The sequence below is a fragment of the Sphingobacterium sp. UDSM-2020 genome (assembly GCF_016132525.1).
Classification (GTDB): domain Bacteria; phylum Bacteroidota; class Bacteroidia; order Sphingobacteriales; family Sphingobacteriaceae; genus Sphingobacterium; species Sphingobacterium anhuiense.
The window spans coordinates 3,212,444-3,270,114 of record NZ_CP066166.1; the positions used below are offsets into that span (position 1 = coordinate 3,212,444).

40 protein-coding genes and 1 tRNA gene (2 of these 41 running past the window's edge) are annotated in these 57,671 nt (G+C 37.1%); 25 read left to right on the forward strand and 16 right to left on the reverse strand.

Going from position 1 to position 57,671, the window contains the following annotated elements; genetic code table 11:
• From JAZ75_RS13575 to JAZ75_RS13610, 8 genes are all read left to right on the forward strand, one after another.
• Positions 1-960, forward strand: the end of a protein-coding gene (locus JAZ75_RS13575) for a hypothetical protein (RefSeq protein ID WP_208696067.1). It extends 1,275 nt beyond the left edge of the window; only the last 960 of its 2,235 coding nucleotides appear in the window; its start codon lies beyond the left edge, outside the window; its stop codon occupies positions 958-960.
• Between the two features lie 24 nt (positions 961-984).
• Positions 985-3,276, forward strand: a complete 2,292-nt coding sequence (locus JAZ75_RS13580) for a hypothetical protein (protein ID WP_208696069.1) — start codon at positions 985-987, stop codon at positions 3,274-3,276.
• Between the two features lie 867 nt (positions 3,277-4,143).
• Complete coding sequence (locus JAZ75_RS13585) at positions 4,144-5,619, forward strand: xylulokinase (protein ID WP_208696071.1); 1,476 nt, start codon at positions 4,144-4,146, stop codon at positions 5,617-5,619.
• A gap of 11 nt (positions 5,620-5,630) precedes the next feature.
• A complete protein-coding gene (gene xylA / locus JAZ75_RS13590; RefSeq protein WP_208696073.1) occupies positions 5,631-6,959 on the forward strand; it encodes a xylose isomerase in 1,329 nt (442 codons plus the stop codon).
• Between the two features lie 37 nt (positions 6,960-6,996).
• Positions 6,997-8,679: a sodium/sugar symporter gene (locus tag JAZ75_RS13595; protein WP_208696075.1), complete on the forward strand. Its 1,683-nt coding sequence runs from the start codon at positions 6,997-6,999 to the stop codon at positions 8,677-8,679.
• A gap of 6 nt (positions 8,680-8,685) precedes the next feature.
• The gene (locus JAZ75_RS13600) at positions 8,686-11,850 is read left to right on the forward strand and encodes a GH92 family glycosyl hydrolase (RefSeq protein ID WP_208696077.1); all 3,165 of its coding nucleotides are present in this window, start codon (positions 8,686-8,688) and stop codon (positions 11,848-11,850) included.
• Positions 11,851-12,132: 282 nt separating this feature from the next.
• A complete protein-coding gene (locus JAZ75_RS13605; protein WP_208696079.1) occupies positions 12,133-14,547 on the forward strand; it encodes a hypothetical protein in 2,415 nt (804 codons plus the stop codon).
• Between the two features lie 36 nt (positions 14,548-14,583).
• The gene (locus JAZ75_RS13610) at positions 14,584-16,257 is read left to right on the forward strand and encodes a glycoside hydrolase 43 family protein (RefSeq protein WP_208696081.1); all 1,674 of its coding nucleotides are present in this window, start codon (positions 14,584-14,586) and stop codon (positions 16,255-16,257) included.
• A gap of 94 nt (positions 16,258-16,351) precedes the next feature.
• Here JAZ75_RS13610 and JAZ75_RS13615 read toward each other — a convergent pair whose 3' ends face one another.
• Positions 16,352-17,350, reverse strand: a complete 999-nt coding sequence (locus tag JAZ75_RS13615; RefSeq protein WP_132770764.1) for a beta-ketoacyl-ACP synthase III — start codon at positions 17,348-17,350, stop codon at positions 16,352-16,354.
• A 538-nt stretch (positions 17,351-17,888) separates the two neighbouring features.
• On the opposite strand from JAZ75_RS13615, the gene JAZ75_RS13620 reads away from it, so the two are divergent.
• Entirely contained in the window at positions 17,889-18,425 is a 537-nt protein-coding gene (locus JAZ75_RS13620) for a GNAT family N-acetyltransferase (RefSeq protein ID WP_208696083.1), read from the forward strand.
• A gap of 288 nt (positions 18,426-18,713) precedes the next feature.
• Positions 18,714-20,483 carry an aromatic amino acid hydroxylase gene (locus tag JAZ75_RS13625; protein ID WP_208696084.1) on the forward strand — a complete coding sequence of 590 codons (1,770 nt, stop codon included), beginning with the start codon at positions 18,714-18,716 and terminating at the stop codon, positions 20,481-20,483.
• Positions 20,484-20,627: 144 nt separating this feature from the next.
• Here the strand turns inward: JAZ75_RS13625 and JAZ75_RS13630 are convergent, their stop codons facing one another.
• Positions 20,628-21,533 (reverse strand): flavin reductase family protein, encoded by a 906-nt coding sequence (locus tag JAZ75_RS13630; RefSeq protein WP_208696086.1) that lies wholly within the window; start codon positions 21,531-21,533, stop codon positions 20,628-20,630.
• A 30-nt stretch (positions 21,534-21,563) separates the two neighbouring features.
• A complete protein-coding gene (locus JAZ75_RS13635; RefSeq protein WP_208696087.1) occupies positions 21,564-22,538 on the reverse strand; it encodes a fumarylacetoacetate hydrolase family protein in 975 nt (324 codons plus the stop codon).
• Between the two features lie 385 nt (positions 22,539-22,923).
• On the opposite strand from JAZ75_RS13635, the gene JAZ75_RS13640 reads away from it, so the two are divergent.
• Genes JAZ75_RS13640 through JAZ75_RS13650 form a run of 3 tightly spaced genes read left to right on the forward strand, consistent with a single transcriptional unit; the run spans position 22,924 to position 26,488 of the window.
• Positions 22,924-24,081: a homogentisate 1,2-dioxygenase gene (locus tag JAZ75_RS13640; protein ID WP_208696089.1), complete on the forward strand. Its 1,158-nt coding sequence runs from the start codon at positions 22,924-22,926 to the stop codon at positions 24,079-24,081.
• Between the two features lie 25 nt (positions 24,082-24,106).
• Positions 24,107-25,234 (forward strand): 4-hydroxyphenylpyruvate dioxygenase, encoded by a 1,128-nt coding sequence (hppD, locus tag JAZ75_RS13645; protein ID WP_208696091.1) that lies wholly within the window; start codon positions 24,107-24,109, stop codon positions 25,232-25,234.
• 18 nt (positions 25,235-25,252) lie between these two features.
• Positions 25,253-26,488, forward strand: coding sequence for a Glu/Leu/Phe/Val dehydrogenase dimerization domain-containing protein (locus JAZ75_RS13650; protein ID WP_232789195.1), 1,236 nt, complete (start codon positions 25,253-25,255; stop codon positions 26,486-26,488).
• A 78-nt stretch (positions 26,489-26,566) separates the two neighbouring features.
• Here JAZ75_RS13650 and JAZ75_RS13655 read toward each other — a convergent pair whose 3' ends face one another.
• From JAZ75_RS13655 to JAZ75_RS13665, 3 genes are all read right to left on the reverse strand, one after another.
• The gene (locus JAZ75_RS13655) at positions 26,567-27,238 is read right to left on the reverse strand and encodes a hypothetical protein (RefSeq protein ID WP_208696093.1); all 672 of its coding nucleotides are present in this window, start codon (positions 27,236-27,238) and stop codon (positions 26,567-26,569) included.
• On the reverse strand, positions 27,228-27,755 hold the full coding sequence (locus JAZ75_RS13660) for an RNA polymerase sigma factor (protein WP_232789196.1): 528 nt from the start codon (positions 27,753-27,755) through the stop codon (positions 27,228-27,230). Before JAZ75_RS13660 ends, JAZ75_RS13655 begins: the two co-directional genes overlap by 11 nt.
• A 709-nt stretch (positions 27,756-28,464) precedes the next feature.
• On the reverse strand, positions 28,465-29,991 hold the full coding sequence (locus JAZ75_RS13665; protein WP_208696095.1) for an NYN domain-containing protein: 1,527 nt from the start codon (positions 29,989-29,991) through the stop codon (positions 28,465-28,467).
• A 356-nt stretch (positions 29,992-30,347) separates the two neighbouring features.
• Between JAZ75_RS13665 and JAZ75_RS13670 the strand changes: the two genes are divergently transcribed.
• Positions 30,348-31,331 carry a lipoate--protein ligase gene (locus JAZ75_RS13670; RefSeq protein ID WP_208696097.1) on the forward strand — a complete coding sequence of 328 codons (984 nt, stop codon included), beginning with the start codon at positions 30,348-30,350 and terminating at the stop codon, positions 31,329-31,331.
• A gap of 278 nt (positions 31,332-31,609) precedes the next feature.
• Positions 31,610-32,734 (forward strand): lipid II:glycine glycyltransferase FemX, encoded by a 1,125-nt coding sequence (locus tag JAZ75_RS13675; RefSeq protein WP_132770748.1) that lies wholly within the window; start codon positions 31,610-31,612, stop codon positions 32,732-32,734.
• Positions 32,735-32,812: 78 nt separating this feature from the next.
• Here the strand turns inward: JAZ75_RS13675 and JAZ75_RS13680 are convergent, their stop codons facing one another.
• Positions 32,813-34,213 carry a family 10 glycosylhydrolase gene (locus JAZ75_RS13680; RefSeq protein ID WP_207902442.1) on the reverse strand — a complete coding sequence of 467 codons (1,401 nt, stop codon included), beginning with the start codon at positions 34,211-34,213 and terminating at the stop codon, positions 32,813-32,815.
• A 483-nt stretch (positions 34,214-34,696) separates the two neighbouring features.
• Between JAZ75_RS13680 and JAZ75_RS26080 the strand changes: the two genes are divergently transcribed.
• Positions 34,697-34,828, forward strand: coding sequence for a hypothetical protein (locus JAZ75_RS26080; protein ID WP_259194763.1), 132 nt, complete (start codon positions 34,697-34,699; stop codon positions 34,826-34,828).
• A 32-nt stretch (positions 34,829-34,860) separates the two neighbouring features.
• The gene (locus tag JAZ75_RS13685) at positions 34,861-36,882 is read left to right on the forward strand and encodes a hypothetical protein (protein ID WP_208696099.1); all 2,022 of its coding nucleotides are present in this window, start codon (positions 34,861-34,863) and stop codon (positions 36,880-36,882) included.
• 20 nt (positions 36,883-36,902) lie between these two features.
• Here the strand turns inward: JAZ75_RS13685 and JAZ75_RS13690 are convergent, their stop codons facing one another.
• The 4 genes from JAZ75_RS13690 to JAZ75_RS13705 form a co-directional block, all read right to left on the reverse strand.
• The gene (locus tag JAZ75_RS13690) at positions 36,903-37,985 is read right to left on the reverse strand and encodes a WG repeat-containing protein (protein ID WP_208696101.1); all 1,083 of its coding nucleotides are present in this window, start codon (positions 37,983-37,985) and stop codon (positions 36,903-36,905) included.
• 58 nt (positions 37,986-38,043) lie between these two features.
• Positions 38,044-39,258: a trans-sulfuration enzyme family protein gene (locus JAZ75_RS13695; RefSeq protein WP_208696102.1), complete on the reverse strand. Its 1,215-nt coding sequence runs from the start codon at positions 39,256-39,258 to the stop codon at positions 38,044-38,046.
• Between the two features lie 41 nt (positions 39,259-39,299).
• Positions 39,300-39,668, reverse strand: a complete 369-nt coding sequence (locus JAZ75_RS13700) for a DUF488 domain-containing protein (RefSeq protein ID WP_208696104.1) — start codon at positions 39,666-39,668, stop codon at positions 39,300-39,302.
• A 482-nt stretch (positions 39,669-40,150) separates the two neighbouring features.
• Positions 40,151-41,365: a DUF763 domain-containing protein gene (locus JAZ75_RS13705; RefSeq protein ID WP_208696106.1), complete on the reverse strand. Its 1,215-nt coding sequence runs from the start codon at positions 41,363-41,365 to the stop codon at positions 40,151-40,153.
• A 163-nt stretch (positions 41,366-41,528) separates the two neighbouring features.
• On the opposite strand from JAZ75_RS13705, the gene JAZ75_RS13710 reads away from it, so the two are divergent.
• From JAZ75_RS13710 to JAZ75_RS13725, 4 genes are all read left to right on the forward strand, one after another.
• A complete protein-coding gene (locus JAZ75_RS13710) occupies positions 41,529-42,110 on the forward strand; it encodes a DUF5009 domain-containing protein (RefSeq protein WP_208696109.1) in 582 nt (193 codons plus the stop codon).
• A gap of 78 nt (positions 42,111-42,188) precedes the next feature.
• The gene (locus tag JAZ75_RS13715) at positions 42,189-42,644 is read left to right on the forward strand and encodes a hypothetical protein (RefSeq protein ID WP_208696111.1); all 456 of its coding nucleotides are present in this window, start codon (positions 42,189-42,191) and stop codon (positions 42,642-42,644) included.
• Between the two features lie 157 nt (positions 42,645-42,801).
• Entirely contained in the window at positions 42,802-44,280 is a 1,479-nt protein-coding gene (locus JAZ75_RS13720; RefSeq protein WP_208696113.1) for an ATP-binding protein, read from the forward strand.
• Positions 44,281-44,381: 101 nt separating this feature from the next.
• Complete coding sequence (locus JAZ75_RS13725) at positions 44,382-44,747, forward strand: response regulator (protein WP_208696114.1); 366 nt, start codon at positions 44,382-44,384, stop codon at positions 44,745-44,747.
• Between the two features lie 118 nt (positions 44,748-44,865).
• On the opposite strand, the gene JAZ75_RS13730 is transcribed toward JAZ75_RS13725, so the two are convergent.
• Positions 44,866-47,346: a phosphocholine-specific phospholipase C gene (locus JAZ75_RS13730; RefSeq protein WP_208696116.1), complete on the reverse strand. Its 2,481-nt coding sequence runs from the start codon at positions 47,344-47,346 to the stop codon at positions 44,866-44,868.
• 269 nt (positions 47,347-47,615) lie between these two features.
• Here JAZ75_RS13730 and JAZ75_RS13735 point away from each other — a divergent pair, with 269 nt between their 5' ends.
• The gene (locus JAZ75_RS13735; protein ID WP_208696118.1) at positions 47,616-48,410 is read left to right on the forward strand and encodes an HAEPLYID family protein; all 795 of its coding nucleotides are present in this window, start codon (positions 47,616-47,618) and stop codon (positions 48,408-48,410) included.
• 76 nt (positions 48,411-48,486) lie between these two features.
• On the opposite strand, the gene JAZ75_RS13740 is transcribed toward JAZ75_RS13735, so the two are convergent.
• Positions 48,487-49,668, reverse strand: a complete 1,182-nt coding sequence (locus JAZ75_RS13740) for a glycosyltransferase (protein WP_208696120.1) — start codon at positions 49,666-49,668, stop codon at positions 48,487-48,489.
• 506 nt (positions 49,669-50,174) lie between these two features.
• Positions 50,175-50,247: transfer RNA gene (locus JAZ75_RS13745), tRNA-Ala, on the reverse strand.
• Between the two features lie 487 nt (positions 50,248-50,734).
• On the opposite strand from JAZ75_RS13745, the gene JAZ75_RS13750 reads away from it, so the two are divergent.
• Both JAZ75_RS13750 and JAZ75_RS13755 read left to right on the forward strand, forming a co-directional pair.
• Positions 50,735-53,845: a SusC/RagA family TonB-linked outer membrane protein gene (locus tag JAZ75_RS13750; protein ID WP_208696122.1), complete on the forward strand. Its 3,111-nt coding sequence runs from the start codon at positions 50,735-50,737 to the stop codon at positions 53,843-53,845.
• 37 nt (positions 53,846-53,882) lie between these two features.
• A complete protein-coding gene (locus JAZ75_RS13755) occupies positions 53,883-55,367 on the forward strand; it encodes a RagB/SusD family nutrient uptake outer membrane protein (protein WP_208696123.1) in 1,485 nt (494 codons plus the stop codon).
• Positions 55,368-55,493: 126 nt separating this feature from the next.
• On the opposite strand, the gene JAZ75_RS13760 is transcribed toward JAZ75_RS13755, so the two are convergent.
• Complete coding sequence (locus tag JAZ75_RS13760) at positions 55,494-56,324, reverse strand: hypothetical protein (RefSeq protein WP_208696125.1); 831 nt, start codon at positions 56,322-56,324, stop codon at positions 55,494-55,496.
• A 247-nt stretch (positions 56,325-56,571) separates the two neighbouring features.
• Positions 56,572-57,336 carry an AraC family transcriptional regulator gene (locus JAZ75_RS13765; RefSeq protein ID WP_208696127.1) on the reverse strand — a complete coding sequence of 255 codons (765 nt, stop codon included), beginning with the start codon at positions 57,334-57,336 and terminating at the stop codon, positions 56,572-56,574.
• A gap of 87 nt (positions 57,337-57,423) precedes the next feature.
• On the opposite strand from JAZ75_RS13765, the gene JAZ75_RS13770 reads away from it, so the two are divergent.
• Positions 57,424-57,671: the 5' end (the start) of a multidrug effflux MFS transporter gene (locus JAZ75_RS13770; protein WP_208696129.1), read on the forward strand. The gene runs 889 nt beyond the window's last position; 248 of the gene's 1,137 nt are visible here — the first part of the coding sequence; it begins with the start codon at positions 57,424-57,426; its stop codon lies beyond the right edge, outside the window.

A 57,671-nucleotide genomic window follows, 5' to 3' on the forward strand; every position in this document is an offset into this window, starting at 1 on the left:
CTTGCTGATGCTTTTGTGAAAACCTGGAAAGAAGAGGGAACATGGGGTAATTATTTTGCTATTGAATCGGGAAAGGTCGCCGCATATAACACAACGGGCGGTGCTATGGCAGTAGGTGGCCTAGCGCTTGCTTCGTTGTATTTTAATGTTCCGGAATATTTGGAAGTAGCTCACTTGGCTGCTAAAGAATATTACGATGGTTTTGCATTGATCGGTTTTACTTCTGGTGCTTGTGGGGATATCCTTCAGAATGCTGATTCAGAAACAGCCATTGCACTGACGACATCTTTAATGACGATGTATGAAGTGACAGGTGAACACAAGTATCTGGATCAGACAAAACAATTGGCAGATTACACAGCATCATGGACCGTTTCATTTCCGTATCGTCTTCCTGAAAATACGGCATTGGCAAAGTTAGGAGCAAATTTAACTGGAGCTATTTGGGCCAGCACACAGAATAAGCATGGTGCTCCGGGATTTTGTACTCAATCTGGCGATGTACTTTTTAAACTATACCGTATAACGCAAGATACGCTATACGCAGACTTTATACGTGATGTCATTCATGCACATGCAGAGGGAATACAACCCAATGGAAAGATAACAGAAAGGTTGACTTATTGTGATGCGGATAGTCGTGGTTCACGTGGAGATGGTGGTAAAACGGGATGGAATGAGACAAATGGAGCCTTAATGGCTTTGGAAATACCTGGAATTTATATACGTAAGGATCTGGGAACAGCTTATACATTTGATCATGTTGTTGTTAAGCAGATTAAAAAAACGAAAACTGGTATGACGTTGACAATTTTTAATCCAACGGCATTTGATGCATCAGTAACGCTATTAACAGAAGATAAGCAACAGGCTTCGGTACCTTTGGGTGAAAATGCATTTTTGGATTGGAACAATAAGGTAATCATTAAAGCAGGCAAGTCTGTGACAGTAAAAATTTAGTAAATTAAACTTATAAAATAATTGATGATGTACGATAATAAGAGTTTTTTAAAGAGTTGTGCTTTGTTTCTGTTTCTGATTGGAATCGGAATAAGTCTACAGGCACAGACCGTATTACAAACGGACTATTTTAAAATCACTATTGATGGCCGAGGGTATATTACCAGTATGCTAAATATAACGAAAAAACCTTTCCGTGAATTTAGTCCTGCGGACAAACCCTCTCCTCTAATGACGCTTTATAATGCAAAAAAAAGAGTCTATTCTTACCCAGAGAAAGCTGTTTATTCAAAAACAGAGAAAATCATAACGGTTGCCTATTCTAATGGATCTTCTGCCAGGATTCGTATAGAGCCTCATACTAAATATTTTAAAATGAAGTTGTTGTCTTTGACGAATTCTCAAGATATAGAAGCGATTCAATGGGGCTCATATCATACGAATATCACGAACTTAATGGGTGAAATTATAGGCGTGAGCAGGGATACAAGCGAGTCGGTTAATTTTGCAATTGGTATGATGGCTTTGAATGATAATACGCTAGGCGGAACAGCAGATATTCAGGGTGATGCAGCACCGTTTCAATATATCATCCATTCACCGGATGCGAACCGTTTTCCATTACCTAATCATTTGCATGAAGGACAAGTATTTACTTTAGGAGGTAATGGAATCAGTGATGTTGCTTTCTATGCGCATAAAGAACCTTATTATCGTATTCTTTATGGAAATGCGGCAGAAGTTGATAAAAATGGAAGAATCTCCATTACATATCAGTCACGGGACAGAAGGGGGCAACGTGAAGTTTACTATTCATTGATTCCAAATATGCCCTCTAATAAGCCTAATCATTTACAGGTACAGCCATTGCCTGGTGTGGATTACATCGGATCTTCCATTGCATTTTATGGAAGCCCAGATAGTACAGCACTAATGGATGTTGTTCAAAATATTGTGAAGATGGAAGGTTTACCTTACCCAACGGTGAACGGTAAATGGATAAAAGATCCTGCGGCCTATGTACCAGATGTGCTGACTGAGGGAGGATTATATGATAAAATGATTGACTATACCCATCAGCTAGGTTTTAAAGCAATCAGCCTGTACGATCAAGCTTTCTTAAGACCTGACCGTGGAAATAAGGGATATCTTGATGGAAAGAATTTTGAAAATAAACCTTTAAAACTAACAAGTGGAAATCTGTCACATAAAGAATACGGAGATATTGCAAAGAAATATAATATTGTGATCGGTAGAACTCCAATTACCAACTCTCTGGCTCCTGGGACATTGGATGCGAGTCCAGTACCAAGTGACAGTTTATGGTATCAGCAAAAACGGTTATTGGCAAAGGAAATTAATGCAACAGATACCATCATCTTAGTCGATGATCCGACTTACTTAGATGAGATCGGAAGTTGGCAAGGACATGTAAAAAGCTTGAACATCATTAAAATTGGTAAGGAGCTCATTCATTATTTGGGTGTCAGCGACACAAAACCCTATCGTCTATTGAATGTGAAACGAGGTTATTGGAAAACAACAGCTTCGGCACATAAAGCAATGGATACTTTGTATAAATTGCAGGTGACTATTGATTATGGCTATGATGGATTAATCCCGAATATGCAGTTGCAAGATAAGATTGCGGAATATTATGCAGATGTATGTTATTTAAATGGTCTGGGCTATTATGATTTTGATGGACAAGAATTTTTATTTAATAACGGACATGGTTACTACTCAACGAAGCGTTTTTTTGGTAAAATGTTTGCAAAGGCAAAACAGCATGGTATTCCAGATATCCGTTTTACAGGCGCTACACTTTCGGAAGGTTCGTGGCATTATCAGAGTATTTGGAATGTCGGTGGAGGTAAAAATCTGTACGATGCGGAAACACGTGAGTGGGGAAGTGAGACGAGTCAGGGAAAAGATTTGAGAGATGTGTCTTACGCTAATTATTTTCCTGTAGGAATGGGCGGTAACTTTCCAATTACTGAAAAATCTACGGTAGAAGAGTACGAACATATTCAAGCGATGGCTGTGGGTACCGGAGCTACATACAGCCTTAAGTTGAATCAAAAAAATGTGGAAAGTTGCCCACAGAAGGATCAGATTTTTAAAGTGATCCGTACTTGGGAAAATGCACGTGCAGCGAATGCTTTTCCACGCTGGATCAAGCAACATCTAGTAGATCCAACGCAAAGTTTTAGATTAGAAGAGTTGGATGTAAATACCTGGAATCTTTATCGCGTCAATAATAAAACTTCTAGCAAGCAATTATTAGCGAAGTTGACAAGAGCTAAGGGGTATTAAGTTTAGGCGAATTAAAATGATGAGGTATCGTGATCTACATATTGTATTCGCTATTTGTAGATGAAGAGTAATATTTAAAAATTTTAATATTTTGAACTATTAAAATAAAAACAACTTACTTACAAATAATTCAAATGTAGTAAATAGTATGAAAGTATGGATAAGGATGGATCTGAAGAGATTTATCTTTATTTAGGTGCCCCTATGAAAAACTCTATTCTTTATTAAAAAAGAATAGAGTTTTTTTATGGAAAGCTATCTTTTCACTATGGGAAGGTGAATGATCATATTTTTTTATTATTTAAAGATTTGATAATGAATTTGTTATTTATTGTTTAAATTGGACTATGATTATCTTTTTGAATTAGCAGTCAAATAGACTTTTTCTAATCTTCTGTTTAGGGTAATAGCTCTTATTTCAGGTTATTTGTTGTACACGCGGATTGTTAATTTAAGAAAATTAGACTTTTTAAAGATAGCCGTTATATCTGCTATGTTTGAAAGTTGCTAAAATAGCGTCATAATAAGTTAATATATAGCTTCTAAACGAAAGTTGATTTGTTGAAATTTATAGGTTAGAAACGAGTTGCATAAATGCGATACGTAGAAAACCAATAATATTGGTCAAGGGATAGAAACATAGTATTATACGATTCTAAACTAACATACCAGATCCAAATTATATCCTCAGTAATTTAATCTTCAGATAGAAGTAGCCTAAATTAATATAGAGGCCATCTAATTTAAAAAATACGATAGAAAGAAACGACTAGCGTTGGAGAGGTATATTAATTTACTTGATTCTGTACGGATGTTTAATTGACCAGGTTAAGATGAAATGGTATATAAAAATAATTTTGAATAAATATGTTGTTATTGGGAATAGACCTGGGTACTTCTTCGATTAAAGTATCTGTTATTGATGCCGTTACAAATAAGAAAATTATCTCTTGTCATTTTCCTGAAACGGAAGCAGAGATTTTATCATTAAATACAGGTTGGGCAGAGCAGGATCCTAATCTGTGGTGGACAAATACACAATTGGCCATTAAAAAAGCAAATGCATCTGGATTATACGACCCTTTGGATATTAAGGCTATCGGTATCGCTTACCAGATGCATGGGCTAGTAGTGGTAGATAAAGAGCAACGCGCCTTACGTAACGCCATTATCTGGTGCGACAGCCGTGCTGTAAATATTGGTCAAAATGCCTTTTCTATATTAGAAGGAAAGAGATTCTTGAATAGTCATCTCAATTCACCAGGTAATTTTACAGCTTCAAAATTAGCATGGGTGAAAGAACATGAACCAAATGTTTATGAAAAAATAGACAAGTTTATGCTACCTGGAGATTATCTGAGCATGCGCTTAACTGGTGAAATCAATACAAATGTAAGTTCGATATCAGAAGGAATTCTATGGGATTTTGAACAGCAGCAAATTTCAGATACGTTACTAACTTTTTACGGTATTGATCGCGAATTGGTGCCTAAAGTACAACCTGTATTTTCTAATTATGGATCGCTTCGTTGGGATGTAGCAAATGAACTGGGATTATCACCGCAAGCAGTGGTTTGTTACAAGTCCGGTGATCAGCCCAACAATGCATTATCCCTAAATGTTTTTGAACCAGGCGAAGTGGCCGCTACTGCTGGTACATCTGGCGTTATCTATGCGGTTACTGATCAAAGAGCTCATGATCCGCAATCCAGGGTAAATACTTTCGCGCATGTTAATTATGAATCCGAATCGGAACGGTTAGGGGTTCTATTGTGCATCAATGGGACAGGTATACAAAATAGTTGGATCAGTCAGGTCACTGGTAATGGAAATGATTACGAAAGTATGAATGCGAAAGCTTCACGTATACCCATTGGATCTGAAGGTGTACATATACTGCCTTTTGGAAATGGTGCCGAGCGGATGTTGAATAACAAAACGATAGGAGCACATATCCAAAACTTAGATTTCCTCAGACATGGCACGGCTCATCTTTGGAGGGCATCACAAGAGGGAATAGCATTTTCCTTTCGCTATGGATTAGATCTGTTAAGGGAAAACGGGATCACACCGCAAGTGATTAAAGCTGGTCATGCCAATATGTTTTTGAGTCCTGTTTTTCAAGAAGCATTTGCAGGAGTAACGCATACACCAGTAGAGCTTTATGATAATGATGGAAGTGTAGGGGCTGCTTTAGGAGCGGGTTTGGGTATTGGCATATTTACGAATCGACAAGAAGCTTTTAAGGGACTTCAAAAATATAAAACGATCGAACCGGAACATATTTCAAAATATGATGAGGCATATAAAAAATGGAAACAATTATTAGAAGACAAACTATAAATTAAGATAAAATGAAAATTTTGACAGGAAATCATGTGTTCTTTAAACATGTAGAACAAGTTCAATTTGAGGGTGTAAATTCAGACAATCCGTTGGCCTTTCGTTGGTATGATCCAACACGAGTTGTCGCAGGAAGAACCATGGCAGATCATTTTAAATTTGCTTGTGCATATTGGCATTCTTTTAATGGTAATGGGGCAGATCCATTCGGTGGTCCAACGCATTTTTTTCTATGGGATAAGAAAGCAACGATCATGGAGCGTGCAAAAGATAAAATGGATGCTGCCTTTGAATTTATGACGAAGATGCAGTTGCCCTATTACTGTTTTCATGATGTTGATTTAGTGGATTATACCGATGATATTCACGAAAATGAACGCCATCTCGATGAGATCGTTGCTTATGCAAAAGAGAAACAGCAACAGAGCGGTGTGAAATTGCTTTGGGGGACAGCAAATTTATTCAGTCACCATCGCTACATGAATGGTGCTTCTACCAATCCTGATTTTCATGTTTTGGCCCATGCAGGTGCTCAGGTTAAAGCTGCAATTGATGCAACGATTGCATTGGGCGGTGAGAATTATGTATTCTGGGGTGGTCGTGAAGGGTATATGTCCCTGCTTAATACAAATATGAAAAGAGAGAAAGAGCATTTAGCGGAATTTCTACATATGTCAAAGGATTATGCACGTAATAATGGGTTTAAAGGGACGTTTTTCATCGAACCAAAGCCATGCGAACCTACAAAACACCAATATGACTATGATGCCGCAACAGTGATTGGATTTCTTCGTGAATTTGATCTAATGGATGATTTTAAACTTAATCTTGAAGTTAATCATGCAACATTAGCAGGTCATACCTTCCAGCATGAATTACAGGTAGCTGCAGATGCTGGTTTATTGGGATCAATTGATGCAAACCGTGGTGATTATCAGAATGGATGGGATACCGATCAATTTCCAACGGACTTAACCGAATTGACAGAATCACTGATGATTATTCTTGAAGCAGGAGGCTTACAGGGGGGAGGTGTCAATTTTGATGCTAAAGTGAGACGTAATTCGACAGATCCTTTGGATCTATTCTACGCACATATCGGTGGTATGGACAATTTTGCACGCGCATTGGTTACTGCAGATAATTTACTTCAAAATTCCCCATATAGAGAATTGAGAAAAGAGCGTTATAGCAGTTTTGATACAGGTGCAGGAGCAGATTTTGAACAAGGGAAGCTATCTCTTGAAGATCTTCGTGCATATGCTATTCGTGAAGGAGAACCAAAGTTGGTGAGTGGTCAACAGGAGTTTATGGAGAATTTGATCAACCGTTATATATAACACATTATTCATTTATTATAAACCTACTTCTAATTATATGAATAATATCTTGGCGACCAAAGATTATTTGGTTTTTTTCATCTACTTTATCATCGTATCGGGGTACGGTATTTGGGTCTATCGGCAAAAGAAGACCAAACTCAATGGTACCGATTCTAAAGATTATTTTTTAGCTGAAGGCTCACTAACTTGGTGGGCCATCGGCGCATCTTTGATTGCATCTAATATCTCTGCCGAACAGTTTATCGGTATGAGCGGCTCGGGCTTTAAGATGGGGCTTGCTATTGCGACGTACGAATGGATGGCCGCTGTGACATTGATTATTGTTGCAGTGTTTTTTATTCCGGTATATCTTAAAAATAAGATATTTACGATGCCTCAATTTCTGCATCAACGCTATAACGGCACCGTTGCTATGATTATGGCTGTATTTTGGTTGATGTTGTACGTAGTCGTCAATCTAACCTCAATTTTGTATTTGGGAGCACTCGCCGTCAGTAGCATTTCGGGTTTCGATTTAGAGGTGTGTATGTATGCTATCGCTTGCTTTGCTGTTATTATTACATTAGGAGGAATGCGGGTTATTGGGTTTACAGATGTGATTCAGGTTTTCTTCTTGATTCTAGGAGGTCTGGCAACCACGTATTTGGCGCTGAAATTAGTGGCAGAAAATTACGGTGGAGAAGGAGTGCTAGAAGGATATCAGATTATGGCTACTAAAGCCACGGATCATTTTCACATGATCCTACATCAGGATAATGAAAATTATTTGGATTTACCAGGGCTTACGGTCTTGATTGGTGGTATGTGGATTGTAAACCTCAATTATTGGGGCTGTAATCAGTATATCACGCAACGCGCTTTAGGAGCAGATCTTAAAACGGCTAGAAACGGAATTTTATTTGCCGCTTTCCTAAAGCTTTTGATGCCCATCATTGTTGTGCTTCCAGGAATTGCAGCTTATGTGCTATGGAAGGATGGCTTATTCCAACCTGAAATGCTTCAGAATGGTGAGGTTAATCCAGATCGGGCATATCCAGTATTATTGAACTTACTTCCTTCGGGTTTAAAAGGTCTATCATTTGCCGCTTTGACTGCCGCAGTAGTTGCTTCATTAGCCGGTAAATCGAATAGTATTGCAACTATCTTTTCATTGGACATTTACCAGAAGGTATTCAATAAAAAAGCAAGTGAAAAGCAATTGGTTAATGTCGGTAAGATAACCATTATATTTTCGATGGTACTTGCGGTGATCATAGCACCTCATTTAGGGATAGATAGTAAAGGTGGTTTTCAATATATTCAAGAATATACCGGATTTGTTTCACCAGGTATTTTTGCCATGTTCATTTTAGGATTCTTCTGGAAGAAAACAACTTCAAATGCAGCTTTATTTGCAACAATAGGCGGGTTTATTTTATCCGTTCTATTTAAATTTTTACCGCATATAGCAGATCTATCGTTTTTAAGTTCGACTGGTTTTTCTGTTTTAAATAAAGCGTCAGGACTGTACGAAATTCCATTTTTAGACCGCATGGGTTTTGTTTTTGTCATCTGTATTATGGGTATGTTGATCATTAGTTTAATCGATCAGCGAAATGGAGTTGTATCAAAAGGATTGGAAGTGGACCGAACAATGTTCAAGCCACATACAGGTTTCGTCATTGGAGCATTTTTGATTATTTTGTTAACGACCGCGCTGTATATGATTTACTGGTAATTTAAAATGAAATTATTTTTTACAATGTTATCGTTGATCTGCTTAATCAGATCAGCGTTTTCACAAGATAAAGTGTTGTTTGAAGTAGGGGTTAAGGATAGTAAGTCTTCTGAATTTTCATTGTCTCCAAACCAATATGATAGCTTTTTAGCTCATTTTTCAGGAGAGCCCACATATTATGTGGGCTATTCTTTGTCAATGAAACAATGGCCTTATGTATTACCGGGTCCACTGGACCATTGGGCCGGAGGTGGCTATTGGGCCGGATTTCATCCAAGGCATTTTCCAGCTCTTTATTTTGAGGTAGCGCAGTTGACGGCTAAAGGTGAATGTGAGTTTACAATTGATTTTGTGGGAGCGAAGAAGGGAACCAACAAGATTCGTATCGAACTGAATGGACATCGTTTTGAAGAAGATATTCAAGGAGAGGATAGTAATACTCTGTTGGAAGGAAAAGCGCATGAAGCACACCCAGATCATATCAAGATTCGGTTTCCAGTTTCTTGGTTGAACAAGGGAATGAATAAGATTCAATTGGGGACAATAGCTGGTAGCTGGTCCATTTTTGATGCGATGCAATTGAAAACTCCTGCAACAGTAACATTAAAGGAAGCATCTTCTACATTAATTCGATCGGCCGAGACAGCGCCATTTGAATATTTACGAGATCAGGGCAAGCGTGTACAGCCAGTTCTTGTAGATATGTCTCAATTTGATGTAGCTAGAAACTTGAGTTTTGAAGTGGATGGTAAATTAGTGGAAACACGTACTATTGAAGTCGGCACTTCTATTCAAGAAATATATTTACCTGCATTACTAAAAAAAAATGGAGTTAAAAATTCCATCTTAACCATAAAATACGGCCAAAACATTGTCTTTACTGGTTCCATAAAACGTTCGTTTCAAGAGTTGCATAAACGGACAGATTATGTTGATTTGTTAATGGGAACAGGTAATTCTAGGTGGATGTTTAAACCATCACCTGCACTTCCATTAAGCATGGTACAGATCGCTCCGGACAATCAGGATGAAACCTGGAAAGCCGGCTATGAATATACCATTGAGAATATCATGGGATTTAGTCATTTTTGTGATTGGACCATGACAGGACTCTTAATGCAACCTACATGTGGCGAACTTCAGGTTACTCCGGGGCGTGAGGCTTTTCCTGATGAGGGATACCGGTCTCGCATTGATAAAAAAAGGGAAGAAGCAAATGTGGGACATTATTCAGTATTCATGACAGATACGAAGATAAAGGCTGAATTGACTGCCACACGTAGAGCTGCATTGCAGAAGTATACTTTTCCTAAACGAAATGATGCACGTATCATGATCGATATGTTTACACCAAGTGAGTACCCTCATAATTTGACGGATGCTAAAATAACAAAGGTAAATGATCGTGAAATTGAAGGCTATGCAACGTATTATAACGCTTTTACAGGTTATTCTCTTCAACAGGAGTATACGGTGCATTTTGTTTTACAATTTAGTAAGCCTTTTAACGCTATGGGAGGGTGGGTTAATGAAGGGGTTGACGCAGTGAAAGGTTATATACCGGAATGGAACCGCAATCATGAGTTTAAAAGTACAAATGACATCCGCATGGATATCAATGAAATTCATGGAAAAGGAGATCTTGGTGTTTTTGTGAATTATAACACTACCGAAGGAGAAGAAATACTCGTACGGTCCGGAGTTTCACTTGTGGATATCGCTGGGGCAAGAAATAATCTTAAAATTGAACTTTCAACTCCATTTGGATGGGATTTTAATCGTGTTGTTGCTAATTCGAGAGCAATCTGGGAAGATTATCTAGGACGTATAGAGGTTGAAACGGATGATTATCTTCAAAAAAAGAAGTTCTATACAAATTATTATAGAGCTATATCGGCTAAAGCAATCTGGAGTGATGTGGATGGACGTTATCGCGATGAAGATGAGGAGATCAGACAATTAAAGGATAAGAAGGATGCTATTGTCGCGGGTGAATATTGGAATACTTTCTGGAATAATCAACAATTGTTTAATCTCATTGCACCGGAAATTTCTTCTATTTGGGCGCGTTCAGCTATACAACTTTATCAGAATACAGGTTGGTTTAATACCGATCCCGCGGGTATTGAACATACTGGTGTCATGGTCGCGATGCATGTAGCCTCTCAGATTCAAGGGGCATGGCAAAGCGGTATTCGAGACTTTGATCTCAGCACAGCATATGACGGGTTAAAAAAAATGTTGACGGTTTCTCCTCAACATTATCCAGGCGGTGGTACAGTTGGGGTGGAGCATCTAGACGTTTACAAAAAGTATGGCTATGTTCCTGCCGGAAAAGGTTATGTATCCAATACGTTAGAATATGCCTATGACGATTGGTGTCTTGCCCAAATGGCTAAAGAGCTAGGGAAAAAAGATGATTATAATTATTTCCTGAAAAGATCTGAAAACTGGAAACATATTTTTGATCCTAGAACTGGTTTTATGCGACCGAAGGATGAAAAAGGAAATTGGATAGAACCATTTGATCCTTACCATACGCCTGGATTTGTAGAAGGAAATTCTTTTAATTACAGCTGGTTTGTGCCACATGACCCCAAAGGGCTAGTAGAAGGTGTGGGACAATCACGTTTTGTAAACAGACTGGATGAGGCTATGGAGAAATCTGCAAAAGCAAATTTTAATGCTGCCGGTGATAATTTTAGTGCTTATCCGTTGAACCATGGTAATCAGACATCAATGGAAGTGGCATATTTATTTAATTGGGCGGGTGCTCCATGGCTGACCCAAAAGTGGTCGAGGGCCATACAAGAACAGTATTATGGAACCACACCTTACAATGCCTATCCAGGGGATGAAGATCTTGGTCAGATGAGTAGTTGGTTTGTTATGAGTGCCTTGGGTTTGTTTCAGTTAGACGGAGGTGCATCAACGACACCTATGTATGAGCTGGCTTCGCCACGTTACCCTAAAATAACATTAAATATGGGAGGACGCTATGGCCGTGGTCAAAAATTTGTGATTGAAGCAAGAAATGCATCAAAAGAAAATAAGTATATCCACAATGTAACACTTAATGGAAAGAAAGTCGAAGGATTTTTAATTCCTCAAAGGGCTGTTTTAAATGGAGGTAAATTAATTATAGAAATGGGAAGTACTCCGGCTAAATAACGGATAGTGCTATTATAACTAAAGCAAAAAAGTCATCGGAATGTCTACTTTCGATGGCTTTTTTGCTTTAATCAGTAGGTATCACTAATTGCAATTTTTTGTTTTTTTTACTAGGGAGAATTCGTTTTGAATCGACTTAGTTATTGCACATCATGTTTTTAAGTAGAATTAAATCAATTTTTAAATGAAATCGATCAAAAACAAGTTGATGATTAGAAACTAAAAGTATAGATGAGTGAATGGGGGTGAATGAGCTATATACATAAAATGAAATACTAAAATATGAGAAACAAGTTGAAAATATTATGGACGCTATGTTTCATCTTCATGTTGACCAATCTGAGTCAAGGTGTAGAACTGAAAACGAAACAGACTCAAATTACGGTTGATGACAAGGGATATTACAGTTCGATCAAAGTAGCAGGAAAGGAATTGTTGGGTAAAGGTAGTTATCCGATTTTGTCAGCAGTCAAGGCACAACAGATTATTCTACCTAAAGAATTAAAGATTAAAGGTGATCAGTATTTTCTTTCGATGGAAGATGGTCAACAAATTGAACTTAAAGTAAAGCAGCTGGCGCAAGCCATCACTTACGAAATCATTAAGATCAGTGATGCGTACAGCATGGTTGTTTTTGGTCCGGTAAAGATCAATTCTCATGAGGTTGTTGGAGAAATTGTAGGTGTTGCACAGGATGTTGATGTCGCATTTGGAATGCAGGCATTAAATGCGAAAACCAATGGTGGAATACCACAGGAATCTGCAAGTTTATATAGTTCTAAATTTACATACACAGGTGCTAATATGGAACTTTCAGTAGCCAGTGTTCCTTTCTATAATCTGGTTGCGGTTGATGCAAAAGATGGAACGGTTTTTCAATTGTCAGCCCGTAATAGACAAAAAATGGAGTACAGGAAAGTGCAACAGTTGGGCAAATCGCTGACACTTCCAGTTTCTGGTCCTGATGGATCGATAATCGGAGCAAAGATTGCTCTATTTGGAGATTATAGGGAGGCAATTTTAAATCGCATAGGGTATGTAGAATTGGAACAGGGATTACCGCATCCCATGCTTGATGGTGAATGGGATAAAATGTCCCGATCAGCGATGGATTCTTACCTGATTTCAAATTTTTCAGAAGAGGATTTTGACTTTGTTTTGGATAAAGTACAGATGGCTGGCTTTAGGAATGTGTATCATACGGATCCGTTTGAAACATGGGGCCATTTTAAATGGAAATCGTCTTTTGTTAAAGCCGGTGATCAAGGAGTTAAATTGTTGGTAGATAAAGCAAAGGTTAAAGGTATTCGTGTTGGCGTGCATACCTTAACTAATTTTTTAACAACTAATGATGCCTATGTCACTCCGATTCCAAGTAAGCACTTGCTTAAACAAGGTGAGTTAAAGTTGTTGGACAATTTGAACGCAGAACAGCAAGAAATCGAGATTCAAGCATCAGATTTGTTTGATATGCCTTTGTCACTTAATGCGATGCAGATTGATGATGAGCTGATTACATTTGGTAAGGTTGAGAAAATGAGCGATAAGATACGGTTGACAGATTGTAAAAGAGGGGCTTTCGGAACAAAGGCTGCTGCACATGATAAGATACAACCGTTATATAAATTATGGGATTACCCTTATAAGACATTATTCCCTGATTTACTGTTGCAAGATGAATTTGCACAACGTTTAGCGATCATATTTAATACCACAGGCCTCAAGCAGATTTCATTTGACGGTTTGGAAGGAAGTATGTATACCGGTCATGATTACTATGCAACAGCACGTTTTATAACGGAATATTATAAAAATTTAAAAGATAAGAGCGATTTGATTAATGATGCAAGTCGATTGGATCATTTTTTATGGCATACACATACCAGGATGAATTGGGGTGAACCTTGGGGAGAGGAAATGCGTAAGGGGCAGGTTGAAAATAGAATAAAGAATCAGGAATTTTTTAAACGCAATCTTTTCCCACGTATGTTGGGCTGGTTTTTGGTGCGTCTTGCTGATCGTAAGTTTGAAACAACCACATTAGAAGATTTAGAGTGGGCACTGTCAGAGTCAGCAGGGTTTGATTCTGGATATGCAATGAGTATCAATATACAGACACTCCGAAAACATGGTCAGATTGATCTTTTGTTAGAAGCAATGAAAAACTGGGATGGATTGCGAAAAGCAAAAGCTTTTAATGACGATCAAATGAAGCGCTTGCGGGATCCAGAAACGGAATGGCATCTTAAAAAAGTAACTGAAGATCAGTTTTTGCTCTATCCACTTTATATTTCAGACCGATATCGCTGTGATTTATCGGAGATGCAACCGGGACAACCTGGTGGAGCTGATTGGTCCTGGTATGCCCCAAACGAAGGAACATATGCACTACGCCTAAAAGTTGAAGGAGGAGGAACAATTTCAAATCCTTCATTTACAACTTCCAAAGGTGTGATTAAAATAGAAGGAGCTATAGAAACCGATCAATACTTGTTATTGGATCATGACGGGAATGCCTTGTTGACGGATAAAAATTTTAATACGATAAAGAAGCTTCCTGTTCAGGGTAAAGCCGTTTTGCCTCAAGGTAATTCAAGTATTGCATTCGCCTGTGATGTACAAGATGATACTCCTACAGAAGTATTGGTGCGCTACAACGTGAGAGGGGAAGCTGAGAAGATAACGCGCGTGAAATAAAATAATTTTGGACGCATCAATAAATTATAAAAATAAATGACTGCAATTATATTCGACATTACGAGTTTATCAACAGAAAGTAAAGTTATGGGCAGATGCCAAAAAGATATTATGATTAAATTTTTGAAGTACAGGATTAGGAGTATCATTTGCTTCCTACTGTTTTTGTCATGTTTTTCAACTGCTAATGCACAACAGGTATGGTCTCCCGATAACGGAAATGGTACATTTACCAATCCATTGATGTGGGGTGATTGGCCTGACCCAGATATCATCCGTGTCGGAGATGACTTTTACTTGATCTCGACAAGCATGCATTATGTTCCTGGAAGCCCAATAGCAAAATCTAAAGATTTGGTGAACTGGGAGATCGTTGGATATCCTGTAGAGCGTTATGATGAAGATCCTCGTTTTGATATGAAGGGTGGTACTTTGTATCTCAATGGATCGTGGGCAAATACCATAAAGCATCATAATGGAAAGTTTTATGTTGGATTTTGTACGCCTAAGAACTGGGGCTGGGATAAAGGAAATTTTTCTATCTGTATTGCTGATAAACCAGAAGGACCATGGGAGAGAACTATTTTTCCAGAATTCTTATACGACCCAGGATTGTTTTTTGATGATGATGGAAAAGTTTATGTAGCTCATGGTCAAGGAACTTTGTACCTAACGGAATTAAATGCAGATGCCAAATCTGTAAAGGGTAAAGACGTTAAAATTTGGGACAAGCGTTTTAAAAATGCTAATGAATTTGGAGGTGGATTTGGTATGGAAGGTGCTCATATGTATAAGATTAATGGAAAGTATTATATTACTTGTCCAGCAGGAGGTACAGAAGGATGGCAGATTTGTTTACGGTCTGACAATATTTACGGTCCTTATGAGCATAAGTTAATTATCAATGATAGCAGTTCTTATCCACCGAATGGTTTACACCAAGGTGGTATGGTTCAATTAAAAAATGGAGATTGGTGGTTCATTATTATGCAAGATCGTGGCGCGATTGGTCGCGTGCCTGTTCTTTTGCCTGTTGAGTGGAAAGACGGTTGGCCGATGTTAGGAAGCGGAAATAAAGATGTGATTACTTATAAAAAACCTAATGTTGGTAAAGTGTATCCTATTAAAAGTCCTGCAACAACAGATGAGTTTACAAAGCAAAAATTAGGTTTGCAATGGCAATGGAATCATAATCCTGACAATGAAAAATGGTCCTTAACAGAGCGCAAAGGATATATGCGCTTAAAAGCATCTTATGCCGATTCATTAAAAGTTGCACGTAACACACTGACACAACGTGTTCAAGGACCAAATTCAGAAGGAACAGTTGAGATTGATTTAACTGGTTTGAAGGATGGAAATGTTGCTGGATTTGGAGTTTTTCAGTTTCCTTATGCTTTTGTAGCAGTAGAACAGTTGAATGGTCAAAAGCGTATTATTATGAATAACAATGATAAAATTATCGAGCAGATCGATAATTTTAAGGGTGATAAAATTTGGGTCAGAGCACGTGTTACCGATCGAGATTTTATTGCTAAGTTTTACTACAGCACAGATGGAGAAAACTTTTTTGTTATCGGAAATGATCTAAAAATGCAATTAGAATTATATTGGACAGCCAATCGTTTTGCTTTGTTTAATTATAGTAAAACTAAGACTGGCGTTGATGGGTATGCCGATTTCAATTGGTTTAGATTTACAAATAAATAAATTAACATACAAAAAAGAAATCCCTCTGATCTATGATCAGAGGGATTTCTTTTTTATACAGACTTACCCGTTTCAGTAAGCGTTTTATTTTTTTTTATATCATCCAACGGAATAAGCTTGCGCCCCAAGAGAAACCAGCCCCAAAAGCTGTTAACATAACAAGATCTCCAGTCTTCATCTGTTTTACATTTTCCCAGATACATAAGGGAATTGTCGCTGCGATTGTATTCCCAAGGTACTCAATATTACTTAAGGTACGGCCTTCAGGAATATTTAATGATCGACCTACAGCATCGATAATACGTTGGTTTGCTTGATGTGGTACTACCCAGTTGATATCCTCAACGGTTAAGTTGTTGCGCTGCATGACCTGCGTGCAGGCATCACTCATTGATTGTACTGCTTGTTTAAATACGGTTTTACCGTCTTGACGTAAGTATCTTTTTTGTGTATCATTATCCGATAAGCTTATTGGATATTGGGTTCCACCTGCTTCAATATTTAGGAAAGCGCGACCATCTCCGTTACTTCTCAAGTATGCGTCCATAACACCTCCTTCTGTAGAAGGTTGTAGTAATACAACTCCAGCACCATCTCCGAATAGGATGTTGGTTGAACGGTCATGGATATCGACATAAGTACTGATATTATCAGCCCCTACGATAAGTACATTTTTGTATCGTCCTGTCTCAACAAGTGAAGCACCCATATCCAGCGCATATAGAAAACCAGAACAAGCAGCGTTTATATCAAAAGCCCAAACATTTGTAAGACCTAGTTTTTCAGCGATGATGTTCGCAGTCGCTGGCATGGGCATATCAGGAGTTGAAGTTGCTACTAAAATTGCATCTACTTCAGCTAAATCTTTACCATACTTTGCTACGAGATCCTGAATCGCACGAACGGCCATGTCAGAAGTCGCCAATTCTTCTTCTAAGATGCGGCGTTCTTTGATACCAGTTCTTTTGATGATCCACTCATCATTCGTATCACATAATTTTTCTAAGTCAGAATTTGTTCGTTTATTTTGAGGGATATAACCTCCGATTGCGGTAATTGCAGCGTAAAGTTTATTCGGGAGAGTTGTATTCATATATTATGGTTATCATATTCAAGTATGATCCGCCTTTTGGTATTTAGTTTAATTTTATTATCTCTAATGAGTATGTTTATTTATTCTGCCTTTTTCTCTTTTCCAAAAAGAGTTGTAAAGGAGGTGTAAAAATAGGATAATTTCTACAACAGTATGAAAAATATTAAGATTGTGACAAAATGATTACGATGAATCACTTTTTTTTGAACCGTTTTGCAAAACGGTCTAGTTATGATACCGTTTTAGTTTTATTGTTTAGAATATAATTTTGATAAAGTTGCTGTTGACAAAATATGTGAAATTATTGTAATGCAATTAAAACACGTTAAAAAAACAGTCTGTTATTTAGGTTTTTATCTCTTCTTTTATTATTTAACCATAACCTGCTGGAAAAAAACGAAAATAACAAATTTCCAGAAATATTTCATAGATCCCTGTTGAATTAACGAATGGTTTTCTTAATTTGTTGTTCGGGAGCTCATTTTTTATAGAGGCAAAGCTTACCCAATTGAATTTCTGTTATTAAAATATATATGCAATGATTCCATTTTCTATTCAAGCACCACTCGAAAATAGTAAGATCAGACTAGTTCCGCTACAGGATAATGACTTTGAAAGGCTTTTCGCTGTCGCTAATGATCCTAAAGTATGGGAGCAACACCCTAATAAAGATCGGTATAAAAGACATGTGTTTGAAAATTTCTTTGAAGGTGCGGTAATCAGCAGAGGTGCCTACCTAATCCAGGATAAACTGTCCGATGAAATCTTAGGAAGTACACGTTTTTACAATTATAGTTCCGATGATAACAGTATTTTCATCGGTTACACTTTTTATGGTACAAAGACATGGGGCACTGGTGTAAATCCTCAAGTAAAAAAAATGATGCTCGATTATATATTTGATCATGTGGATACTGTATATTTTCATGTTGGGAATAATAATGAAAGATCAAAAAAAGCAATGGAGAGATTAGGGGCACAAAAAATAGCTTTGGAAGAAGTGGCTTATCATGGTGAACCCAACCGTATCAACGTTCTGTATGCAATTAGAAAAGATGACTATTACAAAGTATGATGGGATATAATATGAGCTTTTTGCATTTTAAAATATAACATGCTGCACACGGGCAAGCGCATAGGTTTAGGAGATATTAGAATCAATTTTTGCGAAAATTTGAGTTAATTCGGACTTTTAGTTAGATGATTTCAACTTAGTGCAAAGAAGATTGTAAAAAGAACAAAATTTCATTGCTAATCTTGTCATTTTTGCTTGTGTAAATAGATTTTTCTATACCTAACTGTTTCATATGCTATCGTTTATCTTCAAGAAAATAAGTTAAATTTGTTTATAGCTCAATTATAAATGGAAACTTACGGCAACCCAGTATTAAATCGCTTACCCCAACATCTGAAACGTTTTATTGTACCGCAACAATATGATCGTTATACGGCAATTGATCAGGCTGTGTGGCGCTACGTCATGCGTCAGAACTATGCATATCTTCGTAATATTGCATATTATCCCTATATTCCAGGGCTTCATAAAGCAGGATTAACGATTGAGGAAATCCCAAATCTGCAAACGATGAACGACAGTCTTAAACATATGGGTTGGGGAGCGGCTACAGTGGACGGTTTTATTCCTCCTGCAGCTTTTATGGAGTTTCAAGCTTATCGGGTACTCGTGGTAGCAGCAGATATACGTCAGATTGAACATATTGAATATACTCCTGCACCAGATATTATTCATGAATCATCTGGACATGCTCCGATCATTGGAGAGCCTGAGTATGCGGCATATTTGCAATATTTTGGGGAGATTGGTACAAAGGCAATGTTTTCAGAGAAAGATTTTGAACTGTACGAGGCAATTCGAAACCTTTCTATCCTTAAAGAAAGTAGTAGTGCAACCGAAGAGCAGCTGTCAAGTGCAGAAGCAAAGCTTATTGCGATACAAGAAAATATGGGTGAACCTTCCGAAATGGCATTATTGAGTAGATTGCATTGGTGGACGGTTGAGTATGGACTAATTGGAACAGTAGATGATCCCAAAATTTATGGGGCAGGGCTTTTGTCATCAATTGGAGAAAGTGCGTCCTGTATGCGTAAAGAAGTCCCAAAATTACCTTATTCATTGAAAGCATTAGCATATTCATACGATATTACGAAGCCACAGCCTCAATTGTTTGTTACGGAAGATTTTAACCAGTTGCGAGAGGTTTTAGATCAATTTGCAAATACCATGTCATTTCGGGTAGGGGGAAAAGTTGGTTTGGAAAAGGCTATTGCTTGTAAGAACCTATGTACGATTGTGTATAGCTCCGGATTGCAGGTCTCCGGACTTTTTCAGACCGGTATTGCTGGAAGTGAAATAGAATATATCAAGACTGTTGGTCCAACGGCATTAGCTTATGCAGATAGACAGCTTTCTGGTCATGGAAAGACCTATCATGCTGATGGATTTGGGTCCCCTGTTGGGTATCTGTTAGGAGCAGTCAAAGCACTGGAAGATTTTGATGCTGCTGATCTAAAAGAATATGGCATTGAGATAGGGCAGCACACCACACTTATCTTTACTTCTGGAATTGAGGTAAGAGGAGTTGTTCAGTCTATAGAACAGCGGGATAAAAAAAATCAATTGATTACCTTTTCTCCATGTCAGGTTGTCGATAGTAGATCCTGTCAGATTCTATTTGATCCAGAATGGGGAACTTATGACATGGCTGTAGGGAAACAGATTGTATCGGTTTTTTGTGGAGCAGCAGATAAAGAAGCTTATGAGCAAGGAGCCTTTGTGTCAGAAACTAAAACAATCGTACATCAGCAAAACGAGGTCGAAAAATCAAAAAATAAGCTTTATAAAGTTATTCGTGACCGAAGAACAGGTCAGGAACCGGATGTTTCACTTAGTGAGATTTATCAGAATATAACACATAACTATCCCGAAGATTGGCTTGCTTATATTGAAACACTGGAATTGGCTATTCATGATGGAGATCATTTGTTAACAACTCAAATTGAAAATCGATTGCTGGAAATTATTCAAGATCATCAACATTGGAGTAAATTGATTTTGGATGGCATTAACTTAGCTAAAAACGACCAAATAGCATTGCTTTTAGGACCTAAGTAATGCATATCTACGATTAAAACGAGATATAAAAATGTATCCAGGGATACTAATAAATCTTTTCAGGACTGCTAAGTAATAAAGAACTGCCATGAGCTATTGGTTTGATATCTCATAACAGTAGGTATTTTGAACCGTATTTTAATATTAGACTCCTAATAAAAGAATTTGCCAAGCTGAAATCAATTCACCTTGGTCTAACAGTTTTGCGGCATGCATCTGGAGCAGCTTACGTCTTAGGGCAAGATCTTCGTGAGATTGTTCCCAGATTGCTATAATTTCAGGATTTACTAATAAAGTCTTCTCGTCATTCAATACAGGTAATTGCTCTACATTTGCCAATCGACCCAATTGATTTCCCGTAAGAATATCCGAATAACGGATATGTTCGGGAAGTGCGTCAACTCCTATACCTAAATTGCGGAGTGGCTTTGGAACTTCGAAGAGTGATTCTTTTGTTACGCGACTGTACCAATTCCCACCTAAACGGGCAACGAGATCAAGTGATTCCTGTGAGACTTCATTTTTATCGTTTAGTAAGTTTTCATGAATATGCATCCGGACTATTTCTGCAATGACGAGATTTCCTGCTCCCGGACCATCACCGAGATTGATAATTTCATGAACTTTACATTCCAATTGAACTGGTGATTCTGCCACACGTGGAGGGTTGATCAGATCTGAAGCAATAGCTGTAAAACCTGATTTATCAAATTCATTAATTCCCTTTCCATATTCGGTGCTTGCGAGAGACTGTTGCTGCACCATGGAATAATTCACAATATTAATAACAACCTCTGGTACTTCTAGCATGTTGTCCAAGGTATGTTTAGTAGAACCGTCGCGCATTCGTCGCAATGGTGAAAAAACACAGATAGGAGGTTGCTGAGACATAAAATTAAAATAGCTAAAAGGGCTCAGGTTGACATTTCCTGCCGCATCAATTGTACTTGCAAAACAGATAGGACGCGGAGCTACCGCATATTTGATAAGATTATCAAATATTGCTTGTTGTTCAACTGGATCTATTACTGTTGTTTTTTCTGTAGTCATATGTTGAGTAGCTTATTTAATTTAGTGTTCTTAATGATTTGCGGCGATGATATAATTTTGTAATCGACCTAAACCGGTAACTTCCATTACGATTTGATCGCCGATCTGTAACCATTGTTCTTTATGAGATGGATCATGCAGCTTCGCAGTCCCATTAAGCTCCAGAAAACAACCAGTACCAACAGTACCTGAGCCGATGACATCTCCTGGAAATACTTCAACACCATAGGATACACGTTCTATGATTTCAGCAAACGTCCAGTTCATATCGCGCAGGTTTCCTTTGGATACTAATTTTCCATTAACTGAGCAGGTCATTTCAAGATCATAACAGACGCCAATATGGCCCATGCGCGGATCAACACGATATTTTTCCAATTCATCTGCTGTAACAAGGCAGGGGCCTATCACCGTCGCAAAATCTTTTCCTTTAGCAGGCCCCAAGTTAAGTTTCATTTCTTCCATCTGTAATGTTCGGGCACTGATATCATTCATGATCATGAAGCCGCCAATATAAGAGTCCGCTTCTGATGCAGGTATATTTTTACCCTGTTTATCAATAACAATAGCAACTTCCAATTCAAAATCAAGTTTGTCTAAATGTTTGGGCATGCAGGAAACAGCGCCTGGACCGTAGATAGCACGGTGGTTTGAAAAATAGAAGACAGGAAATAGATCAAATTCAGGAATCATCTCTAAACCACGGTTTCTACGGGAGGTTGCTACATGCTGACGAAATGCATAAGCATCGCGTACGGAACCTGGACGGGGTATGGGAGCTTCTAAAATTGTGTTAGCAAGTGTATGGTGTGTTTCTTCATTTTTTGAACTAAAGAGCTTTTGATAGGCATCCTTCATGGCGGCTTTGATACTTAAAGCTGCATGGAGATATTTATCCATAGAATCTGGAAATTTAGAATCAACCTTACTACAAGGATATATAGATATACCAATTAAAAAAGCCAGGTGTTCACTATCTTCCAGAATACAGGTAACAAGTTTCATAATGTCATGAATATAGTATTGAAATCGGTTTTCTCTTTTATTTATATGTACGTTTTCAACGTTAAAAAAGAATTTTTGTACACCGTGCTTGATGTAATTTGGTTAAATATAGGAAGTTCGGGGTTAACTTTCTTTGTTTTTTATGAATTATTAAAAATTAAAATATTATATTTGATATAAACAAAAATCCAATTATGAACACCAGCAGACTCACATATGTAAGAGTCATTTTCGGAATGAGTGCTTTCTTGAAGGCCTTGATCGCTGCTGTGGTGTTTGCGCAGTATTAAATTTTTCCTCTTTTCTTATTTATCTGTGCTTGTGTCATTCGTTTGATCCATGCTTCACTATATATATCATTTCACTTTTTAAAACTTATTTACTTATGCCATTTTATCATCAATTGGGGAAAGTTCCTTCTAAAAGGCATACCGTATTTCGGAAACCTAATGGTGCTTTGTATTCCGAAGAGCTGGTTTCTACACACGGATTCTCAAGCACATATTCGTTGGTTTATCACTGTCATCCGCCAACATTAGTTAAACAGATTGGAGAACCCTATGATGTGTCTCCTAAAATAGCACGGCGAAAGCATTTGAAACACACGAGTCTAAAAGGATTTGCTATAAAGTCGAAAGACGATTATCTGGAAAGTCGGGTACCGGTTCTGGTCAATGATGATTTGCATATATCCTTAGCAGCTCCTAGACAATCTATGACGGATTATTTTTATAAAAATAGTCAAGCAGATGAAATTATTTTTATTCATCAGGGATCAGGTGTCGTTAAAACAGGTTATGGTCAGATTCCATTTTCATATGGTGATTATATTGTTATTCCTCGCGGTGTGATTTATCAGATTCATTTTGATCAATCTGAGAATCGATTATTTATCGTCGAATCCTTTTCGCCGATCCGAACGCCAAAGCGCTATCGAAATGAATTTGGTCAATTGATGGAACATGCGCCATTTTATGAACGCGATATTAGAAAACCGTCACAATTAGAGACTAATGATTCATTAGGTGACTTTGAAGTGAAAATTAAAAAACAGGGATTAATATATCCGTATATATATGGTAGTCATCCTTTTGATTTCATTGGCTGGGATGGTTATCACTATCCTTGGGCGTTTTCAATCCATGATTTTATGCCTATTACGGGGAAATTGCATCAACCGCCACCGGTACATCAGACCTTTGAAACCGACAGTTTTGTTATTTGCAGTTTCTGTCCACGTCTATATGATTATCATCCGGACTCGATTCCAGCTCCTTATAGCCACAGCAATGTGGATTCCGACGAGGTTCTATATTATGTAGATGGCGATTTTATGAGCCGTAAAAGTGTAGAGCGTGGTCAAATTACGCTACATCCTGGAGGAATTCCTCACGGTCCGCATCCTGGAACAGTGGAGAAAAGTATCGGTCAGAAACAGACCGATGAATTAGCGGTTATGATCGACCCTTTTAGACCATTAATGCTGACAGAAGAAGCTTTGGAAATTGAAGATCAAGAATATTTTAAATCCTGGTTGAGTTAATAATAAATTATAAAAGAAATCTAAAATGAAACAGACTTTTGCTGAAAAAATAGCTTTGGCGCAAGATTTTTTGCCCATTAACGGTACTGACTATATTGAATTTTATGTGGGCAATGCGAAGCAGGTCGCACATTTTTACAAGACGGCTTTTGGATTTCAGTCCGAAGCATATGCAGGTCCAGAAACGGGGGTACGGGACCGTGCATCCTATGTTTTAAGACAAGGTAAGATTCGTCTGGTGTTGACTACCGCATTACGATCAGACCACCTCATTTCAGAACATGTTAAAAAGCATGGTGATGGTGTTAAGATTCTTGCCCTCTGGGTAGATGATGCTACAAAAGCTTTTGAAGAAACAACTAAGCGAGGTGCTCAAGTGTATCAGGAGCCACAGGTATTATCTGATGAATATGGAGAGGCAGTTACCTCGGGTATATATACTTACGGAGAAACGGTTCATCTATTTGTAGAACGTAAAAATTATAACGGTGTATTTTTACCAGGTTATCAAGCATGGGAAAGTGATTATCAGCCAGAAGAAGTAGGCTTGCTATATATAGACCATTGTGTTGGAAATGTCGGTTGGAACAAGATGAATGAAACGGTCGAGTGGTATCAGCAGGTTATGGGCTTCGTTAATGTACTTTCTTTTGATGATAAGCAGATCAATACCGAATATTCTGCATTAATGAGCAAAGTGATGAGTAATGGGAATGGATATGTGAAATTTCCGATCAATGAGCCTGCAGAGGGACAAAAGAAATCGCAGATTGAAGAGTATCTGGAATTTTATGAAGGTGAAGGTGTACAGCATGCTGCATTAGCGACGAAAGATATTGTCAAAACAGTAAAAGAGCTGAAAGCGCGAGGTGTTGAATTCTTAGGAGCACCACCAGAAGCGTATTATGATATGTTACCCGATCGTGTCGGTCAAATTGATGAAGAAATAAAAATTATTCAAGACCTCGGAATACTTGTTGATCGTGATGATGAAGGTTATCTCTTACAGATTTTTACTAAGCCAGTAGAAGATCGACCAACTTTGTTTTTTGAAATCATACAACGTAAAGGTGCTCAAAGTTTTGGTGCTGGAAATTTTAAAGCTTTGTTTGAAGCAATAGAACGTGAACAGGCAAAGCGAGGAAATTTATAATCATAGATTAGCGAGAATATGGAAAACATGAAAGATCTGCTGCAGGCGTTTGAGCGTAAAAGACCTGAGATCGTATTTGAATGGAATGATACGGAAACAGAGGCTGAAGGCTGGGTGGTTATCAATTCTTTGCGTGGAGGTGCCGCAGGAGGAGGGACACGCATGAGAAAGGGGTTAGATAAAAATGAAGTTGAATCATTGGCTAAAACCATGGAGGTTAAATTTACAGTTTCTGGACCTCCAATCGGTGGGGCTAAATCTGGAATTAACTTTGATCCTTCAGATCCACGAAAAAAAGGAGTACTGGATAGATGGTTTAAGGTGGTCACTCCGTTACTTAAAAATTACTATGGTACAGGCGGTGATCTGAATGTCGATGAAATTCATGATGTTATTCCTTTGACAGAACAGTATGGCCTTTGGCACCCGCAAGAGGGGGTATTGAATGGACATTTTAATGTGCGTGAAAATGAACGAATTCATCAGATAGGGCAGTTGCGGTACGGTGTTTCTAAAGTTTTGGAAGACCCGCAGTACAGTCCGGATATGAAGCGCAAATACAAAATTGCTGACATGATTACTGGTTATGGTGTGGCAGAAGCTGTTAAACACTTTTACAGATGTTACGATACCGATTGTATTGGTAAAAGTGCAATTATACAGGGATGGGGGAATGTAGCCGCGGCGGCTGCATTTTATTTAAGCAAATTAGGGGTTAAGATTGTAGGCATTATTGACCGGGCAGGAGGTTTAATAAATCCGTTGGGCTTTACAGAAGACGAGATCACTGCACTATTTTTAAATCGTAAAGGAAATGAACTAGCAAGCCCAGATTTGTTATCTTTTGAAGAAGTCAATAGCCAGATCTGGCGTATGGGTGCATCTATTTTTATTCCGGCAGCTGCTTCTCGTTTGGTTTCAAAAGAACAGGTAAGCGAATTAGTCACACACGGACTGGAGTTGATTGCTTCTGGAGCGAATGTTCCCTTTTCAGATCGGGAAATATTTTATGGACCGGTCATGGAATATGCCGATTCTCAAGTCTCTGTCATTCCAGATTTTATAGCAAATTGTGGTATGGCTCGTGTGTTCGCCTATCTGATGCAACCCAATGTAGAAATTTCTGATGATGCGTTATTTTCGGATGTATCTCGTGTTATCGGGCAAGCTATAGATCGGATTAGAGCAATATCAGAATCCAAAATACATCTGTCTTCAAAAGCATATGAAATTGCACTAAAACAATTGGTGTAATCGAGATGTCAACATATAATGGAAAAAGCATTTGCCGTTCAGCAAATGCTTTTTTCTGTAATTGATTTTTGATATCGTTTATTGCCTACCGTCTTTTTGTATATTTTCATTCGAATTATTTATATTAAACTCATTCTCTTTAAGTTCTTCTTCTTTCAGTTCATCCAATATTTTTTTCAACTGCAGGAGATAAGGACTATAAAAATATCTTGTCCATGCAAGGACTATTAATATCGTAATAATACTTACAGTTAGAGTTGATATGGTAAAAGAAATTACGGATTGATCCGGGTCGGTAAATTCTGTAAGCGGCAATCGCATACTGTATCTATACATACCTAGGGTAACTAATGCTATTGGGAGCAGGAGAAAACTAAAGGCATGATAGCGCTCAATATTAATTTTAAGCTCATAGTATATTTCCAATAAACTATCCTTTGTATCAGCTGTATAATGATTGATCTTATTATAGAATAATCGGAAAAGGTTTAAATAATATGCTGATATCGCTAATGATAGTGCGTAGAAAGCATAATATAGAACATATAAGGATGGATCTATGTTCAGCAGTTTCGGAATAAAAGCTACAAATAGGATACAGAAAGATTGCAGATAAAATTCGCTTTTCATTTTCCGTTTTAGTTTATCTAAAGGATGCTTAGCCTGCCCGAGCTGTTTTATTTTTGATGGAATACGCACATCATTTGTGCTTTCGGAATTCCATGCCGTTTTTAATTCATCAAGATTCATAATTTGTTTTTTTTATGATTTGTTGTAATTTTTCTTTCGTTCTATTCAATTTTACACGTACATTTCCTTCAGTTAAACCGAGCTGTATGCCCGTCTCTCGATGCGATAGTCCTTCCATAAAGTAAAAGATCAAAGCTTTTTCCACCGCATTTAGTTCCTGTACCGCCTGGTAAAAAATCTCTAGCTGTCTATCTTTTTCAGGATTGTAATCTTCATTTTCAGGCTCTTTTATATTGTCGTAAGTATACACATCACTTCTTCGTTTTTCTTTTTTAAAATAGGAAATGGCTGTGTTAATAGCCACCCGGTACATCCAGGACGAAAAGGCACTCTCTCCTTTAAAGTTCTGATAGGATCTCCACAATTGTATGATGATTTCCTGTTGCAAATCTTCCCGATCTTCCGAACTGTCCATGTACAATCGAGCGACCTTATGCAAGATGCCTTTGTGAACCTCTACTAGGTTTAAAAATGTTTTTTCGATTAAAGAGTCTGCCTGCATATTATGCTTTTGCAAATGTTTTAATTAGTAATGCCTTATTTCTTTTCATAAACCTACTGCTTAAGGATATGTTCCTTTCTGTTTGTTAGTAAGTACAGGGTCTTGTTGTTTCGTTACACTTTTTTTTGCTAAATTAAATCAAGGCTTCTGGGCTGTTCTAAAAATAAGATTTTATCCGGATGAATTTACAAATGCACATAGCCTAACTGAATTACGATTGCCATAAATTTCCTACGTCATGTCTTTGTCCTGTTTTACGAATGGATTAATGCTATTGGTAATCCATTAGGTATTTGATTGTTCCGGAAGTTAGCTCATAACTTTTTATATTGCCCTATACATACTGTGTACTTTTAAGTTCACTTCGGTTTTGGAAATCATTTATGCATGGCTTATTTATATACTATAACAATAAAACTATGATATTGATTTTTAATATTTCGTTTAGTAATTTGTTAATTATCCTAAATTAAAATTATGTTAAGCTTTTAACTTATTAGATTAAAAGGTGTTTAATTAAGGGTTAGAGGAGTATTTGAGAATATTCTGAACCTGAGCATAAAGGTTTAAAAATGAAAATGCCTCAGGTTGGGAGCCTTAGGCATTTTCTAACCAATTATTAATCTAAATTATGAATAAAAGTTATTTCAAATGTTGTGCCAAAAGATAAACTAGTTATTATTAATTGTGTTACATTAACAATATTACATGATTTATAGTAATTTTAGTTACTTTCTTTAATCACTTTCTCTAATTGATAAGAGTTTTCGCCTAGTTTTGTAACTTTAATGGATATTCCCGCTTCAAGTTCCAACTCTTGTGCAGCAGCAGTTCCCAGACTGAGCACATGTGAACGATCCCTTCTATATGAAAAGGAACACTCATATTCATTATCAATAAGAATTCGGATTTTTTTTGTCTTATTTGGGAACAATTGTTTTAGATCCTTCGTTATCCTAATCTGATTTTTAGTAACATCTTCTGCAGTGATCTGATTTCCTTTCGAGGGAAGGATTGCCGTTTCTAAATTTATTGTTGTATTTTTTACTGTTGAAGGTGTTCCATCAGTTGTTTGAGTAGCTTCTGATGCATTATTGTCTGCATTACCTTGATTAGTTACAGTAATTTCAGCTTTTTCAGTGTGAGCTTGCCCTTTCCCTTGTTTCTGATTATTGGTCGTACTTTTGGATTTCGCAGAACTTGATTTTGTATTTTCTTGTTTTTGATTTCCGGAGATATTTTCTGCTTGATCAGAGGGATTCTGCGTATTCACAGTCTTTCCTTGATGACTAGATACACTTTCTGTTTTGGTGGAATTCGGTGTATTTACCACTTTATTTTGCCCCGGATTGTTTTGCTTTCCTTGATTATGTCCTTTATGTCCTGTTTGCGCGGAACTGGAGTGAGACTGTGTCGTTTTTAATTGATTAGGAGTAGGATGCTCCGCTTTCGGGACGGCAGGAGTAGCCGGTGTGACTTTATTGATGATATTTCTAATGTAGTAATTCTTTATTCTTGATTTTTCAGTATTCCGTTCTTCAATCTCAAAATCTTCTTTATAAGCCTTGAAAAGATGCGATATTTTTTCATATCCATAATTACGGGCATCAAAATCAGGTTTTCTTTTATTAAATAAACTACCAATTTCCCCTAAAAATGCCCATCCGCTTTCATCAGCCGTATCATCTACAGTATCTTTTAATAGTTCGAGCGTCTCTTCATCCAATGCTGATATTTTATTCCGTTCAATTGGTGATGGCGTCGGACTGGTATTATTGTTTTTCTTTTTTACCGCCTTTTTTGAAACTTCTTTCTCAAGAATTTCCACATAGATAAACTTATCACATGAAGATATGAACGGTTTTGGTGTTTTTCTTTCTCCTATGCCAATGACAAGTTTTCCTGATTCACGTAGCCTAGTTGCTAAACGTGTGAAATCACTGTCACTTGAAACAATGCAAAATCCATCTACCCGATCCGAGTGTAGGATATCCATGGCATCTATGATTAAAGCCGAATCGGTCGAGTTTTTGCCCTGTGTATAACTGTATTGCTGAATAGGTGTTATAGCATGAGTCAAAAGACTGTCTTTCCAGTTTTCAACATAAGGACTAGTCCAGTCTCCATAAATACGCTTGATAGTAGGGATCCCATATCGTTTTACTTCATTCAATATCTCTTCTATCTTTTTATAGGAGATATTATCAGCATCAATTAAGATCGCTATTTTTTTTTCTGTTTCTTCTGGCATCCCTTATTTCTTTAATATGCACGATCTATTATTTTGCAATAAAATTCTAATCATTTATTTCTCTAATGTAATCTGAACGAAGTATAGTTGATAAAAAAAGCAGCGTAATACACTTCGTGGAAAAGTATTTAACGTTATTTTAATAGCTCTTCTCTTGTAAATATAATGGTTTCATTTAATATTTTTCTTAATCCATGTTCCGCTTTTTTCAATTATTGAAGCTATTTCATTGTTAGAGATTAAAACTGTTTATTTATGAAGGTATTAATGACCAGACTTGATCCTGTATAAAGCACTGAAGGCCCGGCATCGTCTTTCTGTCAAAAACTTATTATTTTTGTTAAAATTTCAATCTTATGTTGATTATCGATTCACCTTCTAATAATGCTTATTTTAATATAGCATCGGAAGAATACTTATTATATAAATACCCAAAAGAAGCTATTTTCCTTCTGTATATTAATGCACCTTCAATTATCATAGGCAAATTTCAAAATACATTAGCTGAAATTAACTTGGATTATGTTCAAGCTCAAGGAATAAAGGTCGTTCGAAGGATGTCAGGGGGAGGAGCGGTTTATCATGATCTTGGAAATCTGAATTTTTCTTTTCACATCTTGTTGGGCGAAAATGATTTTATGGATTTCTCGACATTTACTCAGCCCGTTGTATCGTTGTTAAATAGTATGAACATACCTGCAAAATTGGAGGGGAGAAATGATCTGTTGATTGAAGGGAAGAAATTTAGTGGAAATGCTAAACTTGCAAAAAATGGAAAAATGATCCAACATGGTACGTTATTGATTAGTTCACAGATGGAGGTACTGGGCGATGCGCTAAAAGTTAATCCTTTGAAGTTTATAGATAAAGCTGTCAAGTCCAATCGTGCACGTGTAATTAATCTGAATGAGTACTTACCACAAGATATGACAGTCTCAGCTTTCAAGCAATTGTTGATTGAGGAGATGAGAAAGAATAATCCTGAAGCTAAGATTTATAAACTAACGGATGAAGATATTCTGGGGATCGAAAAATTGGTAGCAGAAAAGTACAGTACCTGGGAATGGAATTTTGGCTTTTCTCCTAATTACAATTTTAAGAAAGCCATAAAGATACCTGCTGGATTTATTGAAATACATTTAGATGTCCATAAAGGGTATATTGAAAAGGCGAAGATATTTGGAGATTTTTTTGCATCAAAACCAATTGAGGAGCTGGAGAATATATTGATCGGACAAAAACATGAGGCTGTCCACCTTGCACAATTACTGGAAAAGCATGATGTAACGGCTTACTTCGGTAAAGTTAGTATTGCAGAATTAATGGAATTGTTCAAATAACTGTGGGTTATTTCAGTAGTACTCTTCGCTCGTTATTGAATTTTTAAGCCAATTTGAAGAGTGCTCATAATTTTTAAGTCTTAACTTTACCCTTTTTCTTATTTGAAGTCAGCAAGAAGATCTCGCATCTTTGATAATTATGCTTCATTTTAACAAGTCCCTGACAAATGGACTTGCCGTCTTTAATCTTTATGGTTATGTTTGTCGTTTTGGGCATTGAAATTTGAAAACGGAAGTTTCAAATTTCAATGCCCATTGATTTAATATTAAAAAACGTCATGATTGCCGAAATAGAAGACAAAGAAATTAAACAGATTTATCAAACATCAATCATTCAGCAAACGGCCTATTGGTCTGAAGTAAAAAGGTTACAGGGTGTAACTTCAAAAGCATTTAATTTTAAAACTAAGATAGCAGATCTTTATGTCGATTCCGAAGACAGTGCCTATTTTATAGGAGATCTATTGATTTTGATTCAGGCTATCGATCAGGAGCACAGTATTGCCTACGTTCCCTATGGACCAGAGATCGAACCATCGGTTGAAAATCAAGGCTATTTCTTGGAGCAATTGTCCGAGAGTTTAAGATCTTGTTTACCTAAAAACTGCATTATGATTCGTTATGATTTATCTTGGGAATCACATTGGGCAAAAGACGATGACTGCTATGATATCAATGGCAACTGGTTAGGAGTTCCGGATAAAAAAATTCAGGAAATCCGTTTTAATTTTAATACCAATAATTGGAACTTAAGAAAAGCCAATACCGATATTTTACCTTCAAATACCATTTTTATGGATTTGAGAAAAGATGAAGATAGCTTATTAGGTGCAATGAAGGCTAAAACGCGTTATAATGTCCATTTAGCAAAGCGAAAAGGAGTCAACATTCGCTCTCTTGGTATGGATAGTTTAGCGATTTGGTATGACCTGTATAAACAGACTGCAGTGCGGAATAATTTCTTTTTACATGATATCAGCTATTTTAGAATTGTACTTTCTGCTCGTGCTAATGATACCCTTTCACCGGCAGAAGTTCATTTATTAGTTGCTGAGGTCGAAGGCAAACCGTTAGCAGCCATGTTTTTAGTCGTGTCAGCAAACAGGGGAACATATCTTTACGGAGCATCAGCCACAGAAAATAGAAATTATATGGCAACCTATGCATTGCAATGGCGTGCTATGCAAATCGCAAAAGAAAAAGGCTGTACTGAATATGATTTTTTTGGAGTTGCTCCGCAGGCAGATGAGTCACATCCGATGTATGGATTGTACCGATTTAAAACGGGTTTTGGTGGTGAAATCTTTCATCGTATGGGTTGTTGGGATTATCCACTGGATAATGAGAAATATAAATATTATACTTCTATGGAATTCAAGAACCAGAGTTACCACTTGAGTTAAATTAAAAAGGGTTGATCATAGCTATGATCAACCCTTTTCGATATTGAAATATGTTCCGATTTCTTGGATGAGTAAATTTTACACGGTTTCTTTTACTGCATCTACATTCCAGCCTGATAGGATACCTCCATAAAAATAAAAAGTGACGTGGAATTTTTTATTACTGATTTTATCAGACACCAAATAACGTTCTGTAACATCATAGGAAGCTACTTTTTTGAAACTTGATAATTTTACCGCAGGAAGGCTGGTTGCAGTTTCTGAACCAGATACCATCTTTTGGATTTTAGCTGTGATCAAATTCATAATACCTTCTTTTTTGAAAGGATCTTTTTCAACCTTATTCGTCCCAACAAGAGGCATTATTCCATTGTTAGCCGCTTTTTTTGCTTTTGCCTGTGCAGTATAATTTTTAAATTTTTCTTTGACTTTAGGATCACGGATGCTGTTTACCGTAAAAATTGCGATTCCCTGTGCACCATGATTTAAAGCTTCGTCCATCTCTGTAAACATAGCATCGCTATTACTAGCCATCAGCCCACAATATAAGCTGGTCATTTTATTTTTATCTCTTGCATTTTCAATTGTACAGTCTCTGACGAAACTAGCATCTTCCGTGTAGAAATTACTATATACCATTGGGAATACCATATCCAGATTCCACTTTCCCCAATCTTGTCTTACCATACGGGATGCCATTTTAGGGGTTGGAAATGGCGATGCTGCCATAATTTTTCCACTAGCATGTACAACGTCTGCGATCATATTAGCCACATCTGTAATCTGATCACAACGGAATTGTCTCCATTTAAGATCACTGGAAGGATCTTTTTGTGTTCTAGGATCATAGCCATATTGATCCTTAAATTTTTGGATTGCGACGGGATGATAACCATAATCCCAGGCCGCATATTCGCGATCTTGAACAATATTATATTTTGGCCAAAGTGTAGTTGGGAGCACAACATCTACATAGCGGTGATAATCGATCGATATACCATCTAAGCCCTCTACAGCACAGTATGATTCAATTTTCTTTTTAATATAGTCTTTGACTTCAGGTAAGACTGGAGATAAAAATTTATAATAACCGACGTATGCTGTTGTATCTGCCAGGCTTTTTCCGTTACGGTTTACACTGAACCATTCCGGATGTTCCTTTAATATCTTCTCGCGATCATGTTCTAGATTCATGGTCCATAACCAAGCCACAACTTTAATCCCATACTTATGTGCTATCGGGATAGCAACTCTGTAATCGTCGGGTGATGGTGCATTGAGCATCACTCCGTCAATACCTAGATATTGCATTTCACGGCATAAGGAATCAAAATTGCTTGTAGGTCTGTAATCCAACCAAGTCCAGAACATAGGCTGACCATCCTTTTCGGCCGCTTTGGTTTCAGAAGCGGTAAATAGAAATAGCCCAAAGAAAAAAAGAATGTAAAAACGCATGCGTGACAAATGAAGGTGATTCATAATTTATAGCTTTATTGAAACACGGTTTTGGTTATGTTTCGATTTATACTGTTTAAGCTGCAATATAAATATTTTTCATCAAATTGGACTAAATGGTTATAGCTTTTGGTTCGTTTTAATCATTAATTAGACAAAGTGATTTTTATTGTTTGATCTAGCAAAAATTAAGGATAGCGTTAAATTTCTAAAAGACAACGTTACATGGTGTACTAAAAAACGCCTGAAGCGGGGAACTCCAGGCGTTTTAACTAACCAATTATTAACCTAAATTATGAATACATACTAAACGCATTTAGTATGCCGATTAATATAATTGATCATGAATTTTAACAGATTTTAACTATTTTCCTCACAATTTGATCATTTGTGTCGTATATTTAAGCAATAAGGTCAGTTGAGAGAACTCTTAATATGATGATGAGGAACATATCAGTTCTCTGTACGCAATGATAAAGTGGCATTATCATTGAAGAAATGTAAAAAATGAAAAGTATACGAATTATTACGATGCCTTTAGGTTTTACCATTTTAGAAATTTCCAATAGTACAAGAGAAATTTTTAACAGCCATATGCCTGCGGTATTTTATAATGTAAATAGCATCAGCATACTCTAATTTTATTATTACGCAATTTCAAGCTGTTCTACATGAGAGAAAAAGTAAATGCCAGTCAAGAGATAAAACAACTTTTTGAAAGATTCGAGGCTCAACTTAGTGATCCAGCCTACACCGAGCTGGACTTCTTGGCTGCATTAATAGATATCTTTAGACCAAAGCGACGATCGTTATATTACCAGGTCGATATTGGACCATTATTGATTTATTTAGAAGCTTCACCTGATGTCAGGTTCAGTTTTTCTTCTTATGTGCGTCGAGTTATTGATCATAAAGATTTTGATCAATTAATTTCAGATACCGGAATTATCAGTTATGCCGATTTTAGGTATGAGATCAAAAAGAGAATAACGGAGAAATATCTTCCTTCACAACCTCCCAAATCAACATTGCAATATGTGTTAAATCAGCTTTTCTATCATTCGCAAGATGCAGATTGGGTTGCGGTCATTCCCAATGATCAGTTGCAAAGACTCTATCAGATATGTGATTTCAATTCATTATACGAGAGCAATGTAAACTTTGAAATCAAGGAGATTCTCTATGGTCTTGAAGTTTTGGTTCAACGTATTACAGGTAGGGCAATGGAAACAGATGTCAACAAGATGGTTCCTGAATTTCAAAATTTTGATAGTCCATTTATTGCCATCATGCGTGAGTTTAGTGAACTTAACGATCGTTTTTTAGCGGGTAACTTGCATTTTATGACCTCGGATGATCTTGCTTATAAACAAATCCTGGTTTTGCATAAGCAATGTGAAAATTATATTGACACCGCCTTTGCAAACTCTCATCGTTTTGGCATCTCAATTAAGGTCAATCAATCTTTATTAAGGATCCGGCAACAATTGGAAAGAATTAAAGCCATCATTTCTTTTTTGGTTATTGATAAAGAGCAGGAAAAGGTTGATAAAAGTATTGCTTTTGCTCAGACGTTAATTGGTTACAACTGCCGTAAGAGTAATATTCGCAAACTTGTTGGACAGAGTACACAATTATTGGCTTACGAAATCACGCACCATACCGCACAGACCGGAGAGCATTATATTACCTCCAGCAAGAAAGAATATTGGAACATGTTTCGCTCGGCCTGTGGTGGCGGCATCATTGTAGGCGTTATGTGTATCCTGAAATTGTTTTTAGGTAAAGTAGAGACAAGCGAATTTGGACATGCTTTACTTTATAGTATAAATTATGCGATCGGATTTACAGCTATTTATCTATTTGGAGCAACCTTGGCGACAAAGCAACCCGCAATGACTGCTTCTGCTTTAGTTGCTGCAATTGAGAATGGGGCATCAGGACAAGATGAGACCAGACATAGATACTGGAATTTTGCAGTATTTTTTGCAAGATTGTTTCGTTCACAATTCATTGCATTTGTAGGCAATGTGATAATGGCTTTTTCCGTAAGTCTTGTTTTAATTTGGGGTATACAGGAACTTTTCCATTATAATGCGGCAGCAGGGAAATGGATGACCTTGGTCAATGATCTTAATCCGACCGAAACTCCTATGATCTTGCATGCTTGTATAGCAGGTGTTTTTTTGTTTTTGTCAGGAATTATTGCCGGTAGTATCTCTAACCGTGATAAACACAATTCAGTGTATTATCGAATCGAGGAACAACCGGTGTTAAAGAAAGTATTCGGTAAGGAGAAAACTGCAAAAGTTGCCCGTTTTTATGAAAAGAAATGGGCAGGGATCGTTTCTAATATCTGGTTCGGGGTTTTTATGGGAACAACAGCTTCAGTCGGTATGTTTTTAGGTCTTAATTTAGATATTAGGCATATTACTTTTGCGAGCGGAAATTTAGCTTTAGGATTATTTGGGAATAACATGTCGCTGACTACTGATATGTGGATCTGGGGCATTTTAGGTATAGGGCTTATTGGTTTTTTTAATTTTGCTATTAGTTTTTCATTATCGTTGACGCTCGCATTTCGATCCCGTAATTTATCCTTTGGAGAATTGATTAAAATGGCAAAAGCAGTCTGGATTTATTTTAAAATTAGTCCGAGGTCATTTTTCTTTCCACCTCAAGATAAATCGTAATATAGGTCTGCATATGTAAGCTATTTTAACTGACCTTTTCTGATGGTGACACATAAAAGTTGATACCCTTCATCTGTTCTTAAGAATTCAAGATGATCCTGAACCATATCCTTTTTGTTCTTATGGGAAATAATGATAGACATGGTCGGATATTGCCAATCATTTGATTCACCACAATTATTAAAATATTTCTGAAATTCTGGAGCATCAAACATAAAGGGATTTAAGCCATCTGCCGAAATGAAATAATCCGTATCTGAGTTTGTAATTTCCATCAGTTTATTTTTAATAAGATCAAAATTATGTTCGATAAACACGATTTTATCTGATGTTTCCCAAGCAATGGACGTTTCCCAAGTAACTTTTGGATAAGTTGCCGTTAATAGTTTTGACTTTGTTAAATCAACCAGTAAGTCTGTCTTTAACCAATTTTCAAATTCTTTCTGAAAATTAATAAAGGAATAATGTAAACCGTCATTTCCGACAAAAGAAATTCGAACGGGATCATCTAAAAGCTCTTTTGTTTTTTGAAGAGAGAAAAAATTTAGGGTTGGTTGGTATTTAAAATCTGCAATTATAACGTTGTTACTGGTATCTAAAAGTATTTCTTCACCACCAACCCAAGTGATTAAGCTGTCTATTCCGACGCGTTTTTTTGTAGCTCCTTTTAAAGCAACCAGAAGACCATTATGAACGCGGGTCAAGCGACTGTACATGGCGGGAATGACGATATCGCCATTCCGGTTGAAAAGACCTGTTAAATAAGTTTGCGGATCTCTAAATCGGATAAATCCCTCACTTTCACAATCGGCGCCATTGTCGATGATATGCAGGCTATCGTGACCAATTTTACGGCCTGATTTTGTTAGATAGAATGAATTCCATTGACCATTATTTTTTTCAGTAGCAGCTAAGATGTCATCAAAACGATTTGCTCTTGTGACACCTTCAAATTTTGGTTTGATTTTCACATGGCCAAGTCCATCTTTAAAACCAATAAGAGTACTGTCTTGATTGTAAAATGCATACCATGGGTCGCTTTGTTGCGCAAACAGATTACAGTATGTAAATACTAAAAACAAGGACAGTGTGAAATATCTCATAGGACTAAAAATAAAAATCTAATAAAAAGGTTCTGATGTAAATTCTGATCCGCTCAGTTTATTGCAAAGCTTGTTCGAGGTCTGCAATTAAATCTTCGATGGACTCCAGACCAACACTGATGCGGATAAGACCATCCGTGATACCGGTTTTCAGTCTGATTTCCCGAGGAATACCAGCGTGCGACATTGAGGCCGGATGCGAGACCAAAGTATCTACAGTGCCGATTGAAACAGCTCGTGTACATATCTGGAGCTTATTGACAAAATCAATTGATTTTTCATATCCACCTTTTAGCTCAATACTCATGACAGATCCCGCGTGTCGCATCTGCTTTTTGCTAATTTCAAAATCTGGGTGGCTCGGTAGACCGTTATAATGTACGTTAGCAATCTCCGGATGATTATTCAGAAAATAGGCTACATCCATGGCATTTCGGCAATGCTGTTCCATTCTTAATGGTAACGTTTTTATTCCCTGCAAAACTAAAAATGCATCAAATGGATTACTGTTTACACCCAGTAATTTATGTGTCTGGTGCACGTAAGTCTGCATGGCATTTAGATCACGGCCAATCAGGACACCACCGATTGCACTACCGTGTCCATTTAAAAACTTTGTAGTGGAATGAAAAATAAAATCCACCTGATATTTAAACGGCTGTTGTAAATAAGGCGTTGCAAAAGTGTTGTCTACAGAAACTAGCTTCTGATATTTTTTTGAAATCTGAACAACACGTTCAATATTGATGCATTGCATCGTTGGATTAGCGGGGGACTCAAAATGAACAAGCTTAATTTCGGGATTTGCTTTCAAAAGTGCTTCCAGTTCAGTAACATCTGTCATATCCGAAAAATAGGTTTTGATCCCAAATTTTGGGAGCATTTTCGTGATAAATTCATGAGTGCCACCATAAAGAGAAGGTGTAGCCAATAGTGCATCTCCGGCATTTAAGCAAGAAATAAATAAGGTAGACATCGCCGCCTGTCCACTTGAGGTTAACAGCGCCCTGGCGCGCATTGGCGTTCCGTCTTCATTTAAGATCTTCCAAGTTTCAAGATCGGCTATAGCTTGAGCTGTGGCATCAGTAGTTGGGTTTCCAAACCTGGAGTAAATATAACCAGAATCTTCACCGGAGAATCTTCGCATACCCTGTTCGGCACTGTCAAAAGTAAAAGTGGAACTGGCATATATGGGTGCTAAATGAGAATGGTGACCATCAGTATGCAATTGATGTATGGCAAGTGTTCCAAAATCGATGCTTTTGTTATTCATTGGGTGTAGGTTTTAGGTGTATGATGAGTTTATTATTAAAATTACTTTCGGGAATTGTAGCAAAATATCAGATATTCCTGCAATACAAGCGCATGCGTGTGCTCTTTATCCTTAGCAGCATAAAGTAATGTTATGATGGGATGCTCTTCCCATTTATCCAGATAAGAAATTAACTGTTCATTGTTTAGGAGTTCGTTTTTGTACTGGATTTTAAAGATTTCCCATCGTTCCGGAACATGAGCATAGGCGAGCCGGGTTGCGGTAGAAGGTGCAATATCAGTAGCCCATTCGTCAATATGAGCTTTTTCTTTAGTAAGACCTCTTGGCCATAGTCTATCCACCAAAACTCGATAACCGTCATGACTATCGGTTTCTTCATAGATACGTTTAATACTTATATCTGGTCGCATAGTTTAAATTTAGTGATAAATCCTGATAGCAAATCTATTTATGCATAATTTATATAAGTACAAACCGCTTATTTATTTCATTGGTAAAAGAATCAATATGTAAATAAGGACATCGACTATTAATAGATTGTAGTCGATGTCACACTTTATGAAGCATGTTAAACAGTAATTTGTATATCTATTTCAGTAATTGTGGTAAGTCGCATACGATTATACATGCGATATTTGTTTTAGACCGAATATCATGACATGATCGTATTGAAATTTGCCTTGAACACGGTGATAAAATGATATAAAATGATGTGAAGGAGCAGAAGTAGAAAATGACACGTAATTAGTTGTTATTACTTTGGTCAATTTATGTTTAGTTAGCTCCGAAACCCCATTTCGGAGCTTTTTATTTCCATCTTTATTGATAGGAAATCTGATTCGTTTTTAGCGAGAATGGTTAAAGCTTGTTGGAAATTGAGAGCGGTGTCAGTTTAAAAAAGAGATAGTTGAATGCCTGGTTTATTTGGGTCGGTTTTCTGGGCTTTTCCCATGACAGTTCTACCTTCATATTTCCAGGAATCTCGTCGTTCCTGCTCAATGATTTCTTGAATATCAAACTGAGGGTTGAAATTCGCCTCAGCCTGAAGAACAATCTGATGCAGTTTATTAATCGTACGTAATTTATCAGACTGTCCCAATTTTGATTTTTCTATTCCTTTTCTTAAAACAGCAATGCTATTGTCATATATTGTTATTGGAACGGGAAAAGGGTGGCCATCTTTACCACCGTGTGCAAATGAAAAACGGGCCGGATCTTGAAAACGGGCCGGACCACCGTGTATAACCTCACTGACCAAAGCTAGGGACTGCATGGTGCGGGGACCTACACCTTTTAAAAGCAATAGTTCTTCAAAATTGTCTGTCTGTAGTTCACGAGTTACATATAATAAGGCGCCAAGCCTTTTAAGATCAACATCAGAAGATTGGATATCGTGTCTTTTAGGCATGATCAAATGTGCAAATTCTTGTATTGTTTTTGCAGGATCTGTTTTTGCAATGGCGAGAATTCCCTGTCTATTGGAAGAAGCGCCCGAAGCTGTCAGGTTTAATATTCGCCCCTGTGATATACCGTTAATACCGGTATGCGGTTCATCGATGAAAGATTTTAATTGTTCCGAATGCCAGTGGTAACGCCTAGCAGTCCCATCATGATCATGCATTCCCTGTTGGACAACTGTCCAATTTCCTTTATCGGACACAATGAAATTGTGCAGGTACAATTGGTATCCATCTTGTATTGCGGTGTTGTCCACTTTTGCAGTCAATTTGCTCGCACGCACTAATTCCTGTCCTGCTAGACCAGCATGATCGGCTACCCGCAATAGCTCCATTGGAGTTTCTTTGGATAACTTACCTTTTCCGCCACAAATGTATAGACCTAAAGATGTGGAATTTGGATTGATGGCTCGTTTTAAAGCACCCATTACCGATGTGGTGATACCGGAAGAATGCCAGTCCATACCGAGTACAGCGCCAAAACTTTGAAACCAAAATGGATCGGACAAACGACGAAGTACTTCATCTTTACCATATTCCGTTAAAATTGCTTCTACTATAGAAAGTCCCAAAGCCGACATACGTTCATAAAGCCAAGCAGGTACTTTTCCATAGTGAAGAGGTAAATCGGCTGTCCCGGAACGTTTCATGTTGTTTTTGCTAATATTATTAGTGTAAATGTAGTAAATAAAAATTACAGTTCATTTTTTTATATCTTGATTTACCAGGTAAAATGGCTATAGCAACAATTGTTTATTCGTCTTCATTGTATATATTCGCTTAGAAAACAACACGCCTAAACTAAACTTAATTATGCAAGACCAAAAATCACAGCGACTGGAGTCACTGGATATTCTACGGGGATTTGACTTATTTTTATTGGTTGCTTTACAACCTGTGCTAGTAGCGATCGGTCAGTTATGGGACAATTCTTATTATCATGCCTTTTTGTATCAATTTGATCATGAAGTTTGGGAAGGTTTCCGATTATGGGATCTGATTATGCCTTTGTTTTTATTTATGACCGGTGTTACTATTCCTTTTTCTCTTGACAGTAAGATCGGGCAACCTGTTGGACCGATATATAGGCATATTTTTAGACGTTTTGCTATCCTTTGGTTCCTAGGGATGATTATACAGGGAAATCTACTGAGTTTTGATTGGCATTATTTCAAACTTTATTCCAATACATTGCAGGCCATAGCTGTGGGATATTTATTCACATCATTAGCTTACTTCAATTTACCGATACGAAAAGTAATTACTTTGAGCATCTGTTTATTGGTTGTATATGCTATCCCATTTGTACTGGACGGCAATTATAGCCCACAAGAAAACTTTGCAATTCGTGTGGATAAAAAAATATTAGGTTCCTGGATGGATGGAGTGTACTGAGATCAGGGCATTTGGGATTTTTCAGACACCTATGATTACTCTTGGATATGGAGCAGTTTGACCTTTACTGTTACCGTGATGATGGGCTGTTTTGCAGGTAAAATCATTAAAGAAAATGCACGTATTAATCCCAATAGAGTTTTTCGTGATTTGATCGCTATCGGATTTATATGTTTATTGGCAGGAGTATTATTGCATTTTCAAATGCCTATTATTAAACGTATCTGGACCGGTAGTATGACCTTGTTTTCAGGTGGAATCTGCTTTATTCTGATGGCTATATTTTATTATGTGATTGATGTTAAAAAGGTGGTTAAGCCCTTTAGATGGTTAAAAATATATGGCATGAATTCTATTGTTGCTTATTTTATTGGTGAATTTGTTAACTTCAGATCAGTAATTCATTCTTTGACATTTGGTTTAGAGAATCAGTGGCCGGAACTTGCTCCAATCATATTAACTGCCGGAAATTTTTATATCGTATTTCTGATTTTATACCTGCTGTATAAAAATAAGTATTTCGTGAAGATTTAAAATGTGATTTATATCTTTTTCGCTAACCTAGTAGATGGCAACTATTTGGATTGATTTTTGATTTTACTATCGTGGAGGCTTATATAAACTTACGGCACACAAACAGTTTATTTAATACCCAAAATAAAAAACAGTCAAATAGTAGAAGAACTAAATTATGATTTTAATTGTTGATGATAAACCAGAGAATATCTATTCCTTGCAACAACTGTTAGAGTCTAGAGGTTTTAGTGTAGATACCGCTTTTTCAGGAGACGAAGCATTGAGAAAGACGTTTAAGAATCGATATGCGCTTATCATTCTAGATGTAAAGATGCCCGATATGGATGGATTTGAAGTGGCTGATCACTTGGCAAAGTATAGCAAAACCAAAGATATTCCGATTATATTTTTATCAGCAGCTAATCGTGACAAGAGATTTATAGAACAGGGATATAAATCTGGCGGTATTGACTATGTGACCAAACCAGTTGATATGGATATATTACTGCTCAAAGTAAAAAATTTTTATCGACTATATGAACAGACTTTGGTTCTTAATGCCGTGCAAGAAGATTTAAAGGCCGAAATTGAACGCCGAAAAAAAGCCCAGTATTCGTTAGTCGCCAAAGCCAATCATTTACGTTTGATATTAGAAGCTCTTCCACAGATCGCATTTACTGTAACACCGGATGGGAGGATTGATTTTGTTAATCGTAACTGGTTTACTTTTTCTAGGACGCAAAATGATTTTCCAGAATGTCATCCAAACGATCCAGCTATTCTGGTAACTTTAAGATCACACATTCAAAAAGGAACTGCTCTGGAAATGGAGGTTCGAATAAAACCTCTAGATGCACAACTTTACCGTTATCATCTTTTAAGAATTGTACCTATTGAAGAGGATCAATTCATTACCCATTGGGTTGGTACTTTTACAGATATTGATGATCAAAAACAGCTTTCGCAAAAGAAAGATGAATTTTTAAGTATTGCGTCGCATGAGTTAAAAACACCACTTACAAGCATGCGTGGTTATGTGCAACTTCTGAATCGTTCTTTAAAAGACGAGCCACATTCAAAAGCATATAAATATATGAACCGGGTTGAAGGACAATTAAATAAACTAAGTACTTTGGTTGCAGACCTGCTCGATATTTCAAAAATTGATAATGGTAAATTATACGTCGATCACCAATTTTTTGATTTAGATGCTGTGATTGATACAGTGGTCGATACGATGTATCAGACTCAGGAAAAGAGAATATTAAATATTGAACGCACAGGTGAAAAATTGGAAATCCCGATTTTTGGAGACGAGATGCGTATAGAACAAGTTTTGATCAATTTTATGAGCAATGCAATTAAGTATGGGCCAGATTCTGACCATATTATAATTCATACGGAAAAGGATGGTAAGGAAGTGAAAGTCAGTGTGCAAGATTTTGGTATTGGTGTTCCGTCTCAAAATCAAGCGCCAATATTTGATAAATTTTATAGGGTAGAGGAGACTTCGGTTCGCTTTCAGGGATTGGGATTGGGTTTGTATATCTGTGCAGAAATTATCCGTCAACATGAGGGACAATATGGTATGACGAGTAAAGCAGGTGAAGGTACCACATTTTATTTTACACTTCCTTTAAGAGCAGTACACTAAAATTACCATAGTTTCCAAAAATGTGAAAAACCTCAGTATCACCCTTGATGAAAATGAACATACTACAAAAAAATTAGCACGAACAGTTTAAAGATAGAGCCATGGATAATAGAAAGAAGATTTTAATATTTGAAGATGATGTTTCCATTTTAGAAATTGTGACCATTATTTTAGAAGATGCGGGATATCATATTGCCATATCTGAGACCTCTCACGATATTATTGAGAAGGTTGCTGAACTGACACCCGATTTGATTTTGATGGACAATTGGATTCCGGATATTGGAGGGAAAGAAGCAACAAGACTATTGAAACAACATCCTTTATTTCAACATATACCCGTTATTTACGTTACAGCAAATAGTGATATCGCGTCTCTTGCAGCAGATGCAGGTGCAGATGATTATCTTGCTAAGCCATTTGATTTAGAAGATCTTGAAAATATTGTTGCTAAATATCTGGAGTAGAATTTGAATCACTCAGAAACCTTTGATAAAATCACTTTTTGAGAAAGGCCAAAGATAAATAATCCAATAATAGTCGTTCAGATTACAGGACCGACTATTATTGGATTATAGTAATGAACTAACTTAATTGCGGATCTGTTTTTGAATGTTTTCCAGTTTCCACACGGCCTGCAAAATGGCGTTCGAAAGCTGTATTGACTACATGTAAACTGAGATCATACCAGCCAGATTGTTGGTGTGTGTCAATTTTCCAAGTGATTGATCTTCCTGCAGGTAATGATACTTTTTTATGCCAGTTGCTATATGCATTATCTTTTGCTTCAATAAGTAAGGCTTCTTTTCCTTCATTTATTAAAGTGATCAATAGGTTGCCTGTTACCTGCTTTCCTTTATCCAATTCATAAGAAGACTGTACCTGTAGCGTTTCATCTTTACCTTTAAATCCGCGCATAAATCCATTTGGCCCATAGGCTGTTAAAGTATAGGTATGGTCTTTAAAGTCCGATAAATTCCAGCTGAAATCTAGAGATTCTCCAGCAAGAACAGCAAAAGGCCAAAACTTCACGCCACCTTTATAAGTTGAGCCTGCGTATACATTGTATGGACTGCTTAGCGCCATTTTTCCAAAAATGGAATTCCCTGCTTCTAGTTTTAAATTAATTTTGTTCTCTTTTTTATCAATTTTTTCATGCACATATAGTTCGTAAGCGAGTGCATTAGATGGTCGTTGTCCTTTTTCTTGCTTCGCTAATAACGAATTGCTTTTTTTATGAAGTTTCAATTGCGCAATATCTACTTCAGACCATTGATGATAGTTATTAGGCAGTGGTAATTTTTTAGCTTCATCAATAGCACGAATTTGTGTATTACGATCCAAGAAAGGAAGTTTTTTAGCATTGCCTGAAACAGCAGTGCGAAAGACAGATGTCAGATCTCCAGTAATTGCTCTTCTCCATGAACTAATATTATCTTCATGGATATTTTTACCATATTTTTTATTTACGAATTGCTCAATAAATTGAATGGTAGACGTAATATCAAAAACTTCGGAATTGACCCACCCACCTTTAGACCAAGGGGAAGCTATAACTAAAGGAACACGGTACCCTAGTCCGACAGGTCCTTCGGTGGCATTTTCCTTATCAACACCTGCGTCCAATTCCTGTTGCAGACTGACATACTCGCCAGAAATATCCAATCCAGGCGATACTTTTCCAGAAGTAGGATCGGCAGGATTCGGTGCTACAAAAGGAGGAACGTGGTCAAAATAACCATCATTTTCATCATAATTTAAGATGAAAATTGTTTTACGCCAGACATCAGGATTTTCAGTTAATATGTTTAAAATTTCTGAAGTAAACCATGCACCATACATGGGGGCACTAGGATGATCTGAAAAATATTCTGGGGCGACCAACCAAGAGACAGTCGGTAGGTTTCCCGATTTTACATCTTGTCTAAATTGATGTAATACGTCACCTTTAGGAACCCGAATGTCTGTACCTTGTTCATTTACGGTAATGGCTTCGCGATAATTCGGGTCGTTTTCATTTGTTTGGAAGGCACGACGGAAAAGGGCTTGTTCTGATGGTGATAGCTTGTTGAAGGCTTCCGGTGTTAAAGACTCAAGCTTTTTCTCAAAACTTAGCAGCTGTTCTTTCTTTTGCTTCAGTTTATTCTGTTCTTTTTGTACACTTGTTGCTTGACCGTCCTGAAGCAGCTTCTCTATATCAGCGATTTCAGCAGGAAGCTCTGCTACGCGTTTCTTTAGAAATGCTAAATGACTTTCCTTAAATTCTATATGATATTGTGAAAACCACTCCAGATTATTATCCGTGTAATTGCCCAATAACCCATCGTCTTGTAGGCCAGATTGTATGCTTACTTCATTTTGGTACACCTTCCAAGATACAGCCGCCGCTTCAAGTTTCTCTGGAAATGTTTTCCAGCTCGCCCAGCGGTTAAAATAAATATCCGAATTGCGTACTAATGGTTTTTCTCCTTTACCCGGTACACAGGTACCTGTCCAAAAAAAGTGTCGGTTTGTTGTCGTACCGGTTATTGAAGAACAGAAGTTTTGATCGCAGATCGTGAAAGCATCAGCAAATGCATAGTAAAATGGATTATCTTCCCGTGTATAATAACCCATTGTTAAAGGTATATCTCTAAAATCTTTATAGTCAGAGCGTTTTGCGTCGATCCAATTATCGTGTTTTCCCTGGTTGCGTGCAGCAGATTGATTCTCCCAGGAGTGTGGTAGATAGCTCGTCCAGGCCGCCTTAGATCTTTTAATATCCAACCGGAAAGGAGAGAACGTTTTTCCATCTTTTCCAGATTGTAACCATACTGGATTTCCATTCGGTAATTGTATCGCTCTAGGGTCTCCATAACCACGTACACCAGACAGCGTACCAAAACTATGGTCAAATGAACGATTTTCCTGCATAAGCATGACAATGTGCTCCGCATCTAAAAAACTAGATCCGGCAAGAGGCTCGATTGCCATCGCTTTCTGTATGGCGTCGGGCAATCCCCATTCTAAACCCATCGCTCCAGCTAAAAGGGAGGCTTTCTTTAAAAAATCTCTTCTATTGTCCATTTCGTGTTTTATTGTCTTAATTAGGTTTAAAAGTAAAAAGAATTTGTAAGTATGTTATGTAACGATTAGGTTTCAAAAAAAACTGTGGAAGATTTTTTTCTCCCACAGTTTCATCATTTGCTAACGTTTATTTCAAGATCACTTCGACATTATAATTTATGAAGAGCAATCTTGATATAAGTGAAAAATTTCAGATAAGGACAACATAAAATTAGAATTCCTAATTTTTTCCTAAATGTGCCTATAAGTTTGTTTCAAACATTAATATCATGAAATTTATATATACACTTTTATTTTTCCTATTCGTTTCCAATTTTTTATTTGCACAAGAAACCACAATACCTAAGTCAGCTAAAGTAAAACATGCAGAACCACTCTATCTAGACCTCATGCGGGATCTTGGCGCTAGAAAAGGCGAAGCAGAATTTAATGTAGGATATGGTACTGGACGTTTCAAAAATAAAGTTGAGCATAATGCTTTTATCGAATACGAGTGGGCTGTTGCCAATCGTCTGGGACTGGAAGTTGAAGTGCCTGTACTATTTGCAAAAGATAATGTAGGGCAAAGAACCAATCATATAGAAGGTTTAAAATTAGGAACACAATATACGTTCCTGGTAGATGAGAAACACCAGACTTCTTTGGCTATCGGGTATGTGCATGAAATGGAATTTGGCCGATCAAATCCAACTGTAAGAAATACACCTCTTTTTGATGGTTTTGTATCGTCCCCCTTCTTTATAGCTGCTAAGAATTTTAATCAGATCAGTACATTGATTTATACAGGACCTGAATTCGAATATCACTTTAAAAAGAAAGGAATGGAAACCAATTTTGTATTGAACGCAAACGTGCATTACATGGTTCCCAATTCAAGTCATTACATCGGTATTGAAAATGATATGCGTATCGAGCATGGTCATTTAGAATATATCATGAGACCTCAGATGAAGTTAGCGTTATCTCCTAATTTTGCAGTAGGTCTAGTGTGTGGTGTTCCGATAAAATCAAAAGAGTTTCAAATGGATTTTATGACCAGATTAATTTGGGAACCAAAGTTCTAAGGCCTGCCAGCTTTGTTTTATAGTTTCTTGACATATTAAAAAAGCCTCAGCGTTTAAATACTGAGGCTTCGGTTTCTTATGCTTCCCTTCTCATATCAAAAGATATGTAATTTTCAAAATACTCAAGTGACCTTATGGGGGTTGTTCGGTTACTCAATAGTTCAATATAATTATTTGCCATCAATCTCCATGTTGATAGTTCTCCAAAACTTTGCGCTTTGAACCGATACCAAGCCAATAATCTTGGGGAATGATATAAAAGACTGATGTTTTCGCGCATCGCTTCTATATCATCGAAAGGTGTGAGTATGCCGCGGTCATCGATCAATAAATCCTTAGCGTGCCAATAGGGAGTAGCAATAACAGCTGTTCCAGCTCCAACTGCGAACGATAGTGTTCCACTACTTGATTGTTCCTTATGTTGATAGGGAGATATGTAAATATCGCATGCTGTAAGATATTCTTTGAGTTGCTCATCCGATAAAAACTCATCTACAAATACGACTTTATCCTGTAATTCTAATTGTTCCACCAGATTTTGTAATTCATAACGATAGGATTCACCTTCACTTGCCAATACATGAGGATGTGTCTTTCCGACAATAAAGTATTTGAAATTTGGTAAATCGAGACCTACCAAAGATTTAATAGCGTATTCCAAATTTTTACTCCGTCTGATTAAGCCGAAAGTCAGCATCATAAAATGTTGCTGTAAGCCTAATTTTTGCTTTGCTAATCCTTGGTTATAATCAAACTGAGGAACTCCATGTGGAATCATTTTAATCTTCTGATGATCAAGATCTGGGAAAATCTCTTTCAAAATTGAGCATCCTTTGGGCGAAAGAGAAATGACCTGCTTTGATTTTTTCAGGAGTGATTCCATGATTTCTTTTTTCCTTAAGGTTGGATCCTGTATTATTGTGTGAAAAACCGTTATTAATGGTATGTTTAAGTTATTGATCAGGTTATTGATAAAAATGCCATCAGCACCACCAAAAATCCCAAATTCATGTTGTAATATACAATAATCATATTCCTCATTAATGATACATGATGCTTGCATATAACTGTCTAATCCATCCTTGTCGATGACAAATCGTATTGAGTTATCAAATTGTTCTTTACCTAATTTACATACAGCAATTAGATCGACTGTTACATCTGGATCGAGCTCCATTCCCTGTTTCAGATCTTTAGTGAAGGTTGCAAGTCCACATTTCTGCGGAGGGCAGGTGCTAATAATGACAATTTTCTTCATCTTATCGTTACTTACTTATGTTATTATCTGCCTGCTCAACAGGTATATCCAAAATTGCCATCAATAATAAATAATATCCTCTGTCTAAACCTATTTCTTTTGCTTTTTGATCGATATGCTCCATAATATATAGTATGATTAAATGCTACGTCCTTTTTATGCAAACTGTAAATCAAAAGCTGTACCCAAAACCTATTTTTATGTACATAACCGTAGTTTTTAGGTCAGTTAAAGTAGATTATTACTTATCTACAGTACTAAGCGTAGAGCGTGCGTATTTGTACGGACACATAGAGATATTCTTATTTTTAGCATTGGCTGATAGGAATTGGTTTGCATTTATTCTGAGGCAAAATGCGAGATTACCATGCAAGAAATAGATAATTAAATATAATTAGTTTACAGGTGGTCGATAATTTAGCAAGAATGAATGTGGTCATTCATTAAATTTATTTATAAAAATTAAAAAGGCTTATACATAAAAATATGTATAAGCCTTTTTAATGTGGAGCATATCGGAATCGAACCGATCACCTCTTCACTGCCAGCGAAGCGCTCTACCAAATGAGCTAATACCCCAGTATGTCGTAAGACAGGACCAAGATAGTACTTTAATATGAAATTCAAAACATCGGCGTTCTAATTTTTTCATTAAGCTCTGTATTTTTTATTAGAATAGCTAGAGTAATAGACTATTTTGGTTTATACAGATTTAAAACTTTTTATTTTACATAAGTTAATTTATTGTATTTGAGCGTAATAATCTGTTTTCTTTATTTTTTAACCATAAATTTTTGATAAGTGAGATTTCATAAAGCCTCGACTTCGGACCATTATGTTCTTGATAGATGCAGTTGAAAAAATAATTCCTTGTAAATGAGTGGTTTGTTGATTCTGCTTTAGTTATGACTAAAAGTCTACTAAATCTATATGTAAAAATATTACTTTTGCCACACAATAAAGACTACTAATTTAGTAGATTATTGTTTTTCAATAAATATAAGCGAAAAGCAGTCCGTATTAAATGCTTTATAAGTGCAGTATTAAAAATTCTAAACAGTATTACATGCAGTTAACAAACAAAATTTTTCCATTAGTAGCTACGGTATTAACCGTCTCAAGTATGAGTCAACTTCAGGCTCAGCAGCGCAATGTACAAGGTAAAGTTACAGATGCCACAACAGGAAAAGCGCTTTCAGGAGTTAATGTTGTTTTCTCCGGGCAGACTAGAGGCACAACAACGAATGTAAATGGAGAATTTACACTCCCCGTACAGCAGGTTTCAGATGTCATTATCGAATTTTCTTATATCGGTTATGAGACTCAAAAGGTAAAAGCTGACGGCTCTAATCTGATTGTCGCTTTGCAGGTTACCAGTCAAAACCTTGATGAGGTTGTTGTAGTGGCTTATGGTACCTCTAAGCGTGCGAATATTACCGGTTCAGTCAGCACGGTTAATGCAAAAGCAATTGAGAATAGACAGGTCTCCAGTATTTCGAAAGCGTTGGAAGGTCAAGTACCCGGCTTACAGTCGGTCGCTTCTTCTGGTCAGCCCGGTACCGATGCAGCGATCAGAATCCGCGGTATCGGTTCTATAAACGCCTCCAGTTCACCGTTATTTGTCGTGGACGGAAATCCATTTTCAGGAGATATCAACTCGATCAATCCCAATGATATTCAATCCGTTTCTGTTCTGAAAGATGCAGCTTCAAGCGCCTTGTATGGATCCAGAGGTGCTAATGGTGTGATTATCATCACGACAAAAAGTGGTAAATCTTCTGAAAATACGACGATCAATCTTAATTTTACACAAGGTTATTCTGGAAGAGCTGTTCGTGACTACGATCAAGTATCTACTGATGATTATTTCCAAATGTACTGGGAGGCACTTCGTAATAAAAATCTATCAAATGGCTTGACAGCTTCGCAGGCAGCAACAAATGCTACGAACAGTGTTATAAGTGATCTGAATAAAAATCCATATGGATCGGCATTTCCGCAACCGGTAGGCTTGGATGGAAAATTAGTTCCAGGAGCAAAAGCATTATGGAATGATCCATGGACCAATGTTTTACAACGTACAGGTGTGCGTACACAAGGAGATTTAAGTTTCAGTGGGGGTGGTCCTAAAAACACCTATTTTATGTCCGGGAGTTATTTGGATGATCAGGGTATTGCGATTGAATCAGGTTTCAAACGGTATAATGTACGTGCCAATATCGATGGTAAGATGAAATCCTGGTTAAATGCAGGTCTTAATATTGCGGGTAGCAGTACGCAACAGAAATATCCGCAATCGGAAGATAGCAATACGGCAAATATTATCAATTTTACCCGATTGGTTCCTTCTTTCTATCCCTATTTTGAGCGAGCTGCAGATGGTTCATATGTGCTGGATGAAAATGGTAATAAGATATATGATTTTGGACTTTACCGTCCAAGTGGCGCTACACCTAAAAGCAATATGGCGGCCTCATTACCTTTAGATAAAAATGATATCCGTAGGGAAAATGTTTCTGCTAGGGCCTATCTTGAAGCTGTTTTTTCAAAAGACCTGAAATTCCGATCTACCTATAGTCTAGATTATATCAATAGCAATTCCCATAATTATACCAATCCTACTTTAGGGAGCGGTGTAGATTCAAAGGGTTATGTCTCGAAGTCCAATGTTAGAACTGTAGGACAGACCTGGAATAATATTTTAACTTTTGATAAGCAGTTTGATCTTCATCATCTGAATGTATTGGCCGGCCAGGAATATCATGACTTTAACAGTTCAAATATCAGTGGTAGCCGTCAAGGGTTTGTGCTTCCTGGATTTTATGAACCGGTCGCAGCATCACAATTGAATAATTTTACCGGTTCCAGTGTCGATTATCACTTATTGAGTTTTTTAGGCCGTGCCGAATATAATTATGACAATCGTTATTATTTCTCAACTTCGTTACGTACCGATGGATCATCCCGATTTGCTAAGGAAACCCGTTGGGGAACATTCTGGTCCGTGGGCGGTTCATGGAAAATTGCTCAAGAAAACTTCTTGAAAGATGTTTCAGCTCTTAATCAGTTAACCTTGAGAGCAAGTTACGGAGGCCAGGGTAATGATAACTTGGGTACTTACTACGCTTACCAAGGCTTATATACCATTTCCAATAGTTTAGGTGAAGGCGGAACCGTTACAAACCGATTGCCAACACCAGATCTGAAATGGGAGACAAACTTGAACTTTAATGTAGGTTTGGATGTTGCTGCTTTTAAAAATAGAGTTTCATTAAGTGTTGAATATTTTAATCGCCAAAGTAAAGATCTGTTATTCACGATGCCAATGCCTTATTCGAGCGGTTATTCAGGCTATGATGCCAATATTGGATCACTTCGAAATAGAGGATTTGATATCGATATACACACGATCCCAGTACTAACTGAGAACTTCAGATGGAACTTAGATGTGAATCTATCTCATTACACCAATAAAATCACCTCGCTGCCAAATAATAACAAAGATATCATTACGGGCACACGTGCATTACGTGTTGGTGGTACGATCTATGATTTCTTTATGCCGGAATGGGCGGGTGTAAATCCTGAGAATGGATTGCCACAATGGTATCTTGCTGATAAAGATGGCAATAAGACAGATCAGAAAACATCTGAGTATACTAAAGCTGGATTTTTTGATGCCGGAAGCCCCTTGCCCGATTTAATCGGTGGTATCAACAACAGTTTTAGTTATAAGAATTTCGATTTATCTGCTTTGGTTAGCTTTAGTTTAGGGGGGCAAGTATTTGATAATGATTATACACAATTGATGCATACCGGAAATAATGCAGGCAGGGCTTGGAGCGCTGAAATGTTGAATCATTGGACACCTGAAAATACAGTTACTGATGTACCTAAATTAACGACGGATAATTTAAGCTGGACTTTAACATCCACACGCTTTTTATATGATGCTACGTATGCCCGATTAAAGAATGTGAGCTTAGGCTATAGTTTCCCTGGGGATTTAATCAAACGAATCGGACTGGGTAAAGTGCGTGTATTTGCAACGGCAGAAAACCTGTTGACTTTTTATGGACACCAAGGTATGGATCCGGAACAGACACTTAATGGCTCGACCTATTTCCGTTACCCGGCCATGCGTACCATTTCAGGAGGTTTACAGCTTGTTTTTTAATACTTGGGCAATTATAAAAGAATTAAACAATATGAATATGAAATTAAAATATACCTATATACTTTTGGCAGTTTCCTTGTTCAGTACATCTTGTAAAGATGTCCTTGATACAAATCCGACAACTGCCGTCGCAGAGTCCGAGATTTATAAAACGACCGCGAATGTTGAAACGGTTATCAATGGAACTTGGAAATACCTCAATGACACATTTTTTACTTATGCCAATCCGGGATATACAGCTATCTTGCGTACCAGTGATGCGATGGGGAGTGACGTCGCTTTAACAACAAAATATGGATACCGCGATGCGTATACATTTTCAGAACTCAACAATAACCGTTCTTACCGGGTAAACTCTTTCTGGACTATGCTATATAAGGTGATCGATAATGCAAATAATGTCGTTGCAAAAGTCGATGGGGCTGAAGGAAAGACTGAAGACAAAGATAGATTGAAGGGACAAGCAAAAGTATTGCGTGCTTTTGCTTATCTAAATATAGCGTCTTTTTACCAGTTTAGCTACCAGAAAGATAAGAATGCTTTGACTGCACCGATTTATACTGAACCGAGTACAATAGACACTAAAGGGAATCCTAGGGCAACATTAGAAAAGATTTATGATCAGATTTTAAGTGATCTAAAAGATAGCGAACAACTTTTAGTAGGTTATAAGCGACCAGAGAATTACAAAATCAATCAGGATGTAGTGCAGGGGTTATTGGCTCGTACATACTTGCAGATAGGTGAATGGAAATTAGCAGCTCAGTCAGCGCAAAAAGCAAGAAGCAACTACAGTCTAATGGATTCAGCAACTTATCAGGAGGGGTTTAATGATCTTAAAAACCCAGAATGGATATGGGGTCATAAACAAACAACTGAGCAAGATGTAGCAAGTTATACTTTTCATTACCTAGACGTATCATCCCCCGAATCTGGTTATTATAGCTTTATGGCAGATCCTTATTTTAAAGATTTATTTGACGAAAGCGATATTCGCTACAGTTTATTTGAGTGGGATCCATTGGCTGGACGTGAAGGGTTTTTAAGATATAAAAAATTCAAATTTAAGCCCAATGTGATCGGAGATATCGTATATATGCGTTCTTCCGAGATGGTATTGATTGAAGCCGAAGGTTATGCGCGCGCAGGGCTGCAGGACAAAGCCATTGCTGCATTAAACACATTGCGTACAGCCCGTCAAGCAAAACTTTATGATGTGAGCCAAGGGAAAAACTTAATTGAAGAGATCTTGATAGAACGACGTAAAGAACTTTGGGGAGAAGGCTTCGCTTTATCGGATATTATTAGAACGCAAGGAAAAGTTCAACGTAAATTGTTCATCGATGAAACCGGTAAACCAATCCAAGTGCCAATTAAAACCGCAAATGGAGGGACTAAACTTGTGAACGGACAAGGACATCGCGTGGTGAAATTTCCGGATGGATCTAATTTCGTCGCTAATAGTCCATATTATCTATTCACTATTCCAAACGAAGAAATTGTTAGAAATCCTAATTTATAATATGAATTGCTTTTTAATAAAAACAGGCCTCTTACAGTAGTAAGGGCCTGTTTTTTTATTACTTATTTCACGCTCATTTTTAATCTTTCTGATTACATACTATTATACGCTTTCAGTCAACTATAATTATTTTAGAGGTACTCGTTTGGCTAATGTTTTTAATGCTCCTTTATAAGAATCGACTCCGCCAAGAAAAGGTTTTCTTGTGTCCGAAAACAGTTGCCTTCCAGTCGCATCATAAATAGTCATTAAAACTTTTGTGTCATAATTTGTACTGGTGTAGCTGTTATTTGATTGGACAACAGTACCCTTCGTTTTATTATCTTTTTTCTTATCATCGTAAGACGCTACTCCAGAGCCATAGCTGAATGTTCCTTTATTTTCAATATCATAAACCCCTAATATAACATAATCTACGCCTAATAGTTTAGCTAATTCCTCCGGTGTATGATTGGCAATATCAGCCAGGTTAATATTATTTTTAGCTAAAGTAGCATTTGTCGTCCTTGCATCTTGGACCTGAATAGAAAGCGATCGTGATCTCAAAGCGTCGACACAGGCCTGCTGCACTTCTCGTCTCATCACATCGGTGGTAAGACCTTGGTCATTACTGGCAATTTCAAATGGAATAACAGCAAGTCTGTTCCCGCCCTGTATAGCGCTAGATTGTAATGCTGTTGTATTGACTGTACTGCTGGCGTTACCAGCTGACCTAAAGGATTCTTCTCTTCCATTGGCAAATACAATTTTATCAATTAAAGATTTTTTAAGTTCATATTGTAGCTCCTCACCGGTATAAGAAAACTTGATGATTTCATCCCCAATCGTGATGACTTTTCCTTTTTTCTGTCCACCGTCCATTAGATAGATGACATCTTCTTTTTGCTGCGCAAAAGCTGTGGGCGTGCATATCAGTAAAGTGAAGAGATAAATTGTAAATTTTAAAATACGTTTCATAGTTAAGTTAGATTAATTTTGCCTGCTTATAATTTGCTATCGTAAATACTGTCTTATAAGCGAGCTTAAAAGATTAACAAATAGCCATTAGAAATGGTTTTTAATCTATCAAATTATCTGATTCAAAACAGAAATGCAATGGCTGGAAAAGCAGCTTCAAAGATTTAAAAGAAAATTGAAAGAGGTCATTACATTTTGACATCAATGGGTTGATCTACTAAGTCTTTTCGCTCTTTTAGATTTAAAATTATAAATATTGATTTGGCGTTTTTCGCAGATATTTTTTAAAGAATTCTATAAATGCACTCGGGCTAGAAAAATCTAATTCATGAGCCGTCTCGTTCACATTTCTACCATTGGTTAGTAATTCTATAGATCGGTGCAGCCTCCATTGTTGCCTCCAGTCCTGATAAGACATGCCTGTTTCTTTCATAAAAATGCGTCCAATTGTTTTTTCAGTTATCCCGATTTCTAACGCAAATTTCTTCATTAGCGGAGGTTTTGACTTCCCTATATTCCATTGGTCTATAAAGGGGTGAAATCTTGGATCCGATGGCTCTACTAAAGTTAAGTTTTCACGAGATGCGTTCTGAAATTCTTCAAAAAAAACAGCTGTTATATTTTTCTGATTGTTCCAGAGCATATCCCAAGGCCAATACGATATGCGTTCAATAACCTCTCGTAATAAAGGGCTGATATTCATAATTATTAGTTCATCGGGTAAATTTTTAAACTTACTGGGATCAAAATATATAGAACGATAAGCGACTGTATTTCTAATCGTAACGCTATGTAATACATTTGGTGGAATCCATGCCGCCATTGTGGGCGGTAATAAACTCTGTGTACTATCGGTACGTATTGACATGCATCCGCTTGGAGCATATAATAGTTGCGCTTTTTGATGTTTGTGGCTTCCTGAATCATGAGCATTCAGTTCTGACGCAATACCAATTACAGCAGCATCTATTTTGTCGGGATCAAAGTAATCGTCTTTAGCTATGTATGTCATTGTCTTAATATTGATATTTTTTGTCTTAATACCAATAACAAGATACAATAAATCATGTGTTATTTTGCAAAATAATTAAAGTGAAAAATGAAAAACAAACCAAATTTGATGCTATTAATCATCTTGATTATGTTTCCGCAATTTGTCGAAACAATTTATAGCCCTGCATTACCCAACATTGCACAAGCATTTCAGGTGAGCAATCAGCAGGCTTCATTAACCCTATCATTTTATTTTATTGCTTTTGCACTAGGTGTCATTTTTTGGGGCATTTTATCCGATATAATAGGGAGAAGAAGCGCTATGATCTTCGGACTATTTACTTATGCAATAGG

Coding starts and splice junctions, on each gene's coding strand:
- JAZ75_RS13580 (WP_208696069.1), top strand. CDS start 985: ATGATGTACGATAATAAGAGTTTTTTAAAGAGTTGTGCTTTGTTTCTG.
- JAZ75_RS13585 (WP_208696071.1), top strand. CDS start 4,144: ATGTTGTTATTGGGAATAGACCTGGGTACTTCTTCGATTAAAGTATCT.
- xylA (WP_208696073.1), top strand. CDS start 5,631: ATGAAAATTTTGACAGGAAATCATGTGTTCTTTAAACATGTAGAACAA.
- JAZ75_RS13595 (WP_208696075.1), top strand. CDS start 6,997: ATGAATAATATCTTGGCGACCAAAGATTATTTGGTTTTTTTCATCTAC.
- JAZ75_RS13600 (WP_208696077.1), top strand. CDS start 8,686: ATGAAATTATTTTTTACAATGTTATCGTTGATCTGCTTAATCAGATCA.
- JAZ75_RS13605 (WP_208696079.1), top strand. CDS start 12,133: ATGAGAAACAAGTTGAAAATATTATGGACGCTATGTTTCATCTTCATG.
- JAZ75_RS13610 (WP_208696081.1), top strand. CDS start 14,584: ATGACTGCAATTATATTCGACATTACGAGTTTATCAACAGAAAGTAAA.
- JAZ75_RS13615 (WP_132770764.1), bottom strand. CDS start 17,350: ATGAATACAACTCTCCCGAATAAACTTTACGCTGCAATTACCGCAATC.
- JAZ75_RS13620 (WP_208696083.1), top strand. CDS start 17,889: ATGATTCCATTTTCTATTCAAGCACCACTCGAAAATAGTAAGATCAGA.
- JAZ75_RS13625 (WP_208696084.1), top strand. CDS start 18,714: ATGGAAACTTACGGCAACCCAGTATTAAATCGCTTACCCCAACATCTG.
- JAZ75_RS13630 (WP_208696086.1), bottom strand. CDS start 21,533: ATGACTACAGAAAAAACAACAGTAATAGATCCAGTTGAACAACAAGCA.
- JAZ75_RS13635 (WP_208696087.1), bottom strand. CDS start 22,538: ATGAAACTTGTTACCTGTATTCTGGAAGATAGTGAACACCTGGCTTTT.
- JAZ75_RS13640 (WP_208696089.1), top strand. CDS start 22,924: ATGCCATTTTATCATCAATTGGGGAAAGTTCCTTCTAAAAGGCATACC.
- hppD (WP_208696091.1), top strand. CDS start 24,107: ATGAAACAGACTTTTGCTGAAAAAATAGCTTTGGCGCAAGATTTTTTG.
- JAZ75_RS13650 (WP_232789195.1), top strand. CDS start 25,253: ATGGAAAACATGAAAGATCTGCTGCAGGCGTTTGAGCGTAAAAGACCT.
- JAZ75_RS13655 (WP_208696093.1), bottom strand. CDS start 27,238: ATGAATCTTGATGAATTAAAAACGGCATGGAATTCCGAAAGCACAAAT.
- JAZ75_RS13665 (WP_208696095.1), bottom strand. CDS start 29,991: ATGCCAGAAGAAACAGAAAAAAAAATAGCGATCTTAATTGATGCTGAT.
- JAZ75_RS13670 (WP_208696097.1), top strand. CDS start 30,348: ATGTTGATTATCGATTCACCTTCTAATAATGCTTATTTTAATATAGCA.
- JAZ75_RS13675 (WP_132770748.1), top strand. CDS start 31,610: ATGATTGCCGAAATAGAAGACAAAGAAATTAAACAGATTTATCAAACA.
- JAZ75_RS13680 (WP_207902442.1), bottom strand. CDS start 34,213: ATGAATCACCTTCATTTGTCACGCATGCGTTTTTACATTCTTTTTTTC.
- JAZ75_RS26080 (WP_259194763.1), top strand. CDS start 34,697: ATGAAAAGTATACGAATTATTACGATGCCTTTAGGTTTTACCATTTTA.
- JAZ75_RS13685 (WP_208696099.1), top strand. CDS start 34,861: ATGAGAGAAAAAGTAAATGCCAGTCAAGAGATAAAACAACTTTTTGAA.
- JAZ75_RS13690 (WP_208696101.1), bottom strand. CDS start 37,985: ATGAGATATTTCACACTGTCCTTGTTTTTAGTATTTACATACTGTAAT.
- JAZ75_RS13695 (WP_208696102.1), bottom strand. CDS start 39,258: ATGAATAACAAAAGCATCGATTTTGGAACACTTGCCATACATCAATTG.
- JAZ75_RS13700 (WP_208696104.1), bottom strand. CDS start 39,668: ATGCGACCAGATATAAGTATTAAACGTATCTATGAAGAAACCGATAGT.
- JAZ75_RS13705 (WP_208696106.1), bottom strand. CDS start 41,365: ATGAAACGTTCCGGGACAGCCGATTTACCTCTTCACTATGGAAAAGTA.
- JAZ75_RS13710 (WP_208696109.1), top strand. CDS start 41,529: ATGCAAGACCAAAAATCACAGCGACTGGAGTCACTGGATATTCTACGG.
- JAZ75_RS13715 (WP_208696111.1), top strand. CDS start 42,189: ATGATGGGCTGTTTTGCAGGTAAAATCATTAAAGAAAATGCACGTATT.
- JAZ75_RS13720 (WP_208696113.1), top strand. CDS start 42,802: ATGATTTTAATTGTTGATGATAAACCAGAGAATATCTATTCCTTGCAA.
- JAZ75_RS13725 (WP_208696114.1), top strand. CDS start 44,382: ATGGATAATAGAAAGAAGATTTTAATATTTGAAGATGATGTTTCCATT.
- JAZ75_RS13730 (WP_208696116.1), bottom strand. CDS start 47,346: ATGGACAATAGAAGAGATTTTTTAAAGAAAGCCTCCCTTTTAGCTGGA.
- JAZ75_RS13735 (WP_208696118.1), top strand. CDS start 47,616: ATGAAATTTATATATACACTTTTATTTTTCCTATTCGTTTCCAATTTT.
- JAZ75_RS13740 (WP_208696120.1), bottom strand. CDS start 49,668: ATGAAGAAAATTGTCATTATTAGCACCTGCCCTCCGCAGAAATGTGGA.
- JAZ75_RS13750 (WP_208696122.1), top strand. CDS start 50,735: ATGCAGTTAACAAACAAAATTTTTCCATTAGTAGCTACGGTATTAACC.
- JAZ75_RS13755 (WP_208696123.1), top strand. CDS start 53,883: ATGAAATTAAAATATACCTATATACTTTTGGCAGTTTCCTTGTTCAGT.
- JAZ75_RS13760 (WP_208696125.1), bottom strand. CDS start 56,324: ATGAAACGTATTTTAAAATTTACAATTTATCTCTTCACTTTACTGATA.
- JAZ75_RS13765 (WP_208696127.1), bottom strand. CDS start 57,336: ATGACATACATAGCTAAAGACGATTACTTTGATCCCGACAAAATAGAT.